The following is a 54,716-nucleotide window of genomic DNA, read 5'->3' on the forward strand; positions in this document are numbered from 1 at the left end:
GCAGTCGCCGGAAACCTGTCCCCACAGCGGCGACCGGGTCCGATGGTAGCGCAAAGCCCCCGGGCGCACCCGCACATGCTGCGCCGATCACGCGGTTCAAACGCCCATGAACATTGCCCTGGCCTGCTCCAGCGCGGGACGCTGCAATTGCGGGTCGAACCATTGCGCGTCCAGCTCGCCGCGCAGCCAGGTCAGCTGGCGCTTGGCCAGCTGGCGCGTGGCGAAGATGCCCAGCTCACGCATCCGTGCCACCGGGGTGGCCCCGTCCAGATGCTCCCAGGCCTGGCGGTACCCGACCGCGCGCAAGGCCGGCAGCTCCAGGGGCCGCGGCTGCGCGGCCAGTTCCGGCAATGCGCGCAGGGTCCTGACCTCGTCGAGGAAGCCATCGGCCAGCATCTGGTCGAAGCGGCGCTCGATGCGCGCGTGCAGCAGCGCTCGGTCGTCCGGTGCCAGCACCAGCTTGAGCACCCGCAGCGGCAGGCGCGGCACCTGCGCGCGGTCGCGCCGCCAGTCGCTGATGCTGCGGCCGGACAGCCGGTAGACCTCCAGCGCACGCTGGATCCGCTGAGCATCGGTGGCATGGATACGGGCCGCGGCCACCGGGTCGATCGTGGCCAGTTCGGCGTGCAGCGCCGCCCACCCACGCTCGCCCGCCTCGGCCTCCAGCTGCGCGCGCGTGGCCGGGTCGGCCTCCGGCATCGGCGACAGCCCTTGCAGCAGCGCGTGGAAGTACAGTCCGGTACCGCCGGCGAGGATCGGCAAGCGCCCGCGGGCGACGATGTCCTCCAGGGCCCGCCGTGCGTCCACGGCGAACTCGGCGGCGGAATACGGCTGCCAGGGTTCGCGCAGGTCGACCAGGTGGTGCGGAACGCGGGCCAGTTCGTCGGCACTGGGCTTGGCTGCGCCGATGTCGAGCCGGCGATAGACCAGGGCGGAATCGACACTGACGATCTCGCCGCCGTGGCGCCGCGCCCATTCCAGCGCAAGCGCGGTCTTGCCCGAAGCGGTCGGGCCCATCAGGGCAATCGCGATCGGGCGCGAATCAGCAGGCATAGCACGCAGGCATGGCGCGGCACGGATGTAGCGGAGGCGTAGCCTCGCACAGGCACCGGCCCGGCGGAACCGTTGCCGTGGCAACCGTGTCGCAACGCAGCATCGACACGGCCCTCCACAGTTCCTGTGGGCAAGCACTGGGGCAAGGCTGTTGATAACGTGCTCCACGCCTTTGGCCGCAACGCTTCCCGGGTGTTTGTCGTTTTTTTAGCCAGGCCTTTCGCGCTGTCCACAAGCCCTGTGGACAAACCTGCGGACAGTGATGTGTGCAGATGCCGGACAGGCTGCTGCGACGGGGCCTGCGCCATGTTGGCGAAAAAATGACCGGCGAAATTTGTTGACTTGGCGCACGGATTCGGCATGCGCACAAGAACGCGCGGGCGAGGCTTCAGACTCGATCACCGTGACAAGAATCGTCACCACGCCAGCCCTTCCCGCGCCGTCATGCACTCTATCCACAAACCCTGTGGACAAGCCTGCGGACAGTTGTGTGGAGACAACGCTGCACGCCTTGCGGCACAAGCAATGCAAGAGGGGTGGCGAACAATTGACCAGCGAAAAAGGTTGACTTGCCGGGCCGGTTCGGCATGGTCGACAGACGCGTGCGCTTCTATCCACACGGCCTGTGGACAAGCCTGCGGACAGTAGTGTGGAGTGAATGCTGCGGGCCTTGCGGCGCAAGGGACGCAAGAACAATGGCGAAGATTTGACCAGCGAAAAATTGTTGACTTGTGCGTTTCGCGCGACTACTCGTCGTCGGGCCACTTCGGCATCGAAGGTGCGGATTTCGCGCGTGGCAGCTTCTGCGCCGACAGCGCGCCCCACACTTTCAGCGCATCCACGGTCGCGGCGACATCGTGCACGCGCACCAGCCGGGCACCGCGCTGCGCGGCAATGAGATGCGCAGCCACCGAGCCATGCAGGCGTTCAATCGGCTGCGCACGGCCGGTGATCTCGCCGATGGTCTTCTTGCGCGAGAGCCCGGCGAGGACCGGCACGCCGAGTTCGGCGAAACGCTCCAGCTGCGCGAGCAGCGCCAGGTTGTGCTGCGTGTCCTTGCCGAATCCGAAACCCGGATCGACGATGATGTTCTTCTTCGAGATGCCGGCCATCTCGGCGGCGAAGATGCGCTCGGCGAGGAAGCGATGCACTTCGGCGACGACGTCGTCGTACTGCGGCGACTGCTGCATCGAACGCGGCTCGCCCTGCATGTGCATCAGCACCACCGGCACGAGCAGCTCCGCTGCGGCATCGAGCGCGCCTTCGCGGCGCAGTGCGTAGACGTCGTTGATCATGCCCGCACCGGCCTGGACGGCCGCGCGCATCACCTCGGGCTTGGAGGTGTCGATGCTGATCGGCAAGGTCGTTTCGCGGGCCAGGCGCTCGATCACCGGAATCGTGCGGCGCAGTTCCTCCTCCAGCGAGACTTCATCGGCACCCGGACGCGTCGATTCGCCGCCGATGTCGAGGATGTCGGCGCCCTCCCCCGCCAGCTGCAACCCGTGCGCGACCGCAGCTTCGAGCGTGTCATGCGCGCCGCCATCGGAGAACGAGTCCGGGGTGACGTTGACGATGCCCATCACGCGCGGGCGATCGAGCACCAGCGGACGGCCGTTGCAGTCGAGGGTGAGGGTGGTGTCGAACATGCGCGGGGTTCCTGGGGACGGTGCTTGCGCAGGGTAGCCCGGTGGAAGCGCTGGCGGAACACTGGCCGCAGATGGGTCCTTCGACCACAAAAGAAAAAGGGCCGGGAATCCCCGGCCCTCTCATTGCATCGTCATCCGATCCGATCAGGTCTGCGCCGCAGGCCCGCCGATCGCACCCGGGCGCTCGCCGTCATCCTTCGACGTCTTGCCCGACTTCGACCAGTCCGCCGGCGGGCCCGGCACGCGGCCGGCCATGATGTCGTCGATCTGGTGCGCGTCGATGGTCTCGTACAGCAGCAGCGCATCGGCCATCGCGTGCAGCTTGTCGAGGTTGCCCTTGAGGATCTCGGTGGTGCGACCGTAGGCCTTGTCGAGGATGTCGCGGACGACCTCGTCGATCTTGCGCGCGGTCTCGTTGGAGACGTTCTTGTGCTGCGTCACCGAGCGGCCCAGGAACACTTCGTCCTCTTCCTCGCCGAAGGTGATCGGACCCAGTTCGGACAGGCCCCACTTGGTGACCATGTTGCGCGCCATCTTGGTCGCGCGCTCGATGTCGTTGGAGGCACCGGTGGTGACCTTGTCGACACCGAAGATCAGCTCCTCGGCGACGCGGCCGCCGTACAGCGAGCACAACTGCGATTCGATCGCGGTGCGGTTGTAGCTGTACTTGTCGCCCTCGGGCAGGTACATGGTCACGCCCAGCGCGCGACCGCGCGGGATGATCGTGACCTTGTAGACCGGGTCGTGCTCGGGAACCATGCGACCGACGATCGCGTGGCCGGCCTCGTGGTAGGCGGTGAGCTTCTTCTCGTCCTCGCTCATCGCCATCGAGCGGCGCTCGGCGCCCATCAGGATCTTGTCGCGCGCCTTGTCGAAGTGCTCCATGCGCACGTCCTTGGCGTTCTCGCGCGCGGCGAACAGGGCCGCCTCGTTGCAGAGGTTGGCCAGGTCGGCACCGGAGAAACCCGGGGTGCCGCGGGCGATGGTCATCGGCTCGACGTCGTCGTGCAGCGGCAGCTTGCGCATGTGCACGCGCAGGATCTGCTCGCGGCCCTTCACGTCCGGCAGGCCGACCACGACCTGGCGGTCGAAACGGCCCGGACGCAGCAGCGCCGGGTCGAGCACGTCGGGACGGTTGGTCGCGGCGATCACGATCACGCCCTCGCCACCCTCGAAGCCGTCCATCTCGACCAGCAACTGGTTGAGGGTCTGCTCGCGCTCGTCATGACCACCGCCGAGGCCGGCGCCGCGATGGCGGCCGACCGCGTCGATTTCGTCGATGAAGATGATGCACGGCGCGTGCTTCTTGGCCTGCTCGAACATGTCGCGCACGCGGCTGGCGCCGACGCCGACGAACATCTCGACGAAGTCCGAACCGGAAATGCTGAAGAACGGCACCTTGGCTTCGCCGGCGATGGCGCGGGCGAGCAGGGTTTTGCCGGTGCCCGGCGGGCCGACCATCAGCACGCCGCGCGGGATCTTGCCGCCGAGCTTCTGGAACTTGGACGGGTCGCGCAGGAACTCGACGAGTTCGCCGACTTCTTCCTTGGCTTCGTCGCAGCCGGCGACGTCGGCCAGGGTCACCTTGACCTGGTCCTCGCCCTGCAGCTTGGCCCGCGATCGGCCGAAGCTCATCGCGCCCTTGCTGCCGCCCTGCTGCATCTGCCGCATGAAGTACACCCAGATGCCGATGAACAGCAGCCAGGGCAGCACGTTGATGATGATGTAGAGCAGCGACGGCCCGCTCTGCGGCTGGGCCTGGTCGATGGCGACCTTGTGGGTGAGCAGGTCGTTGATCAGGTATTCGTCACCGGGGCTGTAGGTGACGAACTTGCTGCCATCCTTGCGCTCGCCGTTGATGGTGGTCCGATCTTCGGCGATCTTGACCTCCTTCACGCGGTCCTGCTGCACCTGCTGCACGAACTCGTTGTAGGCCAGCGTTTCGCTGCCTGCCGCGCGCGGTCCGAACGCCTCGAACACCACCATCAATACGACGGCGACGATTACCCAGAGCAGCAGATTCTTGGCCAAGTCGTTCATCAATTCCTACCTGTCGCCCTCATGGCGTTATTGCAGCGGGGCGGCGCCGAAGCGCCTGTACATCTCGGGGTTGTCGCACCTTACTTCATAACCGCGCGCTTGCCCTGTGCCAGCGCGTACACCTCGGGCGAACGCTTGCGCGACGCCTCCGGCTTGCGGATCACGACCTTGTCGTAGCGTCGTCGCAGTTCCTTGACGTACTCGTCGAAGCCCACCCCCTGGAACAGCTTGATCAGGAAGTTGCCGCCGGTACGCAGGTGCTGGTCGGCGAAGTCCATGGCCAGTTCGGACAGGTACATCGCCCGCGGCATGTCGACCGCATCCACACCGCTCTTATTGGGGGCCATATCCGACAGGACAAGGTCCACGCGCTGGCCGCCCAGCGAGTCCACCAGCCGCGATAGGACCTCATCCTCCCTGAAATCGCCAAGAAGGAACTCGACCCCGGCCAGCGAGGGCATCTCGAGGATGTCCAGGGCGATCACCCGGCCCGGCCGGGCCGGATCGAGGCGGTCGAGCTCCCCGCGCAGCCACTGCGACCAGCCGCCGGGGGCGGCGCCGAGGTCGACCACGACCATCCCGGGCTTCAGCAACCGGTCACGCTCGACCAGCTCCTCGAGCTTGTAAGCAGCGCGCGAGCGCAGGCCTTCCGCCTTGGCCTTCTTAACGAAGGGGTCGGAAAAGTGTTCCTTGAGCCAGCGCTGGCTGGATTTGCTGCGAGTCGCCATGGGCGTAGGGGGCGGGCGTCCAAAAGGCGGGGCGTGAGTGGACCGTGGGGTCCGTGGGGGTGGTCATGATACCCTGCGCAACCCACCCCCATGCTCCCCGTGCCCCAATGCAGACCGTCCTGACCGCCGCCCAGACCCGTTTCCTGCGCGGCCAGGCCCATGATCTGAAGGCCATGCTGCAGGTTGGCGGCAAGGGCGTGACCGAGTCGCTGATCGCCGAAGTCGCCCTAGCCCTGGAACACCATGAGCTGATCAAGATCAAGGTCGCCGCCGAAGACCGCGACGCCCGCGACGCCATGATCGACGACATCGCCCTGCGCACCGAAGCGGCGCTGGTGCAGCGCATCGGCCACACCGCGATCCTGTACAAGCCCAGCCAGGACCGTCGCCAGATCGTGCTGCCGCGGGCCTGACACCCTACGTCCCTGGCACACGGCTACTGAGTCGCCGATGCAGCTCAACCTCGAACATCCGGACCAGTCGTTCTACCTGCGTGCCGCCGACGGCACCTCGGCGCTGGTCAACGATCGACGCCTGTACGCCAGTTTCGTTCTTTCGCCGGACCAGCTGATCGAAGACTGGCCGGTAAGCGCGGTCAAGGCGATCACACCGCAGGACCTTGACCCGGTATTGGCGATGGAGCCGGAAGTGATCCTGCTCGGCAGCGGCGCGACCCAGGTCTTCCCGACCGCCGCGGTGATGGCCGCGTGCCTGGGCCGGGGCGTCGGCCTCGAAACCATGACCAATGCCGCCGCCGCGCGCACGTTCAACGTGCTGTCCGGCGAAGGCCGCCGCGTGGTCGCGGCATTCGTGTTCGAACGGGCGCCCTGACGGCGACTACGTTGGCAGCGCGATGGCCTGGGTCCCGGCGTTCGCCGGGACGACGGTGGGGTTACTTCTTCGGCAGATAGAGCAGCGGATCGACCGGCTTGCCGTTGTAGCGCACCTCGAAGTGCAGCATCTCGCGCGGCGCACCACTGCGGCCCATCTCCGCGATCTGCTGGCCGGCCTTCACCAGCTGCCCCTCGTTGACCAGGCGATTGCGGTTGTGGCCATAGGCCGACAGCCACTGCTCGTTGTGCTTGATGATGACCAGCTCGCCATAACCGACCAGGCCCGAACCCGAGTACACCACCACACCGTCGGCGGCGGCACGCACTGGCGCACCGCTGCTGCCGGCGATGTCGATGCCCTGCTTGGTCGGCTCGCCGGCGACGTAGCGTCCGATCAGTTCGCCATCGGCCGGCCAGCGCCAGTTGAAGCCGCTGGCGACCGGCGCCGCCTGCGGCGCGGGTGCCGGCGCGGTGGCCGTCGGCGGACGTGGCGTGGTCGTCGGCGGTCTGGTCGCAGGCACCGGTCGCGTCGCAACCGTGCCGCCCGAGGTGCCGGTCGTCGCGGTTCCGGAGCCGCCTTGCGACGGATACAGGCGCAGGCGCTGGCCCGGATAGATCGTGTACGGCGCGGGGATGCCATTCCATGCGGCCAGGTCGACCGCGCGGATGCCATTGCTCGAGGCCACCCGATACATGGTGTCGCCGCGTTGCACCACCACGGTCTTGCCATACCTGGGCACAGACGGCTTGACCGTGGTCGTGCCGCCACTGGGCGTGCGGATCACCTTGGTGCTCGCGCATCCGGCCACCGCGACCACGACCAGCGCCGCCACCAGGAGCGGACGCGATGCGGCGGACATTCGTGCTCGTGTCGTGCGTGCGCTCATGCTGCGAACTGTGCCTTCCAGACCAGCCATGCCACTGCCGCCAGCAACAGGACCGAAGCGGCCCAGCCGATCGGCTCGATGTAACGGCGCAGCGCCGCTTCCGCGCGCTCGCCGCCGAGGCGGATTGCCAGGGCAATCAGGTACACGCGCTTGCCGCGGCCGATGAACATGCTGGCCATGAACGGCAGGATCGGTACACCGACGATGCCCGACGCCCAGGTGAATATCTTCAGCGGAATCGGCGTGAACCCGGCCAGAACCAGCAGCCAGAACGCCTTCCACGGTGAATTTGCGGCGATCTCGCGCAACTGCGTGACCTGCGCGTCGATGCGATCGATCCAGCCCAGTGAGGTCAGCAGCGGCTTGACCAGTTCGTAGGCGAAGTGTCCCAGCGCGTAGCCCAGCAGTGCGCCGACCATCGAGCCGGCCAGGCTCAGCGTGGCGAACCAGAACGCGCGGCGGCGATCGGCCAGGCACATCGGCGCCAGCATCACTTCCGGCGGCACCGGGAACACCACCGCCTCGGCGAAACTCAGGCCGGTCAGCAGGGCGGGTGCATGGCGATGACGCGCCCAGGAAATCGTGCGCTCGTAAAGCGGTCCAAAAATCTTCAACGCCAGTCCTTCCAGAATGTCACTGCGGAGCCAGTTCCTGCGGTGTTCAATCGATCATCCCTGACAGCAGCGGCACGAAAACGACCGGAGCCAGCGTGTGTTGGGTGACGACGCCATCGGCGTCCTTGTGCAGCTTCAGCAGCGATTGAGACGAGGCGCCGCCGACCGGTGCGATCAGCGTGCCGCCCGGGGCCAGCTGCGCGGTCAACGACTCGACCAGCGCCGGCGCGGCCGCGGTGACGATGATCGAATCGAACGGGCCGTTCTCCGACCAGCCGATGCGGCCGTCGTCGTGCTTGCTGCGGATGTTCATGCCCAGCTGGCGGAAACGCTTGCGCGCGGTGCGCAGCAGCTCGCCGATGCGCTCCACCGTGTGTACTTCCAGGCCCAGCGCGGCCAGCACGGCTGCCTGGTAGCCCGAGCCGGTGCCGATCTCCAGCACTTTCTTCGGTTCGGCCTCGAGCACCGCCTCGGTCATCTTCGCCACCACCCACGGTTGCGAGATGGTCTGGCCGTGGCCGATCGGCAGTGCCGTGTCCTCGTAGGCGCGCGTCGCCAGCGCCTCGTCGACGAACAGGTGGCGCGGCACGGTGCGGATCGCGTTGAGCACGCGCTCGTCGCGGATGCCGTTCTCGCGCAGGCGTTCGACCAGGCGGTCGCGGACTCGCTGCGAGGTCATGCCCGAACCGATGGCCTCGGGCTGCAGGCGCATGCGCAACGTCATGCCTGCTCCTTATGTTGGCGAACGGCGCCGCGATCGAGCGACACCGCCAGTCCGTCGACCCAGCTCGCGACCTGGTCCAGCGCCTGGTAGCGGGTCAGGTCGACATGGATCGGCGTGATCGAGATGTTGCCGGTGCGCAGCGCATGGAAGTCGGTGCCGGGGCCGGCGTCCTGCTCCTGGCCGGCGGCGCCAATCCACCACCACTCGCGCCCGCGCGGGTCGTGCTGCGGGATGCAGGCCTCGGCGCGATGGCGGTTGCCCAGGCGGGTGACCTCGAAGCCACGGACCTCGTCCCAGGGCAGGTCGGGCACGTTGACGTTGAGGATGGTGTCGGCCGGCAGCGGATCCACGCGCAGGCGGGCGATGATCTCGACTGCAGCGCGCGCGGCGGTTTCGTAATGGCGGCCGGTGTGGTCGACCGTCTGCAGCGACATCGCCACGGCCGGCAGGCCGAGGAAGCGCCCTTCCATGGCCGCGGCGACGGTGCCGGAATAGATCACGTCGTCGCCGAGGTTGGCGGTGTTGTTGATGCCCGACACGACGATGTCGGGTTCGACCTCGAGCATGCCGGTGATGGCCACGTGCACGCAGTCGGTGGGGGTGCCGTAGACACGCCAGGTGGACTCGTCCAGCCGCTGGACGCGCACGGGCGCATCCAGGGTGAGCGAATTGCTGGCGCCGGAGCGGTCCCGGTCGGGGGCGACCACCAGCACCTCATGGCCGGCGGCGCGCAGGCCTTCGGCGAGGACGCGGATACCGGGGGCGTCGACGCCGTCGTCGTTGCTGACCAGAACTCGCATGAACTCCCTTGATCGAACCTTGGAACGTGGGGTTGTGACAGGACCGGGCGCGTGCTGCATGCGCTTGCCGGACCGTGCGGCACCCATGATAGCCGATGGGGATTGCAGACCTTGCTGCTCCTGCCGGCCCCCTGCCCGCCCCGCGCGGGAGTCCCTAGACTGTCGCCATGGCTGACGACCCCGCAGACGACGACGCCGAGCTGTTCCGCGCCGCGATCGGTCCGGTAAGGCGGCTGCCCGACACCACGCCGCCACCGGCGGCGCCCATGCCGCGGCCGCGGGCGCGCATGGCCGAGCGCGATGAAGCCCAGGCGCGCGAGCAGTTCCGCCATGCCCTGGATGAAAGCCTGCTCGATGCCGGCGACGCGCTGTCCTATCGCCGCGACGAAGTCTCGCCACGGCTGCTGCAGAAGCTCAAGCGCGGCGAGATCTCGGTACAGGAGGAGCTCGACCTGCACGGCGCCGACACGCGCGAGGCCGAACTGCTGTTGCGCGCATTCCTGCACGACGCCCGCCTGCACGGCGTGGGCTGCGTGCGCGTGGTCCACGGCAAGGGATTGCACGGCGCCGCCACGATCGCGAGCAGCGGCATGCCGGTGCTGAAGAACCTGGTCGACCGCATGCTGCGCCAGCGCGCCGACGTCCTGGCATTCCACTCCGCACCGCCCGCGCAGGGCGGCACCGGAGCGGTGCTGATACTGCTTGCGCCCCGTCGCCTGCGCTCGTCCTGAGCCCGGCCGCCGGGACGCTAGGCAGTGCTGTTACTGCTGCTGACCGCTTTCCTGGGCGACCTGGTCGGCCGTCTTGCGCGGCGTATTGACCCAGACCACCTCGATACCGCGGCGGCGGGCAACACGTTCGACGTAGGCGATGTAGGCCTCGTCGTCATCCATGATCGACGGAGCCTTCGGCTCCGGCACATAAGCGGTCTTGCTCTGCATGCCGGCGCAGGCCGCCAGGCCCACCACCGACACCAACACGGCCATGCGTAACGATGCGTTCATGACGACATCTCCATGACGTGATCGCCCTACCCGACGGGTACGACGGCACAAGTCGACATGACAACTTGTACGATTTCGGCTTATACGCCGGCGCTTGGGGCACACCAGTGCCAGCAGATGCTTTCCGACGAACGGTCGAAACTACCCGTTCAGCCGCTGCGACCAAGTGCGCGCACGTCGCCCAGTTCGGCCAGCACTACCGTGGCGTACGTGCCGGGTGGAAGGCTGAAAGCCAACTGGAGTACATCGCCGTCGAGCCAGTCCCACGCCAGGTCGGTCGGCTTCAGGCGCAGGGCGCGACGCTCATGTTTGAGCCCTTCGGCCTCCAGGCCGGCGCGCAGCGCGGCGGCGTCATCGCCCGACAGTGCGGCCACTTCCACTGCCGCCGCATCGCCCTGGCTGCGCAGCTCGCCTTTGCCCCATAGCGGGCCACTGGGATGAATGTCAAACGCGGCCAGGCGCTGCGCGAGTTCGTCATTGAAAGGTTCCGGGCCGAACACGCTGCGACTGCCGTCAAGCAGCCACACCTCTCCGTCCAGCGCCTGGTCCCAGCTGGCGGACTGGACGCGCGAGGCAAGCACGCGGTTGAACAGCTCCGAGCGCGCCGCCGACAGCAGCAACGTGCGCTGTTCGCGACGCACGCGTCGTCCGGCGAACATCGCCATGGCATTGGCGACGTTGTCGCCCTCGCGGCCGAAACGCTGTTCGCCGAAGTAGTTGGGCACGCCACGCGCGGCAATCGACTGCAGGCGCGATTCGATCGCCTCGCGCGCGCCGGCCACTTCGCGCAGTACCAGCACGAAGCGGTTGCCGGCCAGCGCGCCGCGCGGCAGCTTGCGCGCATGCCAGGTGTGCTCGAGCACGCGCAGGTGCTCGTTGTCGCCGCTGGTTTCCAGGGTCGCCAGGTCCGGCGCCACGCGCTTGGGAAGGTGCACGCTGAAACGCTGCCGGGTGACGGCGTTGCGGTCCTTGAGACCGGCATAGCCGATCGCGACTTCGCCCACGCCCGCCCACTCGGCGATGCGGCGTGCGGCAAAGGCGGTGTTCATGCCGCGCTTCTCGATGGTCAGCAGCAGATGCTCGCCGCTGCCGCTGGGCTCGAAGCCCGGCAGTTCCTCGACCAGGAAATCCTCGGGCGTGGTGCGCATGTTGGCGCCGAGCACGGACGGCCCATGCGCACGCGGCAGCGTCGGCTCCTGCGCGCTCACGCGCGCACCAGCAGGCACACCGCCATCGCCGCGATGCCTTCGCCGCGGCCGGTGAAGCCGAGCTTCTCGGTGGTGGTGGCCTTGATGCTGACGGCGTCCTCCGCCAAGCCCAGATCTCCTGCGAGCAACTGCCGCATCGCCGCCGCATGCGGGCCGACCTTGGGGCGTTCGCAGATCACGGTGATGTCGGCATTGCCGAGTTGCCAGCCGCGCTCGCCGATCAGCGTCTGGCAGTGGCGCAGGAAGGCGCGGCTGTCTGCGTCCTTCCACTGCGGGTCGCTCGGCGGGAAATGCTGACCGATGTCGCCCAGCGCCAGTGCGCCGAGCATGGCGTCGCACAACGCGTGGATGACCACGTCGCCATCGGAGTGGGCGACGATGCCGCGCTCGTGCGGCACGCGCACGCCGCCGAGCATGACGTGGTCGCCGTCGCCGAAGGCGTGGACGTCGAAACCCTGGCCGATGCGGATGTTCATGTACTGGGTTACCTGTTGGAAATCAGGTATCGCGCCAATGCCAGGTCGGCCGGCGTCGTCACCTTGAGGTTGTCCTCGCGTCCTTCGACCAGCGCCGGATGGGCGCCCACGCGCTCCATCGCCATCGCCTCGTCGGTGACCACGATGCCCTGCGCCTGCGCCTGCTCCAGCGCGGCCGTCAGGGCGCCGCGGCGGAACGCCTGCGGCGTGAATGCGCGCCACAGCCGCTCGCGCGGCTCGGTCGCGGCGATATGCGCGGCGGCGTCGGCACGCTTGAGCGTGTCGCGCACCGGAGCGCCGAGGATGGCGCCGTCGGCATGGGCACTGGCCGCTGCGATCAGTCGATCGAGGTCTTCACTGCGCAGGTTGGGCCGTGCCGCATCGTGCACCAGCACCAGCGTGTCGCTGCCGACCTCGACGGGAAGCGCCTGCAATGCCGCCAGCACCGAATCGGCGCGCTCGCCGCCGCCAACGCAGCGCAACACCGGCTTGCCGTGCAGGTTGGCCCAGCCGGGCCACAGCGCGTCGTTCTTCGACAGCGCGACCATCGCGCCGGCAATGCGCGGGTGCGAGAGCAGCGCATCGAGCGCGTGGGCGATCAAGGGGCGGCCGGCAATTTCGAGGTACTGCTTGGGCGTCTCGCCACCAAAGCGCGAGCCACGACCAGCTGCGGGAATCACGGCCCAGATCACTTGGTCACTCGGGGTCACTCGGGGTCACTCAGGTTTCGGCTCGGTGTTTGCTTCCGGCCCCGGTGCCGCGCCTTCCGGCTCGACCACGCGGTAGAAGGTTTCGCCCGGCTTGATCATGCCCAGCTCGCTGCGTGCGCGTTCCTCGACCGCCGCCTCGCCGGACTTGAGGTCCTCGACTTCGGCGGCAAGCGCGTCGTTGCGCTGCTGCATGCCCTGGTTCTCGTGCGCCTGCTGCTGCACCTGCTGCTGCAGGCGGGCGACCGAGCGGCTGCCGCCCTCGCCCACCCACAGCCGGTACTGCAGGAACACCAGCAACCCGGCCAGTGCCAGCAGCAGCAGTCGCAAGCCGCGCATGCGCCGGGTCTCCCGGCTCAGCGCTTGAGCGAGATGAAGGCGTCGCGGCCGGCGTACTTCGCCGCGGCACCCAGCTGCTCTTCGATGCGCAGCAGCTGGTTGTACTTGGCGACGCGGTCGCTGCGGCACAGCGAGCCGGTCTTGATCTGGGTCGCGGTGGTGGCGACCGAGATGTCGGCGATGGTGGTGTCCTCGGTTTCGCCCGAGCGGTGCGAGACGATCGAGGCGTAGCGGTTGGCGTCGGCCATCGCGATCGCTTCCAGGGTCTCGGTCAGCGTGCCGATCTGGTTGACCTTGATCAGGATGGCATTGGCCACGCCCTTGTCGATGCCTTCCTGGAAGATCTTCGGGTTGGTCACGAACAGGTCGTCACCGACCAGCTGCACCTTGTTGCCGATGCGCTCGGTCAGCAGCTTCCAGCCGGCCCAGTCGTTCTCGGCCATGCCGTCTTCGATGGTGATGATCGGGTACTGCGCGGCCCAGTTGGCGAGGAAGTCGACGAACTGCTCGCTGGTCAGGCGCTTGCCTTCACCGGTGAGGTTGTACTTGCCGTTCTCGAAGAACTCGCTGGAGGCGACGTCGAGGCCGAGCAGGATGTCTTCGCCGGCCTTGTAACCGGCCTTGCCGATCGCTTCGAGGATGGTTTCCAGCGCTTCCTCGTTGCTGCGCAGGTCGGGCGCGAAACCGCCCTCGTCACCCACCGCCGTGCTCAGGCCGCGGCCCTTGAGCACCGACTTGAGCGCATGGAACACCTCGGTGCCGGCGCGCAGCGCTTCGGCGAAGTTGTCCACGCCCACCGGCAGGATCATGAATTCCTGCAGGTCGACGTTGTTGTCGGCATGCGCGCCGCCATTGATGATGTTCATCATCGGCACCGGCAGCACGGCCTCGCGGCCACCGGCCAGGTACTTCCACAGCGGCAGCTTCTTCGATGCGGCCATCGCGTGGGCGTTGGCCATCGACACGCCGAGCAGCGCGTTGGCGCCCAGGCGGCCCTTGTTCTCGGTGCCGTCGAGGTCGATCAGGCGGCGGTCGAGGCCGGCCTGGTCGGCGCCGTCGAAACCGGCCAGCGCGGTGGCAATCGCGCCGTTGACGTTCTCGACGGCCTTGCGCACGCCCTTGCCCAGGTAGCGGGTCTTGTCGCCGTCGCGCAGCTCGACCGCTTCCTTGGTGCCGGTGGAGGCGCCGGACGGCACCATCGCGCGACCGAAGCTGCCGTCGGCCAGGGTGACCTCGGCTTCGAGCGTGGGATTGCCGCGGCTGTCGAGGATCTCGCGGGCGTGGACTTTGGCGATGGTCGTGGTCATGTCGTCGAAGGTGTGGTCAATGGGGAAGTGTGGTCAAAGGGCATGGTGGCCGGACAGGCGCCAGCCGGGGACGATAGCCGAGTTGGGCCGGCGCCGCGCGGTCGCGGCGCCCTCCGGGGGTCGCAGGGGTTGGCTGCGCCCGGCATGGTCAGGCGTCGGCTTCCAGGAAACCGTTGCGCTTGGTGATCTCGTCGAGCTGCTTGAGCGTCTCCAGCAGCGCGCGCATCTTCGGCAGCGGCCAGGCGTTGGGGCCGTCGGAGAGGGCCTCGTCCGGCACCGGATGGGTTTCCATGAAGATGCCGGCAATGCCGACCGCCATCGCCGCGCGCGCCAGCACCGGCACGAACTCGCGCTGGCCGCCGCTCTTGCCGTCGGCGCCGCCGGGCAGCTGCACCGAGTGGGTCGCGTCGAACACGACCGGGCAGCCGGTGTCGCGCATCACGCTCAGCGAGCGCATGTCCGACACCAGGTTGTTGTAGCCGAAGCTGGCACCGCGCTCGCAGGCCATGATCAGCTCGTTGCCGGTGGCCTTGGCCTTGTTGGTGACGTGCTTCATCTCCCACGGGGAGAGGAACTGGCCCTTCTTGATGTTCACCGGCAGGCCGGTGCGGGCCACGTTCTGGATGAAGTCGGTCTGGCGGCACAGGAACGCCGGGGTCTGCAGCACGTCGACGACGCTGGCGACCTCGTTCATCGGCGTGTACTCGTGCACGTCGGTCAGCACCGGCACGCCGATCTGCTTCTTCACTTCGGCCAGCACCTTCAGGCCCTCTTCCAGGCCCGGGCCGCGGAAGCTGGTGCCGGAGGTGCGGTTGGCCTTGTCGAAGCTCGACTTGAAGATGAAGTTGATGCCCAGCTCGGAAGTAATCTCCTTGAGCTTTCCGGCGACGTCGAGCTGGAGCTGCATCGACTCGATCACGCACGGACCGGCGATCAGGAAGAAGGGCTGGTCGAGACCAGCTTCGAATCCGCAAAGCTTCATGCATCACTCCTGGTTGCCGTCGTCACGCGAACGACGGTCAAAGACAAACGCAAGGTGGGTCCCGGCTTCCGCCGGGACGACGTGGCGGATGCGGCCGCAGCCGTCACGCAGTGGCTTCCTTCAGCAGCCGGCCACCGGCCTGCGCCTTGTGCTCGCGCGCGGCGCGGACGAAACCGATGAACAACGGGTGGCCGTCGCGCGGCGTCGACAGGAACTCCGGGTGCGCCTGGCAGGCCAGGAACCACGGGTGCTTGTCGCGCGGCAGTTCGACCATCTCCACCAGCAGGTCGTCCATCGACTTGGCCGAGATCACCAGGCCGGCGTCCTCGAGCTGGCTGCGGTAGCGGTTGTTGAACTCGTAGCGGTGGCGATGGCGCTCGGCGACCACGTCCTTGCCGTACACCTCGCGCGCCAGCGTCGCCGGCTTCAGGCGCTGCTCCTGCAGGCCCAGGCGCATGGTGCCGCCCAGGTCGCTGTCCTCGCTGCGGCGTTCGATCTCGCCGGTGGCGGTGCGCCACTCGGTGATGAGGCCGATCACCGGATGCGGGCTGGCCTTGTCGTTCTCGGTGCTGTTGGCGCCGTCGAGGCCGCCCAGGTGGCGGGCGACGTCGACCACCGCCGCCTGCATGCCGTAGCAGATGCCGAAGTACGGCACGCCGGCCTCACGCGCGAACTTGGCGGTGAGCACCTTGCCTTCGAAACCGCGGTCGCCGAAGCCGCCCGGGACGAGGATGCCGTCAACGTCCTTGAGCGAGGCCACGCCCTGCTCCTCGATCTCGCTCGATTCCAGCCACTTCAGCTTGACCTTGGTGCGCTGGCGCAGGCCGCCGTGCTTGAGCGCCTCGGCCAGCGACTTGTAGGCGTCCTGGTGGTCGATGTACTTGCCGACCACGGCAATGCGGACTTCGTCGACCGGATGCTCGCTGGCATCGACCACTTCGTCCCATTCGGTCAGGTCGGCCGGGCCGGCGTTGATGCGCAGGCGGTCGAGCACGATCGCGTCCAGGCCTTCCTCGTGGAAGCGGCGCGGCATCTTGTAGATGTTGTCCAGGTCGACGGCCGAAATGACGGCGCGCTCGGGGACGTTGGTGAACAGCGCGATCTTGCGGCGCTCGCTGTCGGGCAGCGGCTGCTCGCTGCGGCACAGCAGCACGTCGGGCTGGATGCCGATCGAACGCAGTTCCTTGACCGAGTGCTGGGTCGGCTTGGTCTTGAGCTCGCCGGCGGCGGCGATGTACGGCACCAGGGTCAGGTGCATGAACAGCGCGCCTTCCGAGCCGCGCTCGCTGCGGATCTGGCGGATGGCCTCGAGGAACGGCAGCGACTCGATGTCGCCGACCGTGCCGCCGACCTCGACCAGAGCCACGTCGAAGCCTTCGGTGGCCTCGATGATGCAGCGCTTGATCTCGTCGGTGATGTGCGGGATCACCTGCACGGTGCCGCCCAGGTAGTCGCCGCGGCGCTCCTTGCGGATCACGTTGTCGTAGATGCGACCGGTGGTGATCGAGTTCTTGCGGCTGAGCCGGTTGCGCAGGTAGCGCTCGTAGTGGCCCAGGTCCAGGTCGGTCTCGGCGCCGTCGTCGGTGACGTACACCTCACCGTGCTGGAACGGGCTCATCGTGCCCGGATCGACGTTGATGTAGGGGTCGAGCTTCATCATCGTCACGCGCAGGCCGCGTGCTTCGAGGATGGCCGCCAGCGAGGCTGCCGCAATGCCCTTGCCAAGCGAGGACACCACGCCGCCGGTGACGAAAATCAGGGGGAGTCATGGTTTTGCTACCGCTGGAAAGCCATAGTCTACAGGCTGAGTCGCTTTCCGGCGAGCCGTCCGGGCTCCGCAGGGCCGTTCAGATGCCGCGGAATAGTCCTTCGACTTCGGCCCTGCGGGCCTACGCTCAGGACGAACGGTGATTCCACAAAAGGCAACGCCCCGGCAGGCCGGGGCGTTGCGGGTCAAACCTTTTGAGCCGGCAGGCTCAGCGGTCGTCCTCTTCCTCGGGCTCGACCTCGGGGCGGGACTTGGACTTGTCGCTCTTGCCGCCCTTGTTGGCGTCGTTCTGGGCCTTGCCGGTCTTGTCGGCCTTGCCGGACTGCGCTGCGTCGGCCTTCTGGGCCTGCGCGGCCTGTTCCTTGGCCTTGGCATCGGCCTGGGCGTCCTGCTGCTGCGCAAATGCCAGCGGCGACGCCAGCATCGCGGCGATCAGGCTCGGGAGCAGTAGCTTGCGGGTATTCATGCGTAAGACCTCCTGGGGAACAATAGCGACAGCGCCATCTTTATTGCATAACGCGTCACGGGACGCGCGGTTGACGACCGGGCGACCCTAGCGGCGCCTTCCGTAGCCGGGACTGAACGGCTTGCGCGAAGTGGCCCCGGCGGCGTCGCCATGCCCTCCCCAGATGCGGCCGGAACCCTGTCGCTTCAAGGGCGCACCCCGGGCACCGGAGCGCGCGGTTGAATTTCCGCCGCTACACGCAGACCATCCCCGCTCCTGCCCCCGCTGTCGTAGCCCCGAATGAGTTCCCGTTACAACGCAGCTGATATCGAAGTCCTGTCCGGGCTGGATCCGGTCAAACGCCGCCCCGGCATGTACACCGACACCACGCGCCCGAACCATCTGGCGCAGGAAGTCATCGACAACGCGGTCGACGAGGCCCTGGCCGGCCATGCCCGCTTCATCGACGTCACCCTGCACAGCGACGGCAGCTGCTCGGTCGGCGACGACGGACGCGGCATGCCGGTGGACATCCACCCCGAGGAGAAGATCCCGGGCGTGGAACTGATCCTCACGCGCCTGCACGCCGGCGGCAAGTTCAGCAACAAGAACTACACCTTCTCCGGCGGCCTGCACGGCGTCGGCGTCAGCGTGGTCAATGCCCTGTCGACCCTGGTCGACGTGCGCATCAAGCGCGACGGCAACGAATACCGCATGACCTTCAAGGATGGCGACCGCGCCACGCCGCTGGAAGTGATCGGCACCGTCGGCAAGAAGAACACCGGCACGCGCGTGCACTTCTGGCCCGACCCGAAGTACTTCGACACGCCCAAGTTCAACCTGCGCTCGCTGCGCCACCTGCTGCGCGCCAAGGCCGTGCTGTGCCCGGGCCTGACGGTCCGCCTGCACGACGAAGCCAGCGACGAGCGCAACGAGTGGTACTACGAGGACGGCCTGCGCGATTACCTGCGCGGTGAACTGGCCGATCGCGAGCTGCTGCCGCCGGACCTGTTCGTCGGCAAGCTGACCAAGGACACCGAGACCGCCGACTGGGCGGTGGCGTGGGTCCCGGAAGGCGAGCTGGTGCAGGAGAGCTACGTCAACCTGATCCCGACCGCGCAGCACGGCACCCATGTCAACGGCCTGCGCACCGGCTTCACCGATGCGCTGCGCGAGTTCTGCGACTTCCGCAACCTGCTGCCGCGCGGCGTCAAGCTGGCGCCGGAAGACGTCTGGGACCGCGTCGCCTTCGTGCTCAGCATCAAGATGACCGACCCGCAGTTCAGCGGCCAGACCAAGGAGCGGCTGTCGTCGCGCCAGGCCGCCGGCTTCGTCGAGGGCGCCGCGCACGACGCGTTCTCTCTGTGGCTCAACCAGCACACCGAGATGGGCGAGCGGATCGCGCAGCTGGCGATCGAACGCGCCAGCGCGCGCCTCAAGACCGAGAAGCAGGTCGTCCGCAAGAAGGTCACCCAGGGACCCGCCCTGCCCGGCAAGCTGGCCGACTGCAGCAGCCAGGATCTGTCGCGTACCGAACTGTTCCTGGTCGAGGGCGACTCGGCAGGCGGCAGTGCGCGCCAGGCCCGTGACAAGGACTTCCAGGCGATCCTGCCGCTGCGCGGCAAGATCCTCAACACCTGGGAAGTCGCCTCCGGCAGCGTGCTGGCCTCGCAGGAAGTCCATGACCTCGCCGTTGCGATCGGTTGCGACCCGGGCAAGGACGACCTGTCGGGCCTGCGCTACGGCAAGGTCATCATCCTCGCCGACGCCGACTCCGACGGCCTGCACATCGCCACCCTGCTGACGGCGCTGTTCCTCAAGCATTTCCCGTCGCTGGTTTCGGCCGGGCACGTGTTCGTGGCGATGCCGCCGCTGTTCCGCGTCGACGTGGGCAAGCAGGTGTTCTATGCGCTCGACGAGGAAGAAAAGCGGATCCTGCTGGAGAAGATCGAGCGCGAGAAGGGCGACCGCAAGAAGGGCTTCAGCGGCCAGGTCAACACGACCCGCTTCAAGGGCCTGGGCGAGATGAATCCCTCGCAGTTGCGCGAGTCGACCATCCATCCAGACACGCGCCGCCTGGTCCAGCTGACCGTCGACGACAACACCGAAACCCACTCGCTGATGGACATGCTGCTGGCCAAGAAGCGCGCCGGCGACCGCAAGCAGTGGCTGGAAACCAAGGGCGACCTGGCGACGCTGGAGGTCTGAGGCCCGACCAACTATAAAAGGGGGGCGTTGCGCGAGAGCGCCCCGCGCGCGGTACCCGCCTGGTCACCTGGCCAGGCGGTAAAAAAGGGGAAGTTGCACAAAGCTCTGGGGAGAGACTTGTGATGACGAAGCAACGTGTAGCGGTGGCGCTTTGCGTCGCCGTGGTGCTGGCTGCGTGTGGCGGTGGCGGTGGCGGTGGCGGTGGCAAAGCCAGAAGCGGACCGGTCGCGGTCGCGCCACCGCCTCCGGCTCCGCCTGCACCCCCGCCCCCGCCACCACCCCCACCCGCGCCGACGGCGTCAGTGACAGTCGCGATCAGTTCGGCGCCGGTGGCGCAGAACATCGACTACGGCGACGCCTTCAGCATGTCGCTGGACGGCACGTGGAGCGGCAGCAACCTGGGCGCGTCGGCCGTATACCTGCAGGTCGCCGACAGCGGCGGCACGTTCTCGACGCCAGCGGTGCAGGCAGCGCCTGCAAACGGCACGTTCCACTTTGCGCTGGACACGATCGCCAACGTCCAGGCCGGTGACCGCACCGGCACGCTGACGGTTCGCGCGTGCATGGACCAGGCATGTGCGCAGCAGTACACCAACGCGTCGGCGAGCCTCGGCTACCGGTTGCAGGTAGCCGCGGTGGGCGAATGGGAGACCATCCAGCGCGACGCCACGCACAATGCCTACGTACCGGTCAGGCTGGACCCGACGCGCTTTGCCAAGGCCTGGGAATGGACCTTCCCCAAAGAGGCAACGGCCGCGGACTCTTACATCCTGAGGCCGGTAACGGGTCCGGGCGCCGTGTATGTCGTCGGCGGCAACCTCGACATCAACGAAGATACTTATGGGGTCTCGGTGTTCGCGCTGGATGAAAGCAGCGGCGCAGTGAAATGGACCACGCCGGTGCCCGAGAACAATGCATCGGCACCCGCCGCTGCGGGCGGCTTGATCTACATCCCGACGTACAACAGCAGCACCCACTTCCTCGCCCTCGACGCCAACAACGGCAGTGTGCGCTTCAATTACACACAAGCTCTGCCGTCTCAGCAGTTCATCGCCCCGACAATCTTCGCAGGCACTGCCTACTTCATCGCAGGCATGAACGGCAACGAGATCCACGCCGCCAATGCGAATACCGGGGCGCGGCAGTGGGCGCAACCCCGCATCGGCCACGTGCCCACCACACCAGCGGTGGACCAGAGTTTCGCGTACTACTTCGGAAGCGGCGCGCTGAACATCGTGGATCGCCTCACGGGCGGCCCCGTTGCCTCGCTTGCGGACCCGTCTTCGGACGGTAACGACCAACCCACCACCACGGTATCGGTACTGGGTTCCCGCAGCAACGTGATCGTGAATTCGTACAAAGCAAACTCGTACCCACTAACCAGCTTCAACGTTGTTTCCCGCACCCGGGAGTGGTCCACCCAAGCCTCCTATCGCTCGCTGTTTGCGGCGGCTCCCGGCGTGATCTATGCAATCCGCCGTGGAGGAACCACGGTACCGGTGATGCATGCAATCGATGAGGCCACGGGCAACGTCGTGGGCACCTGGAGTCCGCCGGCCAGCGATGCGCAGGAGTACTCCACCGCCAACGTCGTCGCCACAAAAAACCTGGTGATCGTCAGCACGGCCTCGTTCGCAAGGCCGGGGTACACGTATGCGGTCGACAGGGCCACCATGCAGACCGTGTGGAGTTATCCGGAGTCCAGCAGCGCGGTGATCTCGGCCAATGGCACGTTGTACCTGCTCGCCGGGGACCCGCAGTTTGCGTTCACGCGGCTCATCGCGTTCAAGACGCGTTGAGCCTCAAGGCACGATTCGCCGCGGTGCGCCTCAGCGCATCGCGGCGAGCTGCGTCTTCAGCGGTCGTGCGAACGCCGCGGGGCGGCAGCGCCCCAGCGTGACCCGCGGCGTCGCGTGCCAGCGCGCGCAGTCGTCGATCGCGCGGGCCACGGATTGCGCCAGCGCCTCGTCGGCGACGATTCCCTCTTCCAGGTACAGGGCCTTGACCTCGAACACGCCCTCGCGCCGGTGCGCCTTGGCGTCGAGCCGTCCGACGAGGCGCCCGCCTACCAGGATCGGCAGCACGAAGTAGCCGTAGCGACGCTTTGGCTCGGGCGTGTAGCACTCCAGCGTGTAATCGAAGCCGAAGAATTCGCTGGCGCGTTCGCGGTCCCAGACCACCGGGTCGAACGGCGAAAGCAGCGTGGCATGGGTCGCGCGCAGGCGGCCGGAAGCAGCACGTTCCAGTTGCGGCGCCAGATCGGGATGGACGTAACCCGGTGCCGTCCATCCGCGCACTTCGACACGCAGCAGCGCGCCCTCCTCCACCAGATCGTCCAGGTCGGCGTCGCGCAGGCGCGGTCGCAGGCGGTAGTAGTCGGCAATCCAGCGTGCCTGGGTGATACCGAGCGCGCGCACCGACTTGAGCAGCAGTTCCCGCCGCGCCAGCGCGGTCGGCACCGCGGCGCTGTTCCAGTCGGTCTGCACCTCACCGATCACGCGTTCGGCGAGGTCGTAGACGCGGTGGAAGTTCTCGCGCCGGCTGACCATCAACTCGCCGAGGGCAAACGAGGCTTCCAGCCACAGCTTTTCGTTCTTCCATTGCCACCAGCCGCCGCCGCTGCCGCTGCCGGCCTCGCGCTCGAAGTCGGCCGCCTTGACCGCGCCGCGCTCGCGCACGTGGGCGAGCAGCTGTGCAATCTCGGCACCGTGCTCGGCATGGCGGTGGCGGGCGTTGCGGATCGCCCAATGATGTTCGCGATGCGCGATCGCGCTGCGCAGCAGCGTGTAGTCGCCGACCGGGGCGAAACAGGCCTCGTGCGCCCAGGTCTCGAAGATGGCGCGTTGCGCCAGCAGTTCGTCAAGCCAGTCGGCGGGATACGCGCCGACGCGCGAAAACAGCACCAGGTACGGGCTGCGCGCTACGACGTGGATGGTGTCGATCTGCAGCAGCTGCATGCGCGCGATCGCCGCGAGCAGGTCGGCCTTGCGCGCCCGCGCGCGCGGGCGCGCAGCCAGTCCCTGCGCGGCCAGGTGCAGCGCGCGCGCCTGTGCCGGCGCCAGCACCGTGACGGCGCCGGTCACGCCGTCGCCTTCATGGTTTCAGCGTTGCCTGCAGCAGGGCCGTCAGCAGCTTGCGCAGATGCGCGGCCTTGCCCGCGTCGTAGGCGAAGCTGTCCTCGTCCATGTAGTTGCGCTGGCTGATCTCCATCTGCACCGCGTCGATGCCGCGCGCCGGCTCGCCATAGTGGCGGGTGATGTAACCGCCCTTGAAGCGCCCGTTGACGATGAAGTCGTACTCGTCCTGCGCGGCCAGCAGCGACTCGAGCCGGTGCTGCAGCGCCGGCGAACAGCTGGCGCCGGCGGACGTGCCGAGGTTGAGATCGGGCAGCCGGCCTTCGAACAGGAACGGCAGGTCGCTGCCGCGGATCGAGTGCCCTTCCCACAGCACCACGCGACCGTGCTCGCCGTGGGTGCGGTCGAGTTCGCCGCGCAGCGCCTCGTGATACGGACGCCAGTAGGTGTCCACGCGCTGTGCGATCTCCGCCGGCGACGGCGCCTGGCCTTCCAGGTACACCGGCTCGCCGGTGAACTGCACGGCCGGGCACAGGCCGGTGGTGTTCTGGCCGGGGTACAGCGAGGTGTCGTCGGGCGGGCGGTTGAGGTCGACGACGTAGCGCGAATGCCGCGGCACGATGACCGACGCGCCCAGCTCGCGGGCGAAGTCGTAGAGGATCGACACGTGCCAGTCGGTGTCCGGCGCCACGCGTGCGCGCTCGGTCATGCGCTCGGCCAGCGCCTGCGGAATATGGCTGCCGTCGTGCGGCAGGCTGACCAGCAACGGCGCGGTGCCACGATGCAGGGTGTAGATTTCGTCGTTCATTTCCAAATGTCCTGTTGCAGCGCTGTCAGCGCATCAGCACCACTTCCTCGGCGCTGGTCGGGTGGATCGCCACGGTCTCGCGCAGGTCCTGCAGGGTGATGCCGCGCTTGAGGGCGACCGCGAAGCCCTGCAGGATCTCGTCGGCGGCCTCGCCCATCAGGTGGATGCCGACGACGCGGCGATCCTCGCCGACGCAGACCAGCTTGAACAGGCTGCGCTGCGGCACGTCGGCCAGTGCATTCAACATCGGCCGGAACGCGGCGCGATAGACATGCACGGCCTCGCTGCCGTGCTCGGCGCGGGCGTCGGCCTCGGTCAAACCGACCTGGCCGAACGGCGGGTGCGAGAACACCACGGTCGGGATGTCGCGCTGGTCGAGCACGGCCTGGCTGCCGCCATAGACGCGGTCCATCAGGCGGCGCGCGGCGGCGATCGCGACCGGCGTCAGCTGCGCGTTGGCGGTGATGTCGCCGACGGCATAGACGCCTTCGACACTCGTCTCGTGGCGCTCGTTGACCGCGATGCAGCCGTCGGCATCGGTGGCGACACCCACGGCCTCCAGCCCCAGGCGCTCGCTGTTGGGGCGGCGCCCGGTGGCGAACAGCACTGCATCGTAGCGATCGCTGGCGCTGCCGTCGGCGCTGCGCAGGCGAACACCGCCGCTGTCGGGTTCCACCGCGGCCAGGTGCTGGTCGAAGCAGATGCGAACGCCGGACTGTCGATAATCCTCGGTCAGTTGCTCGACCACGTCGTGGTCGAATCCCCTGAGCAGATGCGAACCGCGCACGTACATTTCGACCCGGCTGCCCAGCGCCTGCAGCACGCCGGCCAGCTCCACCGCGATGTAGCCGCCGCCGACAACGGCCACGCGCGCGGGCGCGGCGCGCCACTGGAAGAAATCGTCGGAGACGACGCCCAGGTCGGCGCCGGGGATGTCCGGTCGCTCCGGCCGCCCGCCGGTGGCGATCAGCAGGTGGCGGGCACGCAGGCGCGTCCCGTTCTCGCATTCGACCGTGCGCGAATCGACCAGGTGCGCGCGCATCGGCGCGAGCACGATGCCGGCCGCGTCCAGGCGGCGCCGGTAGCTGGAATGGATGCCTTCGATGTAGCGCTCGCGGTGGACGATGAACTCGGGCCAGTTCAGCGCCGCCGGTTGCACCGGAAAGCCCAGCGTCGGCGCGAGCTTCATCTTCGCCGCCACCTCCGCGGCCAGCCACATCGCCTTCTTCGGCACGCAGCCGACATTGACGCAGGTGCCGCCGAGCAGGTGCGGCTCGAGCAGCGCCACGCGCGCGCCGTGTTCGGCGGCGCGGAAGGCGCCTGCCAGGCCACCGGATCCGCCCCCGATCACGATGAGGTCGAATTCGCTGGTGGCTGGCCGGGTGTTCATTCGAATCGCTCGATGCGGAAGGGCGCAGGATCGATCGCCGGATCACGCCCGGCGATCAGGTCGGCGACCAGTTGGCCGGTCGCCGCGCTCATGCTGACGCCCATCATGCCGTGACCGGTCGCCAACCAGATGTGATCACGCCCTGGCACCTGGCCGATGATCGGGACGTCGTCGCAGCTCATCGGGCGCCAGCCGAACCACTGCTCCTGCTTCTGCGCGCCGACGGGTTCGTGCAGGTATTCGCCGGCGCCGCGCTCCAGCGCGGCAAGCCGGCGTGGATTGAGGCTGTCGTCAAAGCCGCTGAATTCCATGGTACTGCCGAGGCGGTATCCGCTGCCCCACGCGGTCACGCAGACCTGGCGTTCGCGCAGCACCAGCGGGCGCCTGGGCACCAGGGCCGGCGATGAATAGGTGATCGAGTAGCCCTTGCCTGGCTGCATGGTCCGCTTCAGTGCCGGTGCGCCGATGGCATCGGCCAGTTTCGTCGACCAGGCGCCCAGCGCCATGACCACCTCGCCCGCCAGCAGCTGGCCCTGGCCGGTGGTCACGCGCACACCGCCCTGCTCGGCCACGGCACCGACGAATGCGCAGTCCTCGACGATGGTGCCGCCACGCTCGCGGACCACGCGCGCCAGCTCGGCGACGTAGCGGTCAGGGCGCAGCACCGCATCGCCGTTGAAGCGGATTGCGCCGGCCAGGCCGGGCTTGAGCGCCGGCTCCATGGCCTCGTAGGCACGGCCGTCGACGACATCGACGGCAACGCCGAGCTCGCGCAGCAGGCCGACCTCTTCGAGCGTGTGCTCGAAATAGTCCTGGGTGCGGAAGATGTAGTCCTCGCCGGACGGCGCGAACTCGCAGGCCAGCGAATACTGCTCGACCCATTGCGCCAGTCGCGCGCGCGAGTCGTTGAGGATCGCCGACTTGGCCACGGCGCTGGCGCGCCAGTCGCGCTCGTTGCAGCGCAGGGCGAAGCGCAGCAGCCAGGACCACAGGCGTGGGTCGAAGCGCGGCGGCACATACAGCGGCGCATCCGGGGTCAGCATCCAGCGCAAGGCCTTGAGCACCACGCCGGGTGCGGCCAGCGGCGGCGCATGGCTGGGCGTGATCGTGCCGCAATTGCCGTGCGAACTGCCGCCGCCGATGCGGCCGGCATCGATCACGCGCACGCTTCGACCGGTTTCCAGGAGGGCAAGGGCGCAGGCCAGGCCGATCACGCCGGCGCCGACGATCAGGACATCTTCGCGTTGTTCCATGGGGGCAAGTTTAGTCGCTCGTGTGGGCTCGGCCATCAGACGAAGGTCTTCTCGATTGTTGCGTGTTGATCCATGGCGCAGTGATCAGCGTGCGCGCATCGCTGGAAAGTGCCGATACGTCCATGCCCGCCAGAGCCATTCCGCCGGGCCATGGCGGAAGTACGCCAGCCAGACCCGGCTGAGCAGCACCTGCAGCGCGAATCCCACCACCACGCCAGCCACCTGCCAGCGCCGCGGCACACTGCCCCACAGCCCCAGCCCGTAGCCATAGAACAGCCAGGTGCCGACCAGCGATTGCAGCAGATAGTTGCTGAGCGCCATCCGTCCGGCGGGTGCGAGCAGGCCTAGCACGCGAGCGCCCAGGGCCGTCTGCACCGCGCCGACGAGCAGCGCCAGGTAGCCCAGGCTCAGCAGCGGACCAGCGGCCAGCATCACCGCCATCGCCAGCATCGCGTGCGCGCTGTCGTCCTTCCAGTCCAGTTGCACGGTCACCGCCGCGCTCAGCAGTGCCAGCACCAGTCCGGCAGGAAGGGCGAAGCGACGCAGGCGGCGGTATAGCAGCGCGTGCGCGGCCGGGTCGGCGATCGCGCCGCTGCGAAGCAGCCAGGCACCGATCAGGAAGATGCCGAGGGCGAAACACTCGAACACCAGCATTTCCGGGATGTGGGTCAGCAGGTATTCCGCGCGGACCACGGTCGCCTGCCACCACGAACCGGTGGAATAGGCGGCGATCTCGGCGGCACGCGCAGCCTGCTCGGCGGCTTCGTGCGCGGAACCGGCATGGTCGTCGCCCGCGCTCGACCCGGCCGCCTGCATGGCCAGCATGACCACAGACATCAGCAGCAGGCCGAGCACCGGCGCGCCGTACAGCAGCGCGCCCAGGCGTCCCTGCTTCTGTGGCGATGCATCGCGGAACAGCAGCAACAGCAGCGCTCCGATGGCGTAGGTGACGAGAATGTCGCCGGCCCAGATCGCCAGCGCGTGCACCAGCCCGATGACCAGCAGGCCGAGGCTGCGACGCACGTACAGCTTCGAAAAGCCGCCGCCGGCCGCGTGCGTGCGCGTGGCCATCAGCGCGAAGCCCATGCCGAACAGCAGCGAGAACAGGATCCAGAACTTGCCCTGCACGAACACGTAGATCAGCCACGACAGGACGTAGTCAACTCCGCGCAGTGCCGGATCGACGCCGCTGCCGACATCGGCCAGCGGACGGCCGAAGTACTCGACGTTCATCAGCGCGATGCCCAGCAGCGCGAATCCGCGCAGGACATCGAGCGTGTGCAGACGTTGGCGCGCTTCCACCGGCGCCAGCGCAACCGCCTCGGTCATGGTTTTGCCTGTGCCGCGCCCTGCCAGCCCGGACCGCGCACCACCCGTCCGGGTTTGGCACCGGTGTGCTCGCCATCGCGAAGCACCTGCACGCCGTTGACGAACACGTCGCTGACGCCGGTGGCGTACTGCTGCGGCTTGGCGAAGGTGGCATTGTCGCGGATCGCGGCCGGATCGAACACCGCGATATCGGCGAAACAGCCGACCGTGAGGCAACCGCGATCCTTGAGCTTCCAGTTGCGCGCGGGCAGGCCGGTCAGGCGGAACACCGCCTGCTCCAGCGGCATCAGCTTTTGCTCGCGCACGTAGTGGCCAAGGAAGCGGGCGAAGTTGCCATAGGCGCGCGGGTGCGTGCTGGACTTGAGGAACACGCCTTCCGGCGCCGAGGACTCGGCGTCCGAGCCCAGGCTCACCCACGGCTGGCGCAGGCCCAGTTCGACGTTGTCCTCGCTCATCAGGAAGTAGGCGGTGTCGACCCGGTAATCGTCCTCGACGATCAGGTCGACAACCGTGTCCTCGGCGCTGGTACCACGACGCTTGGCGACTTCCGCCAGGGTCAGGCCGGTGAGCGGCTTGAGCTTGTCGCTCTTGAATCCGATGAACTGCACGCGTTCGGGCGAGCCGGCCTGCAGACGCAGGTTCTCCCACTTGCCATCGATGCGCTTCATCTCGGCGATGATGCGTGCGCGCGTCGCCGGATCCTTCAGGCGACGGATCATCGCGTCGTGGCCACCGTCCTGCACCCACGGCGGCAGGCTCGCGTCCAGCCCCGTCGCGCCGGCGGTGTAGGCGTACATGTTGGCGGCGATGTCGACGCCCTGCCCGCGCGCGCCGTCGATGCGCGAAATGGCTTCGGCCATCTTCGGCCAGTTGCCCTGCCCGGCCGCCTTGAGGTGGTAGACCTCGACATGCTGGCCGGTGGCGCGGCCGATCGCGATCGTCTCGTCGAGCGCCTCGAGCATGCCGTTGGCTTCGCTGCGCATGTGCGCGACGTAACCGCCACCGCTTTCGGCGGCCGCCTGCGACAGCGCGATCAGCTCGTCGGTGCGCGCATAGAATCCCGGCGGGTAGATCAGCGAACCGCCGACACCGAGCGCCCCTTCGCGCATCGCCTGGCGGACCTGGTCCTGCATCCGTGCCAGCTGCTGCGCATCGGGCTGCACATCGGCCTCACCCAGTTCGTGGATGCGCACCGTGGCGGCGCCGACGAACGAGGCGACGTTGGGCGTGATACCGCGGTGTTCCAGGTACTCCAGGTACTGGCCGAGCGTGGTCCACTCGATCGGATAGCGGATGTCGCCCTGCTGCTTGACGGCCTCGGTCTTCATCGCCGGCGTCAGCGGTCCCATCGACCAGCCTTCGCCGAAGATCTCCAGGGTTACGCCCTGGCGTGTGTCTGCCTGGCCGCGGCCATCGGCGATCAGCGATTCGGTCGCCCAGCTGAGCACGTTGATGAAGCCCGGCGTCACCGCCTGGCCACGCGCATCCACTTCCTTCGTCGCCTGCGCCGGCGCGCCCGGCGCCAGCAACGCCGCGATGCGGTCGCCGCGCACGGCGACATCGACACGCCGGGCCGGTGCACCGCTGCCGTCGAAGACCTGGCCGTTGCGGATCACCAGGTCGTAGTGCGGAACTTCCGGCGGAGCCGACCCGGTACAGGCAGTCAGCGCGATGGCGAGAGCGATTGCGGACGGACGCAGCACGGACAGTCTCCTCAGAGTTTCCAGCCAACCATGTTCCAGGACCACATCAGCACGGCGGCGAAGGCGAAGATCGCGACGGCGCCGGTGTGCCTCAGCTTGCGCCAGAAGCCCCAGGTGCGCGCCCGCCATGCCGGCCACAACTGCACGATGCACACCGCCGTCAGCAGCATGACCGGCAACGCCCACCACAACGCCAGCCGCAGCGGCAGGCCCGGATAGCTGAACATCAACGCATCGCCGCCCTGGACGATGCCGACGGCGGCGATGGCCAGCAGCACGGCCAGCACCAGCCAGGCCGCCGCGGTGATGTACAGCCATTGCGCGCTGCGCATCGCCGCCATCGCTTCGCCGTTGCGGCGCTTCCAGCGTCGCATCCAGGCGCCGGTGATGACGGCCAGCGCGGTCAGCGCCGCCAACACGATAAGTGCGATCAGCAGTTGCGAATCATCGAGCGTGCCGGCGCGGTCGTAGACATCGTGGCCACCGGGACTGACGAAACCGGTGACCGCACCGTCCTGGCCGACGAGGAAGGCCAGGCGCCCCGGACCCTGCAGGGCACGGAACACATGCGGCTTCTCCTCAACCCAGCGCGAGCTTTCACCGCCTGCGGTCAGGGTCAGGTAGCCGTCGTCGGTGACAGCGACGGTGGCGGCACTGGCCAGCAGCAGTTTCTCGAAGCCGAGGAACGGGCGGCGTTCGCCCAGGTACTTGCCGGCGTAGACGAGGCCACGCGTGGCGAAGTCCTTCGGCGGCGCGGGCAGTGCGGCATCGCGGGCGCGCGGGAAGTAGCGCTGCAACAGCAATTGCGGCAGTTCCGCGGCCAGTCGCGCGCCGTTGTCGGTATTGGTCGAGACAAACACGCCAAAACCCAGTTCCGGCACGGCCACCAGGTTGGAATGGAAATACAGCGTCGCCCCACCGTGCTCCAGGCTCTGCACCTGGCCGTAGCGCTTGCGGAAGAAACCGTAGGCGAAGCCGGTGGCATCGGGCGCGTTGCGGAACAGCGGTTCGCCTTCCAGGCGCGCGAAGGCCGCGGCCGGAATGATCTGGCGGCCATCGAGCTGGCCGCGATTGACCAGCATCGTCAGGTAGCGCGCCATGTCGGCGGCATTGCTGGAGACGCTGCCGGCCGGCGCGATCTGCGCGATGTACTCGAACGGCTCGCTGGTGTAGCCGCCGCCTTCGCGCTTGAAACCCTGTGACCACAGCCCCTGGAAGCGCGCATCGGCACTGCGCGCGTCGCCCTGTCCGAGCGGCTCGCGGAAGGTCGTCAACGGCATGCCCATCGGCTCGAACAGGTCGCGCTCGGCCAGCGCCTCGAACGGCACGTCGTTGACCCGCGCCAGCACGGCGCCGAGCAGCGCCAGCGAATAGTTCGAGTAGACCGCATGCGTGCCCGGCGCACGTACGCGCGCCGGCCGGTGATTGAGCAGGTAGTCATGCAGGCTCAGCGAACTTTCCGGCGCGCTGGCGAACAGGTGACCGAGTGCGGTGTCTTCGTAGCCGGCGCTGTGGGTGAGCAGGTGGCGCACCAGCACCGGCGGATAGCCGTCATCGGGCAGGCGCAGGTCGGCCGGCAGGTAATCGTTGACCGGCGCATCCAGCGACAGCTTGCCGGCGTCGATGAGCTTGAGCGCCTCCAGATAGGTGAAGGTCTTGGACACCGAACCGACGCGGAACAGCGTGCGCGCCGGATCGACATCGCGATGCGGCGACTGCGCGGCCATGCCGTAGCCGCGCAGCAGCAGCGGCCCCTGCTGATCGACCACCGCCACGGTGACGCCGGCGATGCCGAGGCGGCGCATGTAGCCTTCGATCACGCCGTCGACATAGGCCGACAGGTCGGCGGCATCGACCGCACGCGGCGGTGGCGGCGCGAGTGCATCGACGGCCGTGTCTGGGGTATCGGCGGGAGCCGCGGGCAAGGCGACCTGGGGTGGAGCGGCGGCGGCATTCGCCACAGCGACCGTGCCAATCGCCAGTGCCAGCGCGACGATCCGCGCCCAGTGCAAGCCAGTTGCCGCCATCGACGCACCCCTCCCCAGGAGAAGCGCCGATTAAAGCATGGGCGTGGGGAGCAAGGGCAAAGTCGGAATGGATCCCGGCGTTCGCCGGGATGACGTGACAGGGCTGATGAGATGCGGGCCTGCCGGCGGCGCAAACGAAAACGGCCCGCTTTCGCGGGCCGTCAGTTCGCTGAAAGGAGGTCAGCGATCAGTGCTGATGACCACCTTCACCGTGGACATGGCCGTGCTCGACTTCTTCGGCCGAAGCTTCACGCACTTCCACGATCTCAATGGCGAAGTGCAGATCCTTGCCGGCCATCGGATGGTTGAGATCGACGTCGACCACGCTCATGCCGACCTTCTGGATCGTGACGGCGCGCGGACCAAAGTTGGTCGGCAGCACGGCCTGCATGCCCGGCTCCAGGCGCGCACCCTGGAAATGCTTCTTCGGCACGCGCTGGGTCAGGCCCTCGCGACGCTCGCCGTAGGCATCGACCGCAGCGACGTCGACTTCGAACTTGTCGCCGGCGACATGGCCTTCCATCGCCTTCTCCAGGCCCGGGATGATGTTGCCGTGGCCGATCAGGATCGCCAGCGGCTCGCGGCCTTCCGAACTTTCAAGCGTCTCCTGGCCCTGCTCGGAGACGGAGTAATGGAAAAGGACGACGCGATCTTTCTCGATGTTCATTGCAGGGGGCTCGAAATGGAATGCTGCCGCCGATACGGCAGCTGGGGGCGGCGACGGCTTGACCGTCGGCAACATGAACGGCCAAGCTAACGGCCGTGACGAAAGCGCCGCATTATCCCGGCAAGACCGCCCCCGCGCCACTGCGCGGAGCGCGCACCATTTCCCTCGCGGTGCTCTGCCTGGCCCTCGCCGCCTGCGGTGGCAGCCAGCAGACCGTACGCCAGTCGCGGCCACCGGCCCGGGCGTGGCCTGCGGTCCAGCCCGCCGATCCGGCCGCCGCCAATGCGGTGCTGATGCGGGCGATCAGCCTGGTCGGCACGCCCTACCGGTACGGCGGCAACACGCCGGAAAGCGGCTTCGACTGCAGCGGGCTGGTCAACTATGTCTACCGCGACATGCTCGACCTGCGCCTGCCGCGGACTTCGCGCGACCTGGCCAGCTTCCAAGGCCCGAAGATCGTCCCCGACCGCCTCGCCGCCGGCGACCTGGTGTTCTTTGGCCAAGGCGGCAACGTCAGTCACGTCGGCATATATGTAGGCGAAGGCCGCTTTGTGCATGCGCCCAGCACCGGCGGAACCGTCCGCCTGGACACACTGGACGGCAGCTACTGGCGGGACCACTACAGCGGAGCCAAGCGTGTGCTGAACTAGGTGGTTCAGTAATTTTAATGAACGGGGACTTGGACTTAGCAGTGGCACGAATTGTGACCATCCACAGTCCGCTTAATGACTTTTTAACGAAAAATGAACCCAATCCAAGGGTTTGGCAGGCATGATCCCCCGGTCGACGACTTCGTGATGACCGCGTGACGCTCAACCCGCCCCGCTCCGGCCAAGCCGCCGTAACCTTCCGCCGCCCCTTCCGGGCGGGCGTCCAATTCTTCCTCGCTGCCATGCTGGCCGTGCTGGCTGTGCCGGCGTTCGCCCAGCAGGTGCCGTCCTCGTCGCTGGCCGCTGACTCGGCCGACGCACCGGCCCCGACCACCAGCAACATGCTGCCCGAAGCGATGGGCCTGTCCGATCGCGCCCTGCTGCTGGCCACCGACCTCAACCGCCTGTTCGCCCCCGGGTGCCATCGACGCTGCCGCGTCCGTGCCGCCGGCGCAGCAAGGCAAGATCGCCACCGTTCTGCAGCGCGCGATGGCCCTGCTTGGCACCCCGTACCGCTGGGGCGGCACCGATCCGAACAAGGGCTTCGATTGCAGCGGCCTGGTCGGCTACGTGTTCCGCAACGCCCTGGGCATCGACCTGCCGCGCGTCTCGCGCGAAATGGCCAAGAGCGGCGAGCTGGTCACCGACCGCGCCAAGCTCAACGCCGGCGACCTGGTGTTCTTCGGCCGTCGCGGCCGCGTCGACCATGTCGGCATCTACGTCGGCGAAGGCCGCTTCGTGCACGCTCCGAGCCGCGGCAAGGACGTCCAGGTGTCGAGCATGGACACCGGCTACTGGAGCGCGAAGTTCATGCAGGCACGCCGCCTCGACGGCATCTGAGCGACGCGACAGCGCGCTTGCCGAAAGGCCGCCCCCAGGGCGGCCTTTTTCGTCTCAGACTTCCTGCGCCACCTGGCTCAGCTCGTTCATCGTCGCCTCGATGCCCTTGCTCAGGTCCATCACCTTGAGCGCGTACTCGCCCAGGTGCCGGTCGACGTCGGTGAGCGGCGTCCACGGCGGCACCGGCGTGGGCTTGCCGTCGACACCGTCCAGCGCGACGAAGACGATCACGCAGTGCGTGCACAACCGGTCGCACTCCGGGCCATCCATCGGATCGCGCGCCTTCACGTCGACCGCGAAATGCATGCTGGTCGTGCCGGTGTGCACCAGCTTGGTGTGCACCGTGACCATGTCGGAAATGCGGATCGGCGCGACGAAGCGGATACCGCCCACGGCCACCGTCACGCTGTAGGTCCCGGCCCAGCCGACCGCCGCCGCATACCCGGCCTGGTCGATCCACTTCATCACCACGCCACCGTGGACCTTGCCGCCGTAATTGACGTCGGACGGCTCGGCGAGGAAACGCAGGTTCAGTTCACGCTGTCTACCGCTCATGGCTGGGCTCCGCTGTGGGATGCGTGGCTTTGAAGATCAGGCGAGGGTCGCCCGCACGTGGCGCACTACGGCATTGGCCACGCCGTGCACACCGTTCCTGAGTCGATCGTCGTTGAGGATGCCGTAATCGGGCAGCTTGTCGGCGGCCTGACCAACGGCGACCTGCTGCGGCACCACCAGCAGGCCAAGTTTTGCAAGCGCATCACGCAACACCAGCAGAGAACGCAGTCCGCCGAGCGGACCGGGCGACGCCGACACGATGCCGGCGACCTTGTCCTGGAACAACGCGACACCGGACCCGCCGGCGTCGGTCGGCCGCGAGATCCAGTCGAGCGTGTTCTTCACCAGCGCCGGCATCGAACCGTTGTACTCCGGCGTGCTGATCAGCAGCCCGTCGTGGCTGGCCATCAGCGCCTGCAACTGACGCACCGCATCGGGCATGCCCGCCGCCTCGATGTCGCCGTCGTAGACCGGCAGCGAATAGTCGCGCAGCTCGATCAGCGTCACCTCCGCCCCGGCAGTGCGCGCGCCCTCGACCAGGACATGGATCAGGCGCCGGTTGTAGGAGCCCTGGCGCAGGCTTCCGGCAAAGGCGAGCAAACGGGGAACAGCAGCAGGCATTCCTGGCTCCGTGGTGCGTGGATCGGCGGAGGGACGATTATGCGCGGCACGCGTGAGCTTGCGGCATGGCCGCGCCCGGGCGATCCTCGCGCCCAGGGAATCGAGCAGGCAATCGAGGACGACATCATGGGGCGGACGATCCTGGGCATGCTGGTCGGCGTGGCAGTCGCAGTAGCGATGATCATGCTGGTGGAAATGCTTGGCCACTCGGCCTGGCCGCCACCGCCGGGGCTGGACATCACCGATCCGGCCAACGAGGCCGCCTTCGCCGCCTTCGTCGCGCAGATGCCGCTCGGCGCCAAGCTCATGGTGCTGCTGGCCTGGCTGCTGGGCACGTTCACCGGCGCCCTGGTCGGGGCGAAGATCGCCCGCCACCAGACCGCCGCCGCGCTGCTGGTCGCGCTGGTGGTGATGTCCGGCGTACTCGGCATGATCCTCAAGATCCCGCACCCGGGCTGGCTGTCGGTGTGCGGCCTGGTGCTGCCGATCCCGGTGGCCTTGCTGGCGGTGCGATTGGTGTACCGGCGCAACACGCTGCCGAAGGTGTAGGCGACAACCAGACACAACGGGTGAACACCGGCACATATCGGCCGCATCAAAATCGCCGAAACTGTGCGCCCCCTCGTGAGCCGTTGCCGATGCCCATGCCGCGCGTTTCCGCTGTCGCCTCCCTGCTGCTGATCGCAATCGCCTCGCCTGCGGCCGCAGCGCCGCCGCGGAAAGCGGAACCGGCCTTGCCGCAATTGAAGGCCTATGAAACCAAGGAGGAATGGCGGCAACCGGTGCCACCGTTCCGCATCGGCGACCACACCTGGTACGTCGGCACGGCCGGCCTGAGCGCGTTGCTGGTAAAGACCGACGCCGGCGCCGTGCTGATCGACGGCGGCATGCCGCAGGCCGCGGACATGATCCTGGCGCGCATGCGCGAACTCGGCGTGGCGCCATCGGACCTCAAGTACATCCTGCACAGCCACGCCCACGCCGACCACTCCGGTCCACTTGCCGCGATCCAGCGCGCGACCGGCGCCCGCGTGGTCAGCAATGCCGAATCGGACGCCCTGCTCGCCCGCGGCGGCAGCGCGGACCTGCATTTCGGTGACGAGATCCAGTTTCCGCCGCTGCGCGCCGACCGCCTGGTCCTCGACGACGAGGTGCTGGAACTGGGCGGCATGCGCTTCACCGTGCACTTCACGCCGGGTCATACCCCGGGCAGCATGAGCTGGACCTGGGACGACACGCGCAACCGCAAGCCGTTGCGCATCGCCTACGTCGACAGCCTGTCGGCACCGGGCTATCACCTGGCCAGCAATCCGCGCTACCCGCACATCGTCGACGACTACCGTCGCAGCGTGGATGCCGTGCGCGCGTTGCCCTGCGACGTGCTGATCACGCCACACCCCGACGCCAGCGGCTGGACACCTGCCAACACCAGCGCGCCGCATCCGCAGCCGATGACCTGCGCGGACTACGCAACGCGTGCCGCGGCCCGGCTCGATGAGCAGCTCAAGGCCGAAGAGGCGAAACACTGATGCCGTACACGCCGATCGTGGCCACCCTGGGCTACGTCCTCTCGCCCGACGGAAGTCATGTGCTGATGGTCCATCGCAATGCGCGCCCGGACGATCACCAGCTAGGCAAGTACAACGGCCTGGGCGGCAAACTCGAACCGCTCGAGGATGTCGTCGCCGGCATGCGCCGCGAGATCCACGAAGAGGCCGGCATCGACTGCGAGGAACTGCAACTGCGCGGCACGATCAGCTGGCCCGGATTCGGCAAGCACGGCGAGGATTGGCTGGGCTTCGTGTTTGTGATCACCCGCTTCAGCGGCACGCCGCACGCGAGCAACCCGGAAGGCACGCTGGAATGGGTGCCGCTGGACCGGCTGGACGAACTGCCGATGTGGGAAGGCGACCGCAACTTCCTGCCGCTGGTGTTCGATGACGATGCACGCTCGTTCCATGGCGTGATGCCTTACCGCGATGGCCGCATGGTGTCGTGGTCGTATTCGCGGGTCTGAACCCCATGCCGACACGAGCATTGCCGGTGTTGATTGCGCTGCTGGCCACCGGCTGCGCAACCGCGCCGCTGCCAGCAAGCGTCGAGGTCGCATCGCACTCCGGCCAGGTCGGCATGCGCGATATCAGCGCCGTCATCGCGCCGACGACGCGGATGCAGCTGGCCGACAACGAATCGTTCCTGATGCCGCTCGACGACAGCGCCAACGCCACGCCGGCGTATCCGGATGCGCTGCTGGCGCAACGCCTGCCGGCGCAGATCGTGTGCATGCGCGTCAGCGTCGATCGCGACGGCGCCGTCACCTCGTCGGCGCCGATGGTGAAGATGCCCGAATGCCCCGGCCCTGAGCTGGTCAATGCGGCATTCTTCGGCGCGGCAGCCAAGGCCGTCGCCGGCTGGCGATTCGATCCTGCGCTGCGCTGCGTGTTCCCCGATGCGAAGACCAGGGAGAACACGATTGCCAGCTGTGGCGGATTCCAGGCGATTCCCGAAGCGGTCAGCCTGACCTACCGTTTCGTCTTCGAGCAGAAGGACGGCCGCGGCAGCGTGCGCGTGCTTTAGCGCCCTGCCGGGCGGGCAATCTCAAATACGCCCGATCTCGGCCCGCTCGCCCTCGGCGATGCCCAGGTTGCTCGAAGCGGCCTCGTAGACCTCGCGGTCGAGCATGCCGGTCTCCTTGGCCACCAGCACCGGCACCAGCATCTGTCCGGTGACGTTGGTCATCGTGCGCATCATGTCGAGCACGCGGTCGATCGCGACCAGGTAACCGATGCCTTCCAGCGGCAGGCCGGCCGCCGACAGCACCAGGGTCACCATCACGATCGCCGTGCCCGGCACGCCGGCGGTGCCGAAGCTGCCCAGCACCGAAGCGATGAGGATGGTGAAGTACTGGCCCGGTTCCAGGTGCAGGCCGAAATACTGCGCGACGAACAACGACGTCAGCGCCGGATAGATCGCACCGCAGCCGTCCATCTTGATGCTCGCGCCCAGCGGCACGGCGAATGCGGCGTAGTCCTTGTCGACGCCCAGGTTGTGCGTCACCGAGCGGATTGCCGCCGGCATCGCCGCGAAGCTCGACGATGCCACGAACGCCACCTGCATGCCCGGCGCCGCGCCGCGGAAGAACTTCAGCGGGTTGAGCCCATGCACCAGCAGCAGGCTGCCGTAGACGAAGACGATGTGCAGCGCGCACGCCAGGTACAGCGCGAACACGAACGTGCCCAGCGGCAGCAGCTTTTCGAAACCGTAAGCGCCGACCAGCGAAGCGATCAGGCCGAACGTGCCCAGCGGGGTCAGCTCGAGCACGAAGCGGGTGACCTGCACCATCGTGTCGCTGGCCTCGGCGGCGAGCTTGCGCAGGGTCGCGGTGCGCTCGCCGAGCTTGACCAGGGCGAAGCCGACCAGGCCGGCGAACACGATCACCTGCAGGATCTTGCCGTCGCTCAACGCCTTGAACGGATTGGTCGGGATGACGTCGAGCAGCACCTGCGTCGCCGACGGCACTTCGCGCACGGTGTAGTCCGGCGCCACCGTCAGCCCGGCCAGGCCGTGACCGGGTTGCAGCAACCAGCCGACCGAAAGGCCGACGCCGACCGCCAATGCCGCGGTGATCGCGAACCAGACGAACGTGCGCCCGCCCAGCGCGGCGACGGACTTCTGACCGTGCAGGCTGCTGATGGCGTTCATCACCGCGAAGAACACCAGCGGCACCGCGATCATCTTGATGCCGTTGACGTAGATCGTGCCGAGCGGGCCGAACCAGGTTTCGGCGGAATGGCCGAACAGCCAGCCGGCGAGCGCACCCAGCACGAATCCGGCCAGCACGCGCTGCCAGAACGGGATGCGGAGCCAGGCCGAAACCACCTTCATCGGGACCGTCGCTTTGCTTTACCTGTCGGATTTGCACGATATCCCAGCCGGAACTGGGCTGCGACCCCGTGAGTGCAACGCCGGTGTCCCAGCACTGCAATAACGCACTGCATAATCGCGGTTTCGCCTGCCGATACCCCTGCCCGATGTCCCGACTGCCGCACGCTTGCTTTGCCCTCGCCGCCACCCTGCTGGCCAGCGCCTGCACCAGCCAGGGCGTGCGCCCGGCCTCTGCAGGCACCGCGCTGGCTGTCGACGTGCCCGTCATCGCGCACCCGAAGGATGAGACGCCTGCCTGGTGGTTCCGCGACGGCGCAGCACAGGCCGCACAGCGTGGCGCCATGTCGGGCAAGGCGAAGAACGTGATCCTGTTCGTCGGCGACGGCATGAGCCTGACCACGGTTGCCGCCGCGCGCATCCTCGACGGCCAGCGCAAGGGCGGCCCCGGCGAGGACAACCGGCTGAGCTGGGAGCGCTTCCCCGCCACCGCGTTGAGCAAGACCTACAACACCGACTCGCAGACGCCCGACTCGGCCGGCACCATGAGTGCCATGGCCACCGGCGTGAAGACGCGCGCCGGCGTGCTCAGCATCGGCCAGCAGGCGGCGCGCCGGAATTGCGCGGAAGCCCTGCAGGCACCGATCCTGACGTTGTGGGAACTGGCCGCGAGCCAGGGCCTGGGTACCGGCGTGGTCACCACCACCCGCGTCACCCACGCCACGCCGGGCGCGACCTTTACCCACTCGGCCGAAAGAAACTGGGAAAACGACGTCGATCTGCCCGACGAGGCGAAGGCTGCCGGCTGCATCGACATCGCGCGCCAGCTGGTCGAAACGCCGTACGGCAACGGACCGGACGTGCTGATGGGCGGCGGCCGCGGCGAGTTCATGACTGCCCAGCAGTCCGATCCGGAGTACGACGACAAGGTTGGCCAGCGCCTCGACGGCCGCGACCTGATCGCGCAGTGGAAGCAGCGCCATCCCGACGGCACCTATGTCTGGAATGCGCAGCAGTTCGCCGCCGCGCCGAAGCAGGGTCCGCTGCTTGGACTGTTCGAGTACGACCACATGCAGTTCTCGCACGACCGCCCGAAGGACGGCGCCGGCGAGCCGACGCTGGCGGAGATGACCCGCGCCGCGATCACGCGCCTGCAGCACAACAGCAACGGTTACGTGCTGCTGGTCGAAGGCGGCCGCATCGACCACGCCAACCACTACGGCAATGCCTATCGCGCGCTCACCGACACCATTGCCCTGAGCGAAGCGGTGCAAGCTGCGGCTGAGGCAACGTCGGCCGACGACACGCTGATCCTGGTCACGGCCGACCACTCGCACACGCTGAGCTTCGTCGGCTACCCGGTGCGCGGCAATCCGATCCTCGGCAAGGTCCGTGGCGCAAGCGGCGAGGAAGGCGAGAACGGCGACTACGCCATCGACGCACTCGGCCTGCCTTACGCCACGTTGAGCTACAGCAATGGTCCCGGCTATGTCGGCGCGAGCGCGCAGCAGGCCGAGGGCCCGAAGAAATTCCTGCACTCGGTCAGCGGCGTGCAGATCCCCAAGCGCGGCCGCCCCGACCTGCGCAATGTCGACACCCAGGACCCGGACTACCTGCAGGAAGCGCTGATGCCGATGAGCGCCGAATCGCACGGCGGCGATGACGTCGGCATCTGGGCACGCGGCCCTGGCAGCGAGGCGGTGCGCGGCAGCGTCGAGCAGAACACGATCTTCCACTTCATGCTGCAGGCGATGCCGAAGCTGCGCGACGGCCTGTGCAAGGCCGGCGACTGCGACGGCAACGGCGTGCCGGTGACGCTGCCGGACCCGGCGAAGTTCCGCTGAGGGTCCGAGACCCAGCGTCGCGACACCCCACACCGTTCGTCCGCTCAGGACGAACGGTGTTGAGGGGACTGATCAGAACGGCTTGGCGATCACCAGGTACACGATCGCCACCAGCAGCAGCACCGGCAGCTCGTTGAACCAGCGCAGCGCCTTCGACGAAGGCAGCGCCTTGCCTGCTTCCACGCCCTTGAGCCAGCGCCCGCTGACGATGAAGTACGCCAGCATCACCGCGACCAGCGCGAGCTTGGCATGCAGCCAGCCGCCGCTAATCTTGAAGTGCAGCCACAGCGTCAGGCCGAGCACGAAGGCGAGGCCGAACATGATGTGGCCGAAGCGGTAGAGGCGCTTGCCCATCAGCACCAGGCGCGCGCGCACGGCCGCGTCGTCGCCGGCTTCGGCGAGGTTGACCAGGATCCGCGGCAGGTAGAACACCCCGCCCATCCAGGCCATCACGAAAACGAGGTGCGCGGTCTTGGTCCAGAGATAGGCCATTGGGTTCTGCTCCGAAATGCGGGCAATAGGATGGCATACCTGCCCGTCCTCCCATGACCGTCATCGCGGCGAACGCCGGGACATCCTCCTCAACGTCATCGCGGCGAATGCCGGGACATCCTCCTCAACGTCATCCCGGCGAACGCCGGGATCCATCTGCCTCTGCGCTGATCGATTACGATGCCCCGTCCCGCGCCGGCCGCAATCGATCGATCCGATGAGCAAGCAGTACGACCAGAGCTACTTCGACCGCTGGTACCGCAAGGGCGCCAGCAAGGACCACGCCGTCGGCAGTGGTGCGCGGCTGGCGCGCAAGGTCGCACTGGCCGTGGCCACCGCCGAGTACCACCTGGAGCGGCCGATCCGCAGCGTGCTCGACATCGGTTGCGGCGAAGGCGCCTGGCGCGCACCGCTGCTGAAGCTGCGGCCGAAGCTGCAATACCTGGGTTTCGACAGCAGCGAATATGCGATCGCCCGCTACGGCGCGCGCCGCAACCTGCATCTGGCGCGTTTCAGTGACTTCCAGCACCTGCGTCCGTGCCCGCCGGTGGACCTGCTGGTGTGCAGCGACGTGATGCATTACCTGGACACGCGCGAACTCGATCGCGGCCTGCCGGCATTGGCCGAGCTGTGCGGCGGCGTCGCCTTCCTGGAAACCTTCACCCGCGAAGACGAGACCGACGGCGACAACCACGAGTTCAAGCAGCGGCCGGCGCGCTTCTATCGCCAGCGCTTCCAGGCACTCGGCCTGACCGCACTGGGTTCGCACCTGTGGCTGGCCCCTGCCCTTGCAGAGCGTCTGGTCGCCCTCGAACATCCCGGTTGAGCGCAAAAGCCCAATTCAGTTTCAAGCCCCGCCGATCCCTTATGCTGCGACGCAGCAAACCGCCAACCTGACCGGATTCGACGAATGCTCTATCAGATGCACGAGCTTGGGCGCGCCTGGATGGCCCCGATGACGTACTGGGCCGAAGCCAGCGCCAAGATCTTCGGTGCCAACGGCGGATGGTTGTCGTCGTTGCCGGGCGCGGCGCAGGCCGCCGCCGGCTACGAACTGATGTACCGGATCGGCAAGGACTACGAGAAGCCCGAGTTCGGCATCCACTCGGTCGACATCGACGGCGTGGCCTACCCCGTCGTCGAGCGCGAGATGCTGCGCAAGCCGTTCTGCCGGCTGCTGCGCTTCAAGCGCTACGCCGACGATGCCGGCAATCTGCGCGATCTCAAGGACGACCCGCCGGTGCTGGTTGTCGCGCCGCTGTCGGGCCACCACGCCACGCTGCTGCGCGATACCGTGCGCACGCTGCTGCGCGACCACAAGGTCTACATCACCGACTGGGTCGATGCGCGCATGGTGCCGACCAGCGACGGCGAGTTCTCGCTCGACGACTACGTCGCGTACGTCGAGGAATTCATCCGCCACATCGGCGCCAAGTCGCTGCATGTGATCAGCGTCTGCCAGCCGACCGTGCCGGTGCTGGCCGCGGTGTCGCTGATGGCCGCGCGTAGCGAGGACACGCCGCGTTCGCTGGTGATGATGGGCGGCCCGATCGACACCCGCCAGAACCCGACCAAGGTCAACGACCTGGCCACCGACAAGCCGCTGGCGTGGTTCGAGAACAACCTGATCCACCACGTGCCGCAGAACTATCCGGGGCACGGCCGCCGCGTCTATCCGGGCTTCCTGCAGCACGTCGGCTTCGTGGCGATGAACCCCGAGCGCCACTTCACCTCGCACTGGGACTTCTACCAGGACCTGGTCAAGGGCGACCTCGACGATGCCGCCGCGCATCGCCGCTTCTACGACGAGTACAACGCCGTGCTCGACATGCCGGCCGAGTACTACCTGCAGACGGTGCGCATCGTGTTCCAGGAACACCTGCTGCCGCGGGGCCTGTGGGAGGTGCGTGGCGAGCGCGTCGATCCTTCGCGCATCCACGGCACCGCCCTGCTGACGATCGAAGGTGAGCTGGACGACATCTCCGGCCAGGGCCAGACCCGCGCCGCGCACACGCTGTGCACGGGCGTGTCGGAAGCCGACCGGGAGCACCTGACCGTCAAGGGCGCCGGCCATTACGGCATCTTCAGCGGCCGCCGCTGGCGCACTCAGGTGTATCCGCAGGTACGGGATTTCATCGCCCGTTATGCGGGCTCTGCTGAAATTCCGGTCGAATCGACCGTGGATGCACCGGCCAAGCCTTGATTCAAGGGCGCTTCGCCCAGATCACGAAGGTATCCCAAGCCGAGCAAAGGAACCTTCGATGGATTGTCCTGTCTGCCGCGACGTGAAACTGGCGATGACCGATCGCCAGGGCATCGAGATCGATTACTGCCCGCAATGCCGCGGCGTCTGGCTTGACCGCGGCGAGCTCGACAAGCTCATCGAGCGCGCCACCGCTGACGGCAGCCGTCAGCCGGCGCAGCGACCGCAGCATGGCCCGCCGCCGTCGCCGTACCAGTCGCGCGATTCACACGGCGGCTATTCCGAGCACCGGCACAAGAAGAAGAAAAACCTGCTGGGCGAGCTGTTCGACTTCTGAGCCTCCCTCACCGTCATCCCGGCGTACGCCGGGATCACTTTGACTGTCATCCCGGCGTACGCCGGGATCCAGGGGCCGTCGCGCTCAGTTGTACTGCGCCGTCTTGACCAGCATGTGCTTGGCCAGCAACCCGTGCATCTGGCCGAACAGGCGCACCAGGTGCATCGTCGCGAACAGCAGCAGCACGCCGCCCACTATCGTCAGCGGCCACAGCCACGGCTCGGCCGCGCCGAACACCATGATGTCGTCGACATACAGGTGCGAGCCAAACCCGAGCAGCAGCGCGATCGGCGCCGCGATCATCGACAGCGATACCGTCAGTCCGGCTACGGTCACGACGAAGTAGAGGATGCCCAGCGGCAGCATCATCAGGAAGTAGAGCTGCGTGGCCCAGGTGCGCGGATCGATGAAGAGGTCCTTGATGCGCTCCAGCAACGGCTGCCCGCGGGTGCCGTAGAGCGGCCGGCGCGGCATGCGCTCGCCGAGCATGGTCTCGACGATGCGGCCCTCGACCAGCGACAGCATCTTCACCGAGCCGAAGTACAGGATTACGAACGGAATGCCGATGATCAGCACGCCCAGGCCGGCCGACAGCGAGATGCCCGTGACCACCCAGGTGAAATAGAAGATGCCGGTGGCCAGCGACAGCAGCATGTAGAACAGCGCGCCGTACGTGCGCGGCTCGGCGATCACGCCGAAGAACTGGCCAAGCAGCGACTTGCGCGGCGGCGGCGCCGGCGGGCGCAGCGCGGTCTGCACCTTGACCTCGGTGTCGCGGTAGATGTCGGCAACTTCGTCCGGGGCGCCGTAACTGCTGGCGACGGCGACGATGACATCGGCCTCGGACTTGCCGGGGTTCTCCGCCAGTTCCGAGCGCAGGTATTCCTCGGCGTCGTACAGCGCGTCCTGCACCAGCGCCGGATCGGCGCCGGCCAGTGAGCGACGCAGGTGTTCCAGGTATTCGGGGATGGTGCTCGGCAGGCCGGCAGTGCTGGAGTTGAACGCGTTCATTTGTCAGGTCCTTCAAGGACGGTATCGACGGAATCACGGGTGGCGCGCCAGGCGGTGATCCATTCGTGCAGGACCGCACGGCCGGCTTCGGTGATCTGGTAGTAACGACGCGGCGGACCCGACATCGACGGTTCGACGTGACTGTCGAGCAGGCCGGCAGCACCGAGGTTGCGCAGCACCGGATACAGCGCGCTCTGCTTGCCGCTGAGCACGCCCTCCCCGGTCCGCTCCAGGCGCTTGGCGATCTGGTAGCCGTACATCGGCTCGCTCGCCGCGGCCAGGACCGCCAGCAGCACCAGCGACACGGTGCCGGCACTGAGCTCCTTCTGGAATTTGCGCAGCTGGCTGTCGAGGTCGGTCATGGCACTGGGTCCACGGAGTCTTGGCGGGCGGGGGTCCCGCTATGCTGATGGCAACACTACTATCAAGTTCTATATACAGAACCTGCCATTAGTCATGACCCCGTCGGAGGGCTGGTCATGGCCTTGCCGCCCCTTCGACCACGTCCCTGTTATCAAGGCCTTGCGCCGCACTCCAGGCGGCGAGGAGGAGGATCGCGATGCCACGGGGTGACAAATCCGCCTATACCGACAAGCAGAAGCGCCAGGCCGAACACATCGAAGACAGCGAACGCGAGCGCGGCATGCCCGAAGAGGATGCCGAGCGCATCGCCTGGGCGACGGTCAACAAGCAGGACGGCGGTGGCAAGAAGTCCGGCTCGGGCCGCAAGAGTGCGAAGAAGGCCACCAAGAAAGCGACGAAGAAGACTGCCGCCAGGAAGGCAACGAAGAAGGCCACCAGGAAGGTTGCGAAGAAGGCGACGAAGAAGACCGTCGCCAGGAAGACAACCAAGAAGACCGCGAGGAAGGCAACAAAGAAGGTCGCGAAGAAGGTCGCGAAGAAGGCAACGAAGAAAGCTGCAAAGAAGACCGCGCGAAAGACAGTACGCAAGCGGACGGCCAGCCGGCGCGCCGGTTCGAACGGCGCATCATCCTGACCGAGCGCGGCATAGTCCGGCAGTCGTTCTGACCACCGGCGTTCCGGCGCGGCTGAAAGGGCTGGCCGCGACGCAGGGGCTGGGCCAGAATCTGCCTGTTCATCTCAGGGGGTAAGTCGTGTCGAAGTCATGCCTGTCGCATCAACGCCTGTCCAGGGCACGCAACTGGTCGTTCGCCCTGCTCTCGTCGGCGTTGCTGCTGGCGGTCTCCGCAGCCGGCGCCGCAACTCCCAAACCGGCCGCTCCCCAGCCGGCCGCTCCCCAACCGGCCGCACCCGAGCCGGCCGCTGCCGCGCCCAAGCCGCGCTCGATGCAGGAAATCCTGGATGCGTCCGCACCGTCGGACTGGCGCGTCCCGGACCCGAAGAACACGCTTTACCTTGATCTCGACAGCGGCCAGGTCGTGATCGAACTGGCGCCGGCATTCGCACCGGCGCACGTGGCAAACATCCGCGCCATGGCCAAGAACGGCTACTGGAACGGGATGAGCATCAACCGTTCGCAGGACAACTTCGTCGTGCAGTGGGGCGACCCGGCCGAGGAAGACAAGGACCGCAAGCCGATGGGCCGCGGCACCAAGCCCAAGCTGCCGGCGGAGTTCGCGCGCAAGTCCGATGGCCTGCCGTTCGATCGCCTGCCCGATGCCGATGGCTGGGCACCGCAGGTCGGCTTCTCCAACGGCTTCCCGGCCGGTCGCGATCCGGCGACCAACACCGCCTGGATGGCGCACTGCTATGGCGCCGTCGGTGCCGGTCGCGATGTCGCCGCCGATTCCAGCAACGCCACCGAGCTGTATGTCGTCACCGGCCAGTCGCCGCGCCAGCTCGATCGCAACATCACCCTCGTCGGTCGCGTGATCAAGGGCATGGAGTTGCTGTCGGTGCTGCCGCGCGGTACCGGCCCGCTGGGCTTCTACGAGCAGCCTTCGCAGCGCACGCCGATCCGCTCGGTGCGCCTGGCCGCCGATGTGCCGAAGAAGGACCGCGTCGCGATCGAAGTGCTGCGCACCGACACGCCGCTGTTCACCGACCTGGTCGAGTCGCGCCGCAACCGCCGCGACGAGTGGTACAAGCACATGGCCGGCCACATCGACCTGTGCAACGTGCCGCTGCCCACGCGCGCACCGCCGCCGAAGCCGGTGAAGCCGGCGACTGCGCCGAAGTCGAAGGCCAAGCCGAAGACGAAGAAGCGCTGAAAGATGCCGTCATCCCGGCGCACGCCGGGATGACGGGATCATGGCGCGGTTCGCACCTGACTGGGTTCGCGATTCAGTGCCTCGTCCTGGAACAGGCACATCCGCACCACGTCGTGGTAGCGGCCGTCGCTGAAGAACTCGTCGATCAGCACGCCCTCGCGGCGGAAGCCTGCTTCGTCGTAGATTTTGATCGCGCGCTCGTTGTCGACGTCGACCAGCAGATAGAGCTTGTACAGATTCAGCACGCGAAAGGCGTAGTTGATCGCCAGCCGCGTCGCCTCGCGTGCATAGCCGTGGTTCTGCTGCTCGGGCGAGATCATGATCAGGAACTCGGCACGGCGGTGCAGGTGGTCGATCTCGACCAGTTCGACCAGGCCGACGCGTTCATGCGCGCCATCCTCGACGATGAAGCGGCGTTCGGACTGATCGTGGATGTGCTTGCGGTACAGCTCCTCAAGCTCGACGAACGATTCGTACGGCTCCTCGAACCAGTAGCCCATCACGCTGCGGTTGTTGTTGAGCACATGGACGAAATGCAGGTCGCCACGCTCCAGTGGCCGCAGGGTGACGCCGGTCGGTGGGGTTCGGGTGTCTGTATCCATGGCGGCAACCCTACTCCATCACCGTGACACCACGGCGTGTAGCCGGCGCGCCATCACGCGGTCTTATCCCGCCGGTCAATAGCCTCGTATGGCCCCATCCCAAAGGCCCCTGCCATGCCCTTGATGCGTCTACGAGTGACCGGCAGCGACGACAGCGTCCGCGCCATCAGCAACCTCCTCACCAGCCTCGACGGCATCGAACACATCGAGGAGGTGGACGACCTGATGTCGCACCTGGACGACGACGATTCGAGTTCGGCCGGCCTCGTCGATGACCAGGGACCGGGGCAGCACGCCCTGGAGATCGAGGCTCCCAACCTGGCCACCGCGGCGCGGGTGCGCGACGCGGTCGAGGCGCTGGCCTTCGATCTCGACGTGCTGGTGGAGTTCGATACCGAAGAGGACTGACCCCTCCGGTATCGAATGTCAGGGCAGTGCCTTGAGCGCCGCGGTCACACCCGGCAGCAGCGTCTTGACGCGCGGGTCCGTGGACAGATCGGCCTCGACGTAGACCGCTTCCAGGAACGCGCTCAGATCATGCCGGCGCCCGAGCCAGGCGCTGTCGCGCCATGCCAGCGCCGGATCGCCGAGCCGCGGCAGCATCGCAGCGAACCAGGCCGTCCACGCCGCCTCGTCGCGGACGCCGCGTTGCGCCGCATACACCAGCGGCGCCGCCATCCGCTGCGGCTCGCCGAAGATGTAGGCGTGGCCGCTGGCGGGAACCACCTGCACCGCGATGGCATCGACGATGCGGTTCAACTGCGGCCCGTCCAGGGCCGGATTCAGGCTCAGCTGCATCAGCCAGTCGGCGCCGTGGGCGACACCGTGGCGCCAGCCGACGTCGGCCTCGAAGCCGCGATAGTCACGCACCGACGTGAAGTACGTCGCAGCGCGCACCACGATCGTCGCCCGCTCCGCCGGCGTCATCCATGGCGTGGTGCGGTCGGTGCGCGCCACTTCGGCCAGCACCAGTGCCGCGAACGGCCAGCGCACGCCATCGGGATCGGGCTCGGACAGCATCGCGTACAGGCGCTCGCGCATCGGCCGCAATGTTTCCGGTGCCAGCTCGCCCTTGCGCATCCACGCCGCCAGTCCCTCGTAGGCGATGCCGTCGCGCACTTGCGGATTGGTTTCGCCTAGGCAGTCCAGCAGTGCCAGAGCCAGGGACGCGCGCTCGCCGGGATCGGCGACCACGAACTGTGAATGCTTCAGCGCTTGGAGCTTCTCCACGCTCCAGCCGTCGGGTGGGCACGTGCCTGCCATTGCCGGCGTCGATGCAAGCAGCAGCGTCAATGCCAGAACCATGGTGCGCATGTCAGCGCCCTCCTCGTCGGCGCAGGCGCCGCCACAACCACACCGCCACCAGCACCACCAGTCCCAGCGGAATCAGGAACGCCGCGGCGCGGATCGTCCATGCAGTGCCCATCGCCAGGGTCTCGCCGAAATCCCGCAGGGCCTGGCCGATTTCGCTGCGACCGCTCTGCCCGGCCGGCGGCAGGAACGAGATGGTGAGCTTCTGCGTGTCGATGCGCATGCGGTGCTGCGCGCCTTCCTGCTCGGCCGCCTGCAACTGCGCCTCGACCTCGGCAAGCTGCCGCGAGAGCGCGATCATGTCGGCGACGGCAAGATCGCGTCGCTGCTGGAACGCCTGGAGCTGGGTGCGCTCATTCTGCAATCGCTGGCGCTGGAGGTCGTTGTCGCGCACGGCCACGGCCAAGTCCTCGGCGTGCGTGCGGCGATGGCCGATTTCGCCGTCCTTGCCGGCCAGGCTGATCAGCGGCTCGACGCCGGCCGGCACCACGCGCACGGTCAGGCTGGCGCTGCGCGTGTCGCCGGCCTGCTGGTCGACATCGAGCACGGTGCAGTCACCGACGCGCTGCTGGCTGCACGCATCGCGCACGGTCTGAAGCCGCTGCGGAATCTGCCCGGCGTCCAGCCAGACGACGACACTGTGTTCGTAGGCCAGCATCGAGCCGGCGCGGTTGGCGGTGGCCTGCGCGGGCGCCGAACCGCCGGCATCCATGCCGCTGCGCTTTTCGCTGCAACCCGCCAACGCCACCAGTACCGCCAGCATGGCAGGCACTACAAAGCTGATGCGCATTCCCGCCCCTCTTGAAGTCAACGGTCGCGACTATGCCACGAGCGGACCAGTGTCGGACGGGGCTTCAGCCCGGAGCGACGGCAACAGGCCTATCATCGGCGCATGCCGGCGCGACCGCCGGCAGACGACCGAATGCAGATGACCGACAACAAGCCCATCGACCCGTACGAAAAGCCCGCCGGTGGCTGGGATGCACTGAAGAGTTCCTGGCAGGCCCTGCGCGAGCAGCAGGTGGTGGTCAAGGGTGCCAGCACATTGCTGCGCGCCAATCAGCCGCGCGGCTTCGACTGCCCGGGTTGCGCCTGGCCGGACCGCAATGTGCATTCGACGTTCGAGTTCTGCGAGAACGGCGTCAAGGCGGTCGCCAACGAGGCGACGTCCAAGCGGGTGACGCGCGAGTTCTTCGCCGCGAACAGCGTCAGCGAACTGGCGCAGTGGGAGGATCGCCTGCTCGAAGCGGAGGGTCGCCTGACCGAGCCGATGGTCTACGACGCCGGCAGTGACCATTACCGCCCGATCGACTGGGACGGCGCGTTCGCGATGGTGGCTGACGCCCTCAATGCCTTGCCGTCACCCGACGAGGCGATCTTCTACACCTCCGGCCGCACCTCCAACGAGGCGGCGTTCCTCTACCAGCTGTTCGTGCGCGAGTACGGCACCAACAACCTGCCCGACTGCTCGAACATGTGCCACGAGGCGTCGGGCGTGGCGCTGACCGAGCAGCTGGGCAGCGGCAAGGGCTCGGTCACGCTGGAGGATTTCGAGCTCGCCGATGCGATCTTCATCTTCGGCCAGAATCCCGGCACCAATCATCCGCGCATGCTCGGCGAGCTGCGCACGGCGGCGCGCCGCGGCTGCCGCATCGTCGTGTTCAATCCGCTGCGGGAACGCGGACTGGAACGTTTCGCCAACCCGCAGTCGCCGGCCGACATGCTTGGCGGCAGCGGCACGCGCATCGCTTCGGAGTACTACCAGCCACGCATCGGCGGCGATCTCGCGGTGGCGACGGCGCTGGCCAAGGTGGTGGTCGAACGCGGCGCGGTCGATGCCGACTTCATCGCCGCCCATACCAGCGGCTTCGATCAGTTCGCGTCGTCGCTGCGCGCCACGGCCTGGGACACGCTGGAACGCGAGTCGGGCCTGACCCGCGCCGAACTCGAACACGCCGCGCAGACCTACATCGACAGCCCGGCGACGATCCTGTGCTGGGGCATGGGCATCACCCAGCATGCACGCAGCGTCGCCACCATCCAGATGCTGGCCAACCTGCTGCTGCTGCGCGGAAACATCGGCCGGCCCGGCGCGGGCCCCTGCCCGGTGCGCGGCCATTCCAACGTGCAAGGTGATCGCACGATGGGCATCTACGAGCAGCCGTCGCCGGCGTTCCTCGATCGTCTCGGCGCCGAGTTCGACTTCCAGCCGCCGCGCGCGCACGGCCACGACACCATCGCCGCGATCGAGGCCATGCATGACGGGCGTGCCGGTGTGTTCTTCGCCATGGGCGGCAACTTCGCCGCGGCCACGCCCGACAGCGCGCGCGTCATCGAGGCGCTGCGCCGCTGCCAGCTCACCGTGCACGTCAGCACCAAGCTCAACCGCTCGCACCTGGTGCACGGGCGACAGGCGCTGATCCTGCCGTGCCTGGGGCGCACCGAGATCGACCTGCAGGCCTCGGGCCCGCAGGCGGTGACCGTTGAGGACTCGATGAGCATGGTGCACCTGTCGTCGGGCATGAACCCGCCGGCCTCGGATCAGTTGCTGTCGGAGCCGGCGATCGTCGCGCGCCTGGCCGCGGCGACGCTGCCGCAAAGCCGCACGCCGTGGTTGTGGCTGGTGGAAGACTACGACCGCATCCGTGATCGCATCGCCCGCGTCATCGACGGCTTCACCGATTTCAATTCGCGCGTGCGCGCCTCGGGCGGATTCCACCTGCGCCATCCCGGGCGCGAGCGGGAATTTCCGACCGCCAGCGGCAAGGCGACGTTCCATGCCCATCCGCTGCTGTCGGCGGATGAATCGCGGGACGGCAAGTTGTTCACCCTGATGACCATCCGCTCGCACGACCAGTACAACACCACCGTCTATGGTCTCGATGACCGCTACCGCGGCGTGCACGGCCTGCGCCGCGTGTGCTTCATCAACGCCGCCGACCTGCGCCGCCTTGGCTTCCAGGACGGCGAGCTGGTCGACATCACCTCGGTGTGGTCCGACGGCGAGCGCACGGTGAGCGGGTTCCGCCTGGTCGAGTACGACATCCCCGAAGGCTGCCTGGCCAGCTATTTCCCCGAGACCAACGCACTGGTTCCGCTCGACCACCATGCCGAACGCGCGCGCACGCCGGCGTCGAAGTCGATCCCGGTGCGGCTGGGTCGGAGCGTGGCGGCATGAGCGCGCTGTCATGAGCACGCTGTCATGAGTGAGGATTCAGCGCTGGCGCTGCTGCATCTGCTCGCGCAGGAAGACGGGCAATCGATCCACCGCGTCGCCAAGCGCCTTGGCCTAGGCCTGAGCGAACTGCAGCGGCTGCTGTCGGCACTGGGAAGCGATCCGCGTTTCGATGGCCTCGACCTGGTCGAGCAACGCGAGGACGGCGATCGCACCGTGTTGTGGCTCACTTCGCGCGGACGGCAGCTGTGCGGGACCACATGAGCGAAGCATTGAGCGAGGTGCAGGCGCTGCGCCTGCACGGCGACGCGCGCTTGCAGCACGACGACCGCGTGATCGTCGAGGCACCGGTGGCGTTGCTCTACAACGGCGAACCGTTCGTGGTGATGATGGCCACGCCCGAATCGCTGCCGGACTTCGCCCTCGGCTTTGCCCTGAGCGAAGGCATCGTCGCCAGCCCCGACGAGTTCCGCCTGGTCGATGTGGTGCGCCATGACGAAGGCATCGCCTTGCACGCCGCGATTCCGCAGGCGCGCTTCGACGCCCTGCAGGATCGGCGGCGTGGTCTGGAAGGCCGCAGCGGCTGCGGCTTGTGCGGCGTCGAATCGTTGCAGGCCGCGCTGCGTCCGGTGCCGCGCGTGGCCGCGCCGACGCCGGTCCGTGCGGCGGTGATCCATGCCGCGCTGGCCGCCCTTGCCGGGCAGCAGCCGCTCAACACGCACAGCGGCGGTGTGCATGCCGCGGGTTTCGCCCATGACGGCGGGCTGCTGGTGCGCGAAGACGTCGGCCGGCACAACGCGCTCGACAAGCTGATCGGCGCAATGGCGGCACAGGCGCCACCGCTGCGCGCGCAGGACGGATTCCTGGTCATCACCTCGCGTGCGTCGTACGAGATCGTGCACAAGGCCGCAACCGCGGGCATGGCCATGGTGGTGGCCATCTCGGCCCCGACCGACCTGGCCATCCGCACCGCCGAAGCCGCCGGCATCACCCTGGCAGCGTTCGCCCGCGGCGGGCAGCTCAACGTCTACGCCCACCCTGACGGCATCGCCGCCGCCGGCGACTGACACGCCGGGAGGCCGCTTGCGACAGATTCGGCAAGGCAACCGGCGGCCCGACTCAACCAACGACCCATGCGGGCGACGCGCCGCTGGCGATATCCTGTGGAGATCGCGGCCTGCCGCCTGTTCCGAGACCTGCCATGCGTTCGTTGCGCCCCACCCTCCTCGCCGTCGCCGTGCTCAGCGCGACCCTCGCCGCCTGCCAGCCGCAGACCCCGCCGGCACCGGCCGACACCGCCGCCACGGCACCTGCCGCCCCGGCCTCCGATGCCGCCACCGACGCCCGCTTCGCCGAGATCTCGCAGCGCTGGCTCGACGGCTGGCTGCAGCTCAACCCGATCGCCGCGACCCAGATCGGCAAGCACGACTACGACAGCGAGGTCGATGACCTCAGCGCGGCCGGCCGGACCAAGCTCGTCGACTTCAGCAAGAAGCTGCTGACCGAGCTCGACGCGATCGACACCACCAAGCTCTCGCGCGAGAACCAGATCGACGCATCGATCCTGCGCAACCAGATCCGCGGCGACATCTGGGGCGTCGAGACGCTGCAGAGCTGGGCCTGGGATCCGCAGGTCTACAGCGGCCTGGCCGGCGGCGCGATCTACAACCTGATGGCGCGCGACTTCGCGCCGATGCCGCAGCGGCTGAAGTCGGCCACCGCGCGCATGCAGAAGATCCCGGGGATCTACGCGCAGATGCGCGAGAACCTCGACCCGGCACGCGTGCCGTCGATCCACGCCGAGACCGTCGCCAAGCAGAACGCCGGCGTGCTCAGCCTGATCGACACCTTCATCGTCCCCAACGCCGACCAGCTCAAGGGCGAGGATCGCAAGCAGCTCGACGCCGCCGTCGCCGGCCTGCGCAAGGCCGTGGCGGAGCAGCAGACCTGGCTCGACAAGACCCTGGTGCCGAACGCCAAGGGTGACTTCCGCATCGGCCAGACCCTGTACGACGAGAAGCTGCAGTTCTCGCTGAACTCCTCGCTGTCGCGCGCGGAGATCAAGCAGCGCGCCGAGTCCGAACTCAAGCGCGTGCGCGGCGAGATGTACGCCATCGCCCAGAACGTGCTCAAGGACAAGCCCAACGCACCGGAGCTGCCGGCCAATCCGACCCCGGACCAGCAGCAGAAAGCGATCGAGGCCGCGCTCGAGCTGGCCTACGCCGACAAGCCGGCACGCAACGAAGTGGTCGATTTCGCCAAGAAGACCCTCGCCGACGCGACCGACTTCACCCGCAAGCACGACCTGGTCACCGTGCCCAACGACCCGGTCAAGATCATCCTGATGCCGGAGTTCCAGCGCGGCGTCGCGGTGGCCTATTGCGATTCGCCGGGTCCGCTCGACAAGGGCCTGGACACCTACTACGCGATCTCGCCGATTCCGGACGACTGGGACGACAAGCAGGCCGACTCGTTCCTGCGCGAATACAACAGCCGCATGATCCACCTGCTGTCGATCCACGAAGCGATGCCGGGCCACTACCTGGAAGGCGCGCACTCGGCCAAGTCGCATTCGACCCTGCGTTCGGTGCTGCGCTCGGGCCTGTTCGCCGAGGGCTGGGCGGTCTACACCGAGGACATGATGGCCGACGCCGGTTACCTGGATAACGACCCGCTGTTCCGCCTGGTGCAGCTGAAGTTCTACCTGCGCACGATCGCCAACGCGATCCTCGACCAGGGCGTGCACGTGGACAACTGGAGCCGCGAGCAGGCGATGGAGCTGATGACCAAGCAGGCCTTCCAGCAGGAGCGTGAAGCGTCCGGCAAGTGGGTGCGCGCGCAGCTGACCTCGGCGCAGCTGCCGACGTACTTCGTCGGCGCGCAGGAGCACTTCGACATGCGCAAGGCAGTTGAGGCCAAGCTGGGCGACAAGTTCAACGCCAAGGCCTACCACGACCAGGTGCTGTCGTACGGCGCGCCGC

General features: G+C 67.7%; 55 protein-coding genes and 1 pseudogene (1 of these 56 cut by a window edge). 22 read left to right on the forward strand and 34 right to left on the reverse strand.

The genetic code is table 11. The annotated features are described in order from the left end of the window. Positions 1 to 96: 96 nt before the first annotated feature. The 4 genes from miaA to rlmE all read right to left on the reverse strand — a co-directional run bounded on the left by miaA (position 97) and on the right by rlmE (position 5,467). The gene (gene miaA, locus HIV01_RS07890; RefSeq protein ID WP_200609376.1) at positions 97 to 1,053 is read right to left on the reverse strand and encodes a tRNA (adenosine(37)-N6)-dimethylallyltransferase MiaA; all 957 of its coding nucleotides are present in this window, start codon (positions 1,051 to 1,053) and stop codon (positions 97 to 99) included. Between the two features lie 746 nt (positions 1,054 to 1,799). Beyond that, a complete protein-coding gene (folP, locus tag HIV01_RS07895) occupies positions 1,800 to 2,699 on the reverse strand; it encodes a dihydropteroate synthase (protein WP_200609379.1) in 900 nt (299 codons plus the stop codon). Between the two features lie 144 nt (positions 2,700 to 2,843). Continuing rightward, positions 2,844 to 4,739, reverse strand: coding sequence for an ATP-dependent zinc metalloprotease FtsH (ftsH, locus tag HIV01_RS07900; protein ID WP_207527137.1), 1,896 nt, complete (start codon positions 4,737 to 4,739; stop codon positions 2,844 to 2,846). Between the two features lie 80 nt (positions 4,740 to 4,819). After that, positions 4,820 to 5,467, reverse strand: coding sequence for a 23S rRNA (uridine(2552)-2'-O)-methyltransferase RlmE (rlmE, locus tag HIV01_RS07905; protein ID WP_200609383.1), 648 nt, complete (start codon positions 5,465 to 5,467; stop codon positions 4,820 to 4,822). A gap of 107 nt (positions 5,468 to 5,574) precedes the next feature. On the opposite strand from rlmE, the gene yhbY reads away from it, so the two are divergent. Further along, positions 5,575 to 5,880, forward strand: a complete 306-nt coding sequence (gene yhbY, locus HIV01_RS07910; RefSeq protein ID WP_200609392.1) for a ribosome assembly RNA-binding protein YhbY — start codon at positions 5,575 to 5,577, stop codon at positions 5,878 to 5,880. A 37-nt stretch (positions 5,881 to 5,917) separates the two neighbouring features. After that, the gene (locus tag HIV01_RS07915; protein WP_200609394.1) at positions 5,918 to 6,298 is read left to right on the forward strand and encodes an Mth938-like domain-containing protein; all 381 of its coding nucleotides are present in this window, start codon (positions 5,918 to 5,920) and stop codon (positions 6,296 to 6,298) included. Between the two features lie 61 nt (positions 6,299 to 6,359). On the opposite strand, the gene HIV01_RS07920 is transcribed toward HIV01_RS07915, so the two are convergent. The 4 genes from HIV01_RS07920 to surE are packed head-to-tail and all read right to left on the reverse strand — an operon-like array spanning position 6,360 to position 9,325. After that, on the reverse strand, positions 6,360 to 7,217 hold the full coding sequence (locus tag HIV01_RS07920) for a peptidoglycan DD-metalloendopeptidase family protein (RefSeq protein ID WP_425600263.1): 858 nt from the start codon (positions 7,215 to 7,217) through the stop codon (positions 6,360 to 6,362). Next, complete coding sequence (locus HIV01_RS07925) at positions 7,184 to 7,801, reverse strand: YqaA family protein (RefSeq protein WP_200609398.1); 618 nt, start codon at positions 7,799 to 7,801, stop codon at positions 7,184 to 7,186. The genes HIV01_RS07920 and HIV01_RS07925 overlap by 34 nt, the downstream gene beginning before the upstream one ends. Positions 7,802 to 7,847: 46 nt before the next feature. Beyond that, on the reverse strand, positions 7,848 to 8,525 hold the full coding sequence (locus HIV01_RS07930; protein ID WP_200609400.1) for a protein-L-isoaspartate(D-aspartate) O-methyltransferase: 678 nt from the start codon (positions 8,523 to 8,525) through the stop codon (positions 7,848 to 7,850). Continuing rightward, on the reverse strand, positions 8,522 to 9,325 hold the full coding sequence (gene surE / locus HIV01_RS07935) for a 5'/3'-nucleotidase SurE (RefSeq protein WP_200609402.1): 804 nt from the start codon (positions 9,323 to 9,325) through the stop codon (positions 8,522 to 8,524). The genes HIV01_RS07930 and surE overlap by 4 nt, the downstream gene beginning before the upstream one ends. Before the next feature lie 167 nt (positions 9,326 to 9,492). Here surE and HIV01_RS07940 point away from each other — a divergent pair, with 167 nt between their 5' ends. Further along, on the forward strand, positions 9,493 to 10,056 hold the full coding sequence (locus HIV01_RS07940) for a Smr/MutS family protein (protein WP_207527138.1): 564 nt from the start codon (positions 9,493 to 9,495) through the stop codon (positions 10,054 to 10,056). Between the two features lie 30 nt (positions 10,057 to 10,086). Here the strand turns inward: HIV01_RS07940 and HIV01_RS07945 are convergent, their stop codons facing one another. The 9 genes from HIV01_RS07945 to HIV01_RS07985 all read right to left on the reverse strand — a co-directional run bounded on the left by HIV01_RS07945 (position 10,087) and on the right by HIV01_RS07985 (position 17,582). After that, positions 10,087 to 10,329 (reverse strand): hypothetical protein, encoded by a 243-nt coding sequence (locus HIV01_RS07945; protein WP_200609406.1) that lies wholly within the window; start codon positions 10,327 to 10,329, stop codon positions 10,087 to 10,089. Positions 10,330 to 10,478: 149 nt separating this feature from the next. Then, positions 10,479 to 11,537: a tRNA pseudouridine(13) synthase TruD gene (gene truD / locus HIV01_RS07950; RefSeq protein ID WP_200609408.1), complete on the reverse strand. Its 1,059-nt coding sequence runs from the start codon at positions 11,535 to 11,537 to the stop codon at positions 10,479 to 10,481. After that, positions 11,534 to 12,013 (reverse strand): 2-C-methyl-D-erythritol 2,4-cyclodiphosphate synthase, encoded by a 480-nt coding sequence (ispF, locus tag HIV01_RS07955; RefSeq protein WP_200609410.1) that lies wholly within the window; start codon positions 12,011 to 12,013, stop codon positions 11,534 to 11,536. The genes truD and ispF overlap by 4 nt, the downstream gene beginning before the upstream one ends. Before the next feature lie 8 nt (positions 12,014 to 12,021). Continuing rightward, a complete protein-coding gene (ispD, locus tag HIV01_RS07960) occupies positions 12,022 to 12,705 on the reverse strand; it encodes a 2-C-methyl-D-erythritol 4-phosphate cytidylyltransferase (protein WP_200609418.1) in 684 nt (227 codons plus the stop codon). A gap of 24 nt (positions 12,706 to 12,729) precedes the next feature. Further along, on the reverse strand, positions 12,730 to 13,059 hold the full coding sequence (ftsB, locus tag HIV01_RS07965) for a cell division protein FtsB (protein ID WP_200609420.1): 330 nt from the start codon (positions 13,057 to 13,059) through the stop codon (positions 12,730 to 12,732). A 17-nt stretch (positions 13,060 to 13,076) separates the two neighbouring features. Then, on the reverse strand, positions 13,077 to 14,366 hold the full coding sequence (gene eno / locus HIV01_RS07970) for a phosphopyruvate hydratase (RefSeq protein ID WP_200609422.1): 1,290 nt from the start codon (positions 14,364 to 14,366) through the stop codon (positions 13,077 to 13,079). A 148-nt stretch (positions 14,367 to 14,514) separates the two neighbouring features. Next, positions 14,515 to 15,348, reverse strand: coding sequence for a 3-deoxy-8-phosphooctulonate synthase (gene kdsA, locus HIV01_RS07975; RefSeq protein ID WP_200609424.1), 834 nt, complete (start codon positions 15,346 to 15,348; stop codon positions 14,515 to 14,517). Between the two features lie 103 nt (positions 15,349 to 15,451). Next, entirely contained in the window at positions 15,452 to 17,107 is a 1,656-nt protein-coding gene (pyrG, locus tag HIV01_RS07980) for a CTP synthase (protein ID WP_207527166.1), read from the reverse strand. 217 nt (positions 17,108 to 17,324) lie between these two features. Beyond that, positions 17,325 to 17,582, reverse strand: coding sequence for a hypothetical protein (locus HIV01_RS07985; protein ID WP_200609428.1), 258 nt, complete (start codon positions 17,580 to 17,582; stop codon positions 17,325 to 17,327). Between the two features lie 279 nt (positions 17,583 to 17,861). Here HIV01_RS07985 and parE point away from each other — a divergent pair, with 279 nt between their 5' ends. Both parE and HIV01_RS07995 read left to right on the forward strand, forming a co-directional pair. Next, positions 17,862 to 19,769, forward strand: a complete 1,908-nt coding sequence (gene parE, locus HIV01_RS07990; protein ID WP_200609430.1) for a DNA topoisomerase IV subunit B — start codon at positions 17,862 to 17,864, stop codon at positions 19,767 to 19,769. A 302-nt stretch (positions 19,770 to 20,071) separates the two neighbouring features. Next, the gene (locus HIV01_RS07995) at positions 20,072 to 21,568 is read left to right on the forward strand and encodes an outer membrane protein assembly factor BamB family protein (protein WP_200609432.1); all 1,497 of its coding nucleotides are present in this window, start codon (positions 20,072 to 20,074) and stop codon (positions 21,566 to 21,568) included. Between the two features lie 30 nt (positions 21,569 to 21,598). On the opposite strand, the gene HIV01_RS08000 is transcribed toward HIV01_RS07995, so the two are convergent. The 8 genes from HIV01_RS08000 to HIV01_RS08035 all read right to left on the reverse strand — a co-directional run bounded on the left by HIV01_RS08000 (position 21,599) and on the right by HIV01_RS08035 (position 32,020). Then, a complete protein-coding gene (locus HIV01_RS08000; RefSeq protein WP_280633593.1) occupies positions 21,599 to 22,852 on the reverse strand; it encodes a winged helix-turn-helix domain-containing protein in 1,254 nt (417 codons plus the stop codon). Between the two features lie 10 nt (positions 22,853 to 22,862). Further along, positions 22,863 to 23,651: an N-formylglutamate deformylase gene (gene hutG / locus HIV01_RS08005; protein ID WP_200609434.1), complete on the reverse strand. Its 789-nt coding sequence runs from the start codon at positions 23,649 to 23,651 to the stop codon at positions 22,863 to 22,865. A 25-nt stretch (positions 23,652 to 23,676) separates the two neighbouring features. Beyond that, positions 23,677 to 25,041 carry a glutathione-disulfide reductase gene (gene gorA / locus HIV01_RS08010; protein WP_200609436.1) on the reverse strand — a complete coding sequence of 455 codons (1,365 nt, stop codon included), beginning with the start codon at positions 25,039 to 25,041 and terminating at the stop codon, positions 23,677 to 23,679. After that, positions 25,038 to 26,294: an NAD(P)/FAD-dependent oxidoreductase gene (locus HIV01_RS08015; RefSeq protein WP_200609438.1), complete on the reverse strand. Its 1,257-nt coding sequence runs from the start codon at positions 26,292 to 26,294 to the stop codon at positions 25,038 to 25,040. The genes gorA and HIV01_RS08015 overlap by 4 nt, the downstream gene beginning before the upstream one ends. 84 nt (positions 26,295 to 26,378) lie before the next feature. Beyond that, positions 26,379 to 27,623: a DUF418 domain-containing protein gene (locus HIV01_RS08020; protein WP_200609440.1), complete on the reverse strand. Its 1,245-nt coding sequence runs from the start codon at positions 27,621 to 27,623 to the stop codon at positions 26,379 to 26,381. Further along, entirely contained in the window at positions 27,620 to 29,326 is a 1,707-nt protein-coding gene (locus HIV01_RS08025) for an N-acyl-D-amino-acid deacylase family protein (RefSeq protein ID WP_200609442.1), read from the reverse strand. Before HIV01_RS08025 ends, HIV01_RS08020 begins: the two co-directional genes overlap by 4 nt. Positions 29,327 to 29,337: 11 nt before the next feature. Continuing rightward, on the reverse strand, positions 29,338 to 31,353 hold the full coding sequence (locus HIV01_RS08030) for a serine hydrolase domain-containing protein (RefSeq protein ID WP_200609444.1): 2,016 nt from the start codon (positions 31,351 to 31,353) through the stop codon (positions 29,338 to 29,340). Positions 31,354 to 31,540: 187 nt separating this feature from the next. Continuing rightward, positions 31,541 to 32,020, reverse strand: a complete 480-nt coding sequence (locus tag HIV01_RS08035; protein WP_200609446.1) for an FKBP-type peptidyl-prolyl cis-trans isomerase — start codon at positions 32,018 to 32,020, stop codon at positions 31,541 to 31,543. A 170-nt stretch (positions 32,021 to 32,190) separates the two neighbouring features. Here HIV01_RS08035 and HIV01_RS08040 point away from each other — a divergent pair, with 170 nt between their 5' ends. Continuing rightward, positions 32,191 to 32,670 carry a C40 family peptidase gene (locus HIV01_RS08040; RefSeq protein WP_425600269.1) on the forward strand — a complete coding sequence of 160 codons (480 nt, stop codon included), beginning with the start codon at positions 32,191 to 32,193 and terminating at the stop codon, positions 32,668 to 32,670. Positions 32,671 to 32,912: 242 nt separating this feature from the next. Beyond that, positions 32,913 to 33,510, forward strand: a pseudogene (locus HIV01_RS08045) (C40 family peptidase). A gap of 54 nt (positions 33,511 to 33,564) precedes the next feature. On the opposite strand, the gene HIV01_RS08050 reads toward HIV01_RS08045, so the two are convergent. Beyond that, positions 33,565 to 34,065, reverse strand: coding sequence for an acyl-CoA thioesterase (locus HIV01_RS08050; protein WP_200609452.1), 501 nt, complete (start codon positions 34,063 to 34,065; stop codon positions 33,565 to 33,567). Positions 34,066 to 34,101: 36 nt separating this feature from the next. Next, positions 34,102 to 34,686 (reverse strand): NADPH-dependent FMN reductase, encoded by a 585-nt coding sequence (locus HIV01_RS08055; RefSeq protein WP_200609454.1) that lies wholly within the window; start codon positions 34,684 to 34,686, stop codon positions 34,102 to 34,104. Positions 34,687 to 34,725: 39 nt separating this feature from the next. Here HIV01_RS08055 and HIV01_RS08060 point away from each other — a divergent pair, with 39 nt between their 5' ends. The 4 genes from HIV01_RS08060 to HIV01_RS08075 all read left to right on the forward strand — a co-directional run bounded on the left by HIV01_RS08060 (position 34,726) and on the right by HIV01_RS08075 (position 37,263). Beyond that, positions 34,726 to 35,235, forward strand: coding sequence for a hypothetical protein (locus tag HIV01_RS08060; RefSeq protein ID WP_200609456.1), 510 nt, complete (start codon positions 34,726 to 34,728; stop codon positions 35,233 to 35,235). A 95-nt stretch (positions 35,236 to 35,330) separates the two neighbouring features. Beyond that, the gene (gene bla / locus HIV01_RS08065) at positions 35,331 to 36,215 is read left to right on the forward strand and encodes a subclass B3 metallo-beta-lactamase (RefSeq protein WP_200609458.1); all 885 of its coding nucleotides are present in this window, start codon (positions 35,331 to 35,333) and stop codon (positions 36,213 to 36,215) included. Continuing rightward, complete coding sequence (locus tag HIV01_RS08070; RefSeq protein WP_200609460.1) at positions 36,215 to 36,703, forward strand: NUDIX hydrolase; 489 nt, start codon at positions 36,215 to 36,217, stop codon at positions 36,701 to 36,703. The genes bla and HIV01_RS08070 overlap by 1 nt, the downstream gene beginning before the upstream one ends. Before the next feature lie 5 nt (positions 36,704 to 36,708). Then, positions 36,709 to 37,263, forward strand: a complete 555-nt coding sequence (locus tag HIV01_RS08075) for a hypothetical protein (RefSeq protein WP_200609462.1) — start codon at positions 36,709 to 36,711, stop codon at positions 37,261 to 37,263. Between the two features lie 21 nt (positions 37,264 to 37,284). Here the strand turns inward: HIV01_RS08075 and HIV01_RS08080 are convergent, their stop codons facing one another. After that, complete coding sequence (locus HIV01_RS08080) at positions 37,285 to 38,571, reverse strand: dicarboxylate/amino acid:cation symporter (RefSeq protein WP_200609464.1); 1,287 nt, start codon at positions 38,569 to 38,571, stop codon at positions 37,285 to 37,287. Positions 38,572 to 38,717: 146 nt separating this feature from the next. Between HIV01_RS08080 and HIV01_RS08085 the strand changes: the two genes are divergently transcribed. Next, on the forward strand, positions 38,718 to 40,412 hold the full coding sequence (locus tag HIV01_RS08085; RefSeq protein ID WP_200609466.1) for an alkaline phosphatase: 1,695 nt from the start codon (positions 38,718 to 38,720) through the stop codon (positions 40,410 to 40,412). A 72-nt stretch (positions 40,413 to 40,484) separates the two neighbouring features. On the opposite strand, the gene HIV01_RS08090 is transcribed toward HIV01_RS08085, so the two are convergent. Further along, on the reverse strand, positions 40,485 to 40,904 hold the full coding sequence (locus tag HIV01_RS08090) for a CopD family protein (protein WP_200609468.1): 420 nt from the start codon (positions 40,902 to 40,904) through the stop codon (positions 40,485 to 40,487). Between the two features lie 217 nt (positions 40,905 to 41,121). Between HIV01_RS08090 and HIV01_RS08095 the strand changes: the two genes are divergently transcribed. The 3 genes from HIV01_RS08095 (at position 41,122) to HIV01_RS08105 (ending at position 43,444) form a co-directional block, all read left to right on the forward strand. Next, complete coding sequence (locus HIV01_RS08095) at positions 41,122 to 41,730, forward strand: class I SAM-dependent DNA methyltransferase (RefSeq protein ID WP_200609470.1); 609 nt, start codon at positions 41,122 to 41,124, stop codon at positions 41,728 to 41,730. A gap of 84 nt (positions 41,731 to 41,814) precedes the next feature. Continuing rightward, positions 41,815 to 43,107, forward strand: coding sequence for a polyhydroxyalkanoate depolymerase (locus HIV01_RS08100; protein ID WP_200609472.1), 1,293 nt, complete (start codon positions 41,815 to 41,817; stop codon positions 43,105 to 43,107). Positions 43,108 to 43,165: 58 nt separating this feature from the next. Next, positions 43,166 to 43,444, forward strand: a complete 279-nt coding sequence (locus HIV01_RS08105; protein ID WP_200609474.1) for a TFIIB-type zinc ribbon-containing protein — start codon at positions 43,166 to 43,168, stop codon at positions 43,442 to 43,444. Positions 43,445 to 43,528: 84 nt separating this feature from the next. Here the strand turns inward: HIV01_RS08105 and HIV01_RS08110 are convergent, their stop codons facing one another. Continuing rightward, positions 43,529 to 44,455 (reverse strand): sensor domain-containing protein, encoded by a 927-nt coding sequence (locus tag HIV01_RS08110; RefSeq protein WP_200609476.1) that lies wholly within the window; start codon positions 44,453 to 44,455, stop codon positions 43,529 to 43,531. Beyond that, on the reverse strand, positions 44,452 to 44,817 hold the full coding sequence (locus HIV01_RS08115) for a PadR family transcriptional regulator (protein ID WP_200609478.1): 366 nt from the start codon (positions 44,815 to 44,817) through the stop codon (positions 44,452 to 44,454). Before HIV01_RS08115 ends, HIV01_RS08110 begins: the two co-directional genes overlap by 4 nt. A 197-nt stretch (positions 44,818 to 45,014) precedes the next feature. Between HIV01_RS08115 and HIV01_RS08120 the strand changes: the two genes are divergently transcribed. Further along, positions 45,015 to 45,452, forward strand: coding sequence for a hypothetical protein (locus HIV01_RS08120; protein WP_200609480.1), 438 nt, complete (start codon positions 45,015 to 45,017; stop codon positions 45,450 to 45,452). A gap of 310 nt (positions 45,453 to 45,762) precedes the next feature. Next, complete coding sequence (locus HIV01_RS08125; protein WP_200609558.1) at positions 45,763 to 46,647, forward strand: peptidylprolyl isomerase; 885 nt, start codon at positions 45,763 to 45,765, stop codon at positions 46,645 to 46,647. A 38-nt stretch (positions 46,648 to 46,685) separates the two neighbouring features. On the opposite strand, the gene speG is transcribed toward HIV01_RS08125, so the two are convergent. Beyond that, a complete protein-coding gene (gene speG / locus HIV01_RS08130) occupies positions 46,686 to 47,249 on the reverse strand; it encodes a spermidine N1-acetyltransferase (RefSeq protein WP_200609482.1) in 564 nt (187 codons plus the stop codon). Between the two features lie 114 nt (positions 47,250 to 47,363). Between speG and HIV01_RS08135 the strand changes: the two genes are divergently transcribed. Further along, positions 47,364 to 47,657, forward strand: coding sequence for a hypothetical protein (locus HIV01_RS08135; RefSeq protein WP_158731763.1), 294 nt, complete (start codon positions 47,364 to 47,366; stop codon positions 47,655 to 47,657). A gap of 18 nt (positions 47,658 to 47,675) precedes the next feature. Here the strand turns inward: HIV01_RS08135 and HIV01_RS08140 are convergent, their stop codons facing one another. Continuing rightward, the gene (locus HIV01_RS08140) at positions 47,676 to 48,563 is read right to left on the reverse strand and encodes a DUF2785 domain-containing protein (RefSeq protein ID WP_200609484.1); all 888 of its coding nucleotides are present in this window, start codon (positions 48,561 to 48,563) and stop codon (positions 47,676 to 47,678) included. A gap of 1 nt (position 48,564) precedes the next feature. Beyond that, positions 48,565 to 49,350 (reverse strand): DUF4349 domain-containing protein, encoded by a 786-nt coding sequence (locus HIV01_RS08145; RefSeq protein WP_245156947.1) that lies wholly within the window; start codon positions 49,348 to 49,350, stop codon positions 48,565 to 48,567. 138 nt (positions 49,351 to 49,488) lie between these two features. Between HIV01_RS08145 and HIV01_RS08150 the strand changes: the two genes are divergently transcribed. The 4 genes from HIV01_RS08150 to HIV01_RS08165 all read left to right on the forward strand — a co-directional run. Beyond that, on the forward strand, positions 49,489 to 51,738 hold the full coding sequence (locus HIV01_RS08150; RefSeq protein ID WP_200609486.1) for an FdhF/YdeP family oxidoreductase: 2,250 nt from the start codon (positions 49,489 to 49,491) through the stop codon (positions 51,736 to 51,738). A 24-nt stretch (positions 51,739 to 51,762) separates the two neighbouring features. Beyond that, positions 51,763 to 51,999 (forward strand): helix-turn-helix domain-containing protein, encoded by a 237-nt coding sequence (locus HIV01_RS08155; RefSeq protein WP_200609488.1) that lies wholly within the window; start codon positions 51,763 to 51,765, stop codon positions 51,997 to 51,999. Continuing rightward, positions 51,996 to 52,802: a formate dehydrogenase accessory sulfurtransferase FdhD gene (gene fdhD, locus HIV01_RS08160; RefSeq protein WP_200609490.1), complete on the forward strand. Its 807-nt coding sequence runs from the start codon at positions 51,996 to 51,998 to the stop codon at positions 52,800 to 52,802. Before HIV01_RS08155 ends, fdhD begins: the two co-directional genes overlap by 4 nt. A 143-nt stretch (positions 52,803 to 52,945) precedes the next feature. After that, positions 52,946 to 54,716, forward strand: the 5' portion of a protein-coding gene (locus tag HIV01_RS08165) for a DUF885 domain-containing protein (RefSeq protein WP_200609492.1). The gene runs 47 nt beyond the window's last position; 1,771 of the gene's 1,818 nt are visible here — the first part of the coding sequence; it begins with the start codon at positions 52,946 to 52,948; the stop codon falls past the right edge of the window.

It is taken from the genome of Lysobacter arenosi (genome assembly GCF_016613475.2).
Taxonomy (GTDB): Bacteria; Pseudomonadota; Gammaproteobacteria; order Xanthomonadales; family Xanthomonadaceae; genus Lysobacter_J; species Lysobacter_J arenosi.

What these genes read in the sequence shown, in the direction of transcription:
- HIV01_RS08050 (WP_200609452.1), bottom strand. Translation starts at nt 34,065, where the DNA reads ATGAGCGGTAGACAGCGTGAACTGAACCTGCGTTTCCTCGCCGAGCCG.
- yhbY (WP_200609392.1), top strand. Translation starts at nt 5,575, where the DNA reads ATGCAGACCGTCCTGACCGCCGCCCAGACCCGTTTCCTGCGCGGCCAG.
- HIV01_RS08100 (WP_200609472.1), top strand. Translation starts at nt 41,815, where the DNA reads ATGCTCTATCAGATGCACGAGCTTGGGCGCGCCTGGATGGCCCCGATG.
- ftsB (WP_200609420.1), bottom strand. Translation starts at nt 13,059, where the DNA reads ATGCGCGGCTTGCGACTGCTGCTGCTGGCACTGGCCGGGTTGCTGGTG.
- surE (WP_200609402.1), bottom strand. Translation starts at nt 9,325, where the DNA reads ATGCGAGTTCTGGTCAGCAACGACGACGGCGTCGACGCCCCCGGTATC.
- rlmE (WP_200609383.1), bottom strand. Translation starts at nt 5,467, where the DNA reads ATGGCGACTCGCAGCAAATCCAGCCAGCGCTGGCTCAAGGAACACTTT.
- HIV01_RS08110 (WP_200609476.1), bottom strand. Translation starts at nt 44,455, where the DNA reads ATGAACGCGTTCAACTCCAGCACTGCCGGCCTGCCGAGCACCATCCCC.
- gorA (WP_200609436.1), bottom strand. Translation starts at nt 25,041, where the DNA reads ATGAACACCCGGCCAGCCACCAGCGAATTCGACCTCATCGTGATCGGG.
- HIV01_RS08015 (WP_200609438.1), bottom strand. Translation starts at nt 26,294, where the DNA reads ATGGAACAACGCGAAGATGTCCTGATCGTCGGCGCCGGCGTGATCGGC.
- kdsA (WP_200609424.1), bottom strand. Translation starts at nt 15,348, where the DNA reads ATGAAGCTTTGCGGATTCGAAGCTGGTCTCGACCAGCCCTTCTTCCTG.
- HIV01_RS08125 (WP_200609558.1), top strand. Translation starts at nt 45,763, where the DNA reads ATGCAGGAAATCCTGGATGCGTCCGCACCGTCGGACTGGCGCGTCCCG.
- folP (WP_200609379.1), bottom strand. Translation starts at nt 2,699, where the DNA reads ATGTTCGACACCACCCTCACCCTCGACTGCAACGGCCGTCCGCTGGTG.
- ftsH (WP_207527137.1), bottom strand. Translation starts at nt 4,739, where the DNA reads ATGAACGACTTGGCCAAGAATCTGCTGCTCTGGGTAATCGTCGCCGTC.
- HIV01_RS08080 (WP_200609464.1), bottom strand. Translation starts at nt 38,571, where the DNA reads ATGAAGGTGGTTTCGGCCTGGCTCCGCATCCCGTTCTGGCAGCGCGTG.
- HIV01_RS07940 (WP_207527138.1), top strand. Translation starts at nt 9,493, where the DNA reads ATGGCTGACGACCCCGCAGACGACGACGCCGAGCTGTTCCGCGCCGCG.
- HIV01_RS08115 (WP_200609478.1), bottom strand. Translation starts at nt 44,817, where the DNA reads ATGACCGACCTCGACAGCCAGCTGCGCAAATTCCAGAAGGAGCTCAGT.
- HIV01_RS07915 (WP_200609394.1), top strand. Translation starts at nt 5,918, where the DNA reads ATGCAGCTCAACCTCGAACATCCGGACCAGTCGTTCTACCTGCGTGCC.
- HIV01_RS08145 (WP_245156947.1), bottom strand. Translation starts at nt 49,350, where the DNA reads ATGCGCATCAGCTTTGTAGTGCCTGCCATGCTGGCGGTACTGGTGGCG.
- HIV01_RS08070 (WP_200609460.1), top strand. Translation starts at nt 36,215, where the DNA reads ATGCCGTACACGCCGATCGTGGCCACCCTGGGCTACGTCCTCTCGCCC.
- bla (WP_200609458.1), top strand. Translation starts at nt 35,331, where the DNA reads ATGCCGCGCGTTTCCGCTGTCGCCTCCCTGCTGCTGATCGCAATCGCC.
- HIV01_RS07920 (WP_425600263.1), bottom strand. Translation starts at nt 7,217, where the DNA reads ATGGCTGGTCTGGAAGGCACAGTTCGCAGCATGAGCGCACGCACGACA.
- HIV01_RS08085 (WP_200609466.1), top strand. Translation starts at nt 38,718, where the DNA reads ATGTCCCGACTGCCGCACGCTTGCTTTGCCCTCGCCGCCACCCTGCTG.
- HIV01_RS08140 (WP_200609484.1), bottom strand. Translation starts at nt 48,563, where the DNA reads ATGCGCACCATGGTTCTGGCATTGACGCTGCTGCTTGCATCGACGCCG.
- HIV01_RS08030 (WP_200609444.1), bottom strand. Translation starts at nt 31,353, where the DNA reads ATGGCGGCAACTGGCTTGCACTGGGCGCGGATCGTCGCGCTGGCACTG.
- HIV01_RS08075 (WP_200609462.1), top strand. Translation starts at nt 36,709, where the DNA reads ATGCCGACACGAGCATTGCCGGTGTTGATTGCGCTGCTGGCCACCGGC.
- HIV01_RS08135 (WP_158731763.1), top strand. Translation starts at nt 47,364, where the DNA reads ATGCCCTTGATGCGTCTACGAGTGACCGGCAGCGACGACAGCGTCCGC.
- HIV01_RS07985 (WP_200609428.1), bottom strand. Translation starts at nt 17,582, where the DNA reads ATGAATACCCGCAAGCTACTGCTCCCGAGCCTGATCGCCGCGATGCTG.
- HIV01_RS08150 (WP_200609486.1), top strand. Translation starts at nt 49,489, where the DNA reads ATGACCGACAACAAGCCCATCGACCCGTACGAAAAGCCCGCCGGTGGC.
- HIV01_RS08060 (WP_200609456.1), top strand. Translation starts at nt 34,726, where the DNA reads ATGCGCGGCACGCGTGAGCTTGCGGCATGGCCGCGCCCGGGCGATCCT.
- HIV01_RS08090 (WP_200609468.1), bottom strand. Translation starts at nt 40,904, where the DNA reads ATGGCCTATCTCTGGACCAAGACCGCGCACCTCGTTTTCGTGATGGCC.
- speG (WP_200609482.1), bottom strand. Translation starts at nt 47,249, where the DNA reads ATGGATACAGACACCCGAACCCCACCGACCGGCGTCACCCTGCGGCCA.
- HIV01_RS08155 (WP_200609488.1), top strand. Translation starts at nt 51,763, where the DNA reads ATGAGTGAGGATTCAGCGCTGGCGCTGCTGCATCTGCTCGCGCAGGAA.
- eno (WP_200609422.1), bottom strand. Translation starts at nt 14,366, where the DNA reads ATGACCACGACCATCGCCAAAGTCCACGCCCGCGAGATCCTCGACAGC.
- HIV01_RS08105 (WP_200609474.1), top strand. Translation starts at nt 43,166, where the DNA reads ATGGATTGTCCTGTCTGCCGCGACGTGAAACTGGCGATGACCGATCGC.
- HIV01_RS08035 (WP_200609446.1), bottom strand. Translation starts at nt 32,020, where the DNA reads ATGAACATCGAGAAAGATCGCGTCGTCCTTTTCCATTACTCCGTCTCC.
- ispF (WP_200609410.1), bottom strand. Translation starts at nt 12,013, where the DNA reads ATGAACATCCGCATCGGCCAGGGTTTCGACGTCCACGCCTTCGGCGAC.
- HIV01_RS08120 (WP_200609480.1), top strand. Translation starts at nt 45,015, where the DNA reads ATGCCACGGGGTGACAAATCCGCCTATACCGACAAGCAGAAGCGCCAG.
- HIV01_RS08095 (WP_200609470.1), top strand. Translation starts at nt 41,122, where the DNA reads ATGAGCAAGCAGTACGACCAGAGCTACTTCGACCGCTGGTACCGCAAG.
- HIV01_RS07945 (WP_200609406.1), bottom strand. Translation starts at nt 10,329, where the DNA reads ATGAACGCATCGTTACGCATGGCCGTGTTGGTGTCGGTGGTGGGCCTG.
- HIV01_RS07930 (WP_200609400.1), bottom strand. Translation starts at nt 8,525, where the DNA reads ATGACGTTGCGCATGCGCCTGCAGCCCGAGGCCATCGGTTCGGGCATG.
- parE (WP_200609430.1), top strand. Translation starts at nt 17,862, where the DNA reads ATGAGTTCCCGTTACAACGCAGCTGATATCGAAGTCCTGTCCGGGCTG.
- miaA (WP_200609376.1), bottom strand. Translation starts at nt 1,053, where the DNA reads ATGCCTGCTGATTCGCGCCCGATCGCGATTGCCCTGATGGGCCCGACC.
- hutG (WP_200609434.1), bottom strand. Translation starts at nt 23,651, where the DNA reads ATGAACGACGAAATCTACACCCTGCATCGTGGCACCGCGCCGTTGCTG.
- HIV01_RS08055 (WP_200609454.1), bottom strand. Translation starts at nt 34,686, where the DNA reads ATGCCTGCTGCTGTTCCCCGTTTGCTCGCCTTTGCCGGAAGCCTGCGC.
- fdhD (WP_200609490.1), top strand. Translation starts at nt 51,996, where the DNA reads ATGAGCGAAGCATTGAGCGAGGTGCAGGCGCTGCGCCTGCACGGCGAC.
- HIV01_RS08020 (WP_200609440.1), bottom strand. Translation starts at nt 27,623, where the DNA reads ATGACCGAGGCGGTTGCGCTGGCGCCGGTGGAAGCGCGCCAACGTCTG.